The following is a 55,517-nucleotide window of genomic DNA, read 5'->3' as shown; positions in this document are numbered from 1 at the left end:
CGGTGTCACGCCCCCAAACAGCGGGGTCGTATGCGGCCAAATAGCCCGCGAGCGTGTAGCCGTCCGTGGCATACGTTGCGCAATCAGCCCTGAAGTCGATGACGCCGCGCACCTTGATCAGGCGCGGGGCGGGCGACGCCAGGGCGGCCCGCAGTTCTGCCGCAGTGCGCACCACGTGCTCGGTGGTCGCGGCCGACCCACCGGTCGTGCCGGCACCGCTCGAAGCCCAGCCGTCACCGGGTTGGAGAACCTGTCTCCCCAGGTCATGGCCTGCGTGCGCGGGTGCCGCCGCGATCACGCCAAGGGCGCAGGAAAGCACGAGCGCAGTACTGAGTATCCGCATGACGAGGGGCCTTCCCCGGCGAATTTGTTCATAAATGTGAACACGTTCCAGATGTGCGAACAGAGTATTGCGAAAGTATCCGCCACACGTCAACGACGTAACTTCGTTCGATGGCCGTTCGACGACGTGATTCGACGCCTAGTCGAATTCGAGTCGAATTCGATGGCGCGACCGGCCCACCGCCGCGTCCGGTCGGCAGCGGTGTGGATGGTGGAACCGGTACCGGTGCGACGCGGGCGGGTGCGGGACGCAGTACTGATGAAGCGTCGGACCGATAACCGACGACGGCGGCGCGGCGGGAAGCGGTCCCGGTGGGGCGTCAGACCGACACCCGACCCGGCGGCTTGCAGGCGGAAGCGGTGCCAGGCGGGACATCGGACCGCCCTCTAACGCGGCGGCGTCCGAGGGCGGTGGCGGTGGGCCGTCAGACCGGCGGGGTGAAGGCGCCGATCCGGGCGGACAGGGCTCGGGCGTGCGGGTTGGCCGGGTGGCGGTCGGCCAGGTGGCGCAGCGGTCGCAGCCGGTCGGCGACGCGGGTCGAGCGGATCGTGCCCGCCAGCGCCAGTGCCCGCCCGCCCACGTCGGCCGCGTGGTCGAAGTCCCCGTCCACCAAGTGGTTGGCGGCCAACGCCATCAGGCTGAACGCGCGGCTGCGCGTCATGGCCTCCGGATAGCCGGCCACGGCGGCGGTGAGCGAGTCGATCGCGGGCGCGGTGCGCGACGGGTCGACCGTTCGGGCCAGGTCGGTCAGCACCACGCCGGTCAACCCGCACAGGTCCGTCTCGTCGAAGAAGCGCGCCCATCCCGGCGCCGGGCCGGACGCGCGGGCGAACTCGTCGTGCGCCAGGTTCAGCAGCCGCACCGCCTCGTCCTTGTCGCCCAACCCCGCGCGCGCCCACGCCTGGTTCGCGAGCAGCATCGCGACGGCGCGCCGTGAACCCGCCCGCCGGGCCGCGACCAACCCGGACGCGAACGCCTCCAGCGCCTCGCGCCGCCGACCGCCGTGCAGCCGCATCCGGCCGACGCGGTAGTGCACGTTGGCCGCCAGGTCGTGCCGGCCCGCCTCCACCGCCAAGTCCAGCGCCCGGTCCCAGTGCCGCGAGGCCGCCGGCTCGAAACCGGTGTCGAAGCACGTCCAGGCGGCCAGGTTGTGCAGGTCGGCCAACGCCACCAGCAGCCGCTCGCGCACCGCGCCCGAGGCGGCGACGTCGAGCAGCCGGTCGTGCCGCGTCGCGCACTCGACCGCCGAGTCGCGGCACGCGCCGCCGCCGCGCCGGTAGTCCACGTCGCGCAGGCGTTCGGTCTCGGCCGCCAAGCGCTCCACGTCCTCGACCCCGATGTGTGCCGGGACGCGCTGAGGTTCTGCCATCGCCGCACCTCGCAATTCCACTAGAGCGGTGGAGGGGATCCAACTGGCATGTGGCTGCGGGGTACCCAGGGTGACAGCGCCACCACCCTGACGGGAGCCGCCGTCAGGGGCGCGCATCGGCCCCTGCGCCGACGCCCGCGAGGGGGCCGGAATCGGGGGGTGGTCGGGTTCCGCACGGCCGGCGGACGCGCCCGTGGCCGGCCCCGATCACGGCGCCCCTCCCCCACCAGCGGCTCCGACGGCGTGGCTGCCCGCACTCGTCGTCGACAGGAGAGACATTCCATGCCAACGGGATCCTTCAACGCGCGAGCCCGGCAACTGGCCGACGGGCGGCACGTGCGGTTCACGCCCGTGACGCGCCGCCCGTGACACCACCGGCCGGGGCCTTGCGATCGCGCGGTACGAGGCGACCGGCGAACCGGGCGCCGCCGAGGTCGCGGTGGTGGTCGCCCCGCCGTGGCGGCGCGTGGGCCTGGCCACCGCGCCGTCGCCCGGATGCCGCGCTCGGCAGGCGGCGTCCGGGCGAGCGGCGGGTCCACTGTGGACTGGTCGGTGCCGTTGCCACCACCGTCAACCGGACTGGACCACTCGTCCGCCGTGCGCCGACCCGCACGTGACGACGAGGAACGCCGACCGCGACCGATCAGCGCCGTCCTCCCCGAACTGCGGCGCCGGCGCGGCTTGACGCAGCACGACCCGGCTCGACGACTGCACGCGGCGTCCGGGAACGTCAGCATCGCCCGGCGCAGCGGCCGCGGCGGGTGACGGACTACCGGCCCGCACCGACCAGGGCCGGGTACTGCACGGCGACGTCCTGCGCCAGCGCGGCTTTCACCTGTCGCGTCAGCTCGTCGGCCAGCACCTCGAAGGCGTCGGCCTCGATGCCGTCCACCGCGAGCTCCGCGACGTCGCGCGGATCGCTCTTGGGCGCGTCGACGCCGGCGGTCATGTCGGTGTCCACGTAGCCGACGTGCAGCCCGGTGACCTGGATGCCGCGCGGGCGCAGGTCGAGGCGCAGGGAGTTGGTCTGCGACCACAGGGCGGCCTTCGAGGCGCTGTAGGAGCCGCTGATCGCCACCCAGGACAGGACCGAGGCGACGTTGAGCAGGTGCCCGCCGCCGTTGCGCTCGATGATCGGCACGAACGCGCGGGCCACGTGCAGCGGGCCGTAGAAGTTGGTCTCGAACTCGCGGCGGACGTCGTCCAGCGGCGAGTCCAGGAAGGACGCCTTCACCAGCCCGCCCGCGTTGTTGATCACGATCGTCACGTCGTCCGCCCGGGCCGCGGCGGCGGCGACCGAGGCGGGGTCGGTGACCTCCAGCTCGACCGGGACGGCGTCCGGGTGCGTGACGGTGCGCGGGTCGCGGGCGGTCGCGTAGACCTTCCGCGCGCCTCTCGCGTACAGGGCCTCGACCAGGGCCTTGCCGATGCCCCGGTTGCCGCCGGTGACCAGGGCGGTCGCCCCGTTGATGGTGGTCATGCCAATCCTTCCCAAGGTGGAAACCGATCGGTTTCCTCGGCCGACTGTAAACCGATCGGTTTCCCCACCGCAACTCCGGCGGTAACCTGCGGGGGTGACCACCACCCCACGGGACCGCCTGCTGGACGCGGCGGGCGAGCTGTTCTACCGGGAAGGCGTCGGCGTCGGCGTGGACGCGCTGTGCAAGGCGGCCGGCGTCTCCAAGCGGTCGATGTACGTGCTGTTCGACAGCAAGGACGAGCTGATCGCGGCCAGCCTCGACCGGCGGGCGCCGGGCTACGACGCCGCGCTGCTGCCCCCGGGCGGCGGCACGCCGCGCGAGCGGATCCTGCACGTGTTCCGCGCGCAGGACGGGCTGACCGGGCAACCGGGCTACCGCGGCTGCCCCCTGGTCGCCACGGCGACCGAGCTCAAGGACGCCGGCCACCCGGCCAACGCGGTGGCCCGCCGGCACAAGCAGGCCCTGACCGACTTCTTCGCCGCCGAGGCGCGTGCGGCGGGCGTGGCGGACCCGGACACGCTGGCCGCGCAGCTGACGATCGTGTTCGACGGCTCGGGCGCCCGCGCCGTGGTGCGGGCCGAACCGCTGGCCGGCCTCGGCGTCACCACCGCGACGGCGCTGCTCGACGCGGCCGGGGTCGGCTGACGCGCGCCGTGATCCGACCGGGGCACGCGTCGCCGGCGGCCCCGGAGCCGTGGTCGTCGCTGCGCAGGGCCGGCGGGCGATCATCTCGCGCCGGCTGTTCCAAGGCGTGATCCGGCCGGGTGGCCGGGCCCGCGTCGCCGGCGGAGTCGGACGTCGCCGAGCGGCCCGGTCAGCCCCGGTCGGCCTGGTCGGCCCGCCACTCCTCGACCACGTGCTCGACGTCGTAAGGCATCAGGTTCAGCGGCGGTCCCGACATCGGCTTGCGGATCGCCTCGACGATCCTGGCGTTGATGTCGGCCAGGATCGAGCGCACCTCGGCCTCGGTGCGCGCCCGGCCGGCGGCCTCGCGCGCGGCGGCGGCCTCCTTGCGCAGCAGCAGCGTCGGGGGGAGCGCGGTGCCCTCCTCGCGGCGCAGCTTCTCCTTCACCCACCACAGCTCGTCGTGCGGCTCGTGCAGCCCTTTCAACGGCCGGCCCGCACCGGGCAGGTCCTCGAAGTCACCGCGGTCCTGCGCCTCGCGGATCTGCCGCTCGATCCAGGTCTCGAAGCCGACACCGGCCGGTTTGCGCTCGGTCACGACGCACCACCCCCCTGCCGAGGGTACCGGCGGTCGGGTCCGCCGGTCGCCGCTGCTCGGGGACGCCGGCCGGGCGCCCGCCGAGCCGTCACGTCGCCGGCTGACGGCTCGCGGGTGCGCCCGGTGCCGGGCGCACCCGCGAGGTCCGGTCAGGACAGCGTGCAGATCGGCACGGGCACCCAGCCGGTGGCGTCACCGGTGCCGTTGAACCCGACCTTGGTCGAGCCCGCCGGCGGGATGCCGCCGTTCCAGGACGTGTTGGACACCGTCACCGCCGTGCCGCTCTGGGTGAAGGAGCCGTTCCAGCCCTGGCTGAGGGACATGCCGGCGTTGAACGTGAACCCGATGCGCCACCCGCGGGTCGGCGAGGCGCCGCCGTTGCGGATGGTGATCTCCACCGTGAACCCGCCCGGCCACTGGTTGACGACCTTGATCTCGACGTCGCACGACCCGCCGGGGGCGGAAGTCGTGGTGGTCGTGGTGGTCGTCGTAGTAGTAGTGGTCGTGCTGGTGGTCGTAGTGGTCGTGGACGTGGGCGTGGTGCCGTTGAGCGCGGACACCACGGCCGGGATCCACTTGTCCGCGATCTTGCGATCACCGGACGCGTTCGGGTGAACGCCGTCGTAGGTGTCACTGGCGGTGTTGAACCCGGCCCACTGGTCCACCACGGTGACCGGCGACTGCGCGGTGGACTTGCCCGCCGCCCAGCCCGTGATCGCCGCGTTCAGGTCGACCACCCGCTGGGGGCACTCCGCGCAGGCGCTCGCCGCCATCGGGATGATCTTGGCGACGATCACCTTCATGCTCGCGTTGTTGGCGCGCATCTGGTCGACCAGCTTGCCGTAGGCGGCCAGGATGGTCGCGGTCGACCGGTTGCTCCAGACGTCGTTGGTCCCGAAGTGCATGAGCACCACGTTCGGGTTGGTGGCGGCCAGCCACCCGACGAGCTGGTTCTGGTCGGCCACCGCGGTGACCAGCGCGCCGCCGTGGCCCTCGTTCTCGCCGTCGTAGGCGAACCCGCAGCCGTCACCGGCGCGGGTGCCCACGAAGTCGATGTTCGTGTGCCCGGCCGCGCGCAGGTCGCGGTCCAGCAGGGCGCGCCAGCAGCCCGGCGAGCCCGTGATCGAGTCGCCCAGTGCCATGATCCGCGTCGGCGCGGCGGCCTCGACCGCCTGGCCGGGTGCGGCCACCAAGAGGCCGACGAACGTGGCCAACGCCGCTAACAGTGCCGCGACCGCGGCTTTTCTCGACATCGCGTGCTCCTCTAGGCCGTCGTGCAGGTGGCGCCGTTGAGCGTGAACGCGGTGGGCGCCGAGTTGGTGCCGTTCCACGACCCGATGAAGCCGAAGCTGACCGAGCCGTTCGCCGGGATGGTGCCGGTGTAGGACACGTTGGTCGCGCTCAGCGTGGAGCCGGACTGGGTCGTGGTGGCGCCCCAGGACTGGCTGACCGTCTGGCCGTTGGCCCAGGTCCAGCGCAGCGTCCAGCCGTTCACCGCGGCCGTGCCGGTGTTGGCGATCTTCACGTCGCCCTGGAAGCCGCCCTGCCACTGGCCCGCGATCTTGTAGGTGACCGCGCAGGACGCGGGGCCGCCGCCACCGGGCTGGGTGGTGACGTTGACCGTGCCGGAACGGGTGGAGCGGTTGCCCGCCGCGTCCCGCGCGTACACGGCGAACGTGTAGGTGGTGCTCGCCGACAGGCCGGTGACGGTGGCCGTCGTCGTGGCGGTGCTCGCGGCGGCGGTCTCGGTGGTGCCGTTCACGCGGACCACGTCGTAACCGGTGACGCCGACGTTGTCGGTGGACGCGGTCCAGGACAGCGTGGCGCCGGTGGAGGTGACGCCGGACGCGGTCGGGGTGCCGGGCGTGGACGGCGCGGTGGTGTCCGGGCCGGTGCCGCTGTCGTAGACGGTGGCCTGGCGGGAGGTGGCCTTGATGCCGTTCGCGCCGTTGACCGCGCGCTGGCCCCAGCTCGTGAGCTGGGCGGCGTTGAAGCCGGTGACCATGTCGAGGTACTCGACGCCGCCGCCGTTGCCCGACCAGGACCACGCCAGGTAGCCCAGCTTGAGCGACTGGGTGGTGGCGAAGATCGTGTCCTCGTCCGGGTTGCCGTCGGAGTGGTCGTGGCCGAACTCGCCCACCACGATCGGCAGCTTCGCCGTGACGAACCGGTTCAGGTAGTCGTTGATCTCGGCGGCCGTGTCGAACACGCCGTACATGTGGATGGAGAACACGGTGTTCTTCTGGGGGTCGGCGGCGAACACCGACGCGGCGTTGTCGCGCATGGTGAAGGCCCAGTCCTGCCCCCAGTTCGGCGCGTCCACCATGATCGTGTGCTCGAAGCCCGCCGAGCGCAGCGAGGTGATGGCGTCCTTGGTCGCCTGGGTCCAGCCGGTGTAGCCGGTGTTGCCCCACGGCTCGTTGCCGATGTTGAGGATGACGTACTTCTCCTGGCCGGCCATGGCGCTCTGGATGCTCTTCCAGTACTCCACGGCGCGGGCCAGGCTGACGGCGCCGCTCTGCTCCTGGTAGCCGGTGGTGTCGTGCACCTCCATCACGCAGATGAGCTTGTTGGCCTTGCACTGGCTGATGACGCCCGCGACGTCGGCGGCGTTGTTCAGCGTCCACCGGTCGCCGGAGCTGAGGACGACGCGGACCGTGTTGGCGCCCGTGGCCTTGATGTCCTTGAGCGCCTGGGTGGTGCGGTCGGCGTACCAGGTGTGCGCGTGGTTCACGCCACGCATCACGAAGTCGTTGCCGTTGGCGTCGAGCAGACGCCCGTTGCTGACGGTGAACCCGGCCGCGGCGTGTGCCGGCGTCACCGCCAGCAGTGACAGGACCAAGGCGGCGACGGCGGCGCCCACCAAGGCGAATCGCTTGCGCATGGATGTACCTCGCGTAGTTGTCGACGTTGACGTAGCGAGCGCAGGGCAGCGCGCCTGCCTGCGGCAGGCCTCAACACCAAAGCAATTAACCGCTTAAGTGTCAACGCCCGGTTCGCCTCTCAACCCCGGCCCACACCCGCTCCCCCACCCCACTGCCCGCAGCTTCGACCGCACCGCGAAGAGACCGTCTGGGACCGCTCCCAGACCGCCTTGCGCAAGTCTCCTACACCCCGCGCCGGCACACCACCCCCACCCTTCGCGTGTCCCGCGCCGGCGCTGGCGGTTCGACTCGCGAGGGGCGTGGGTCAAGGGGTCGGGGGGTGGGAGGTGCTGGAGCGGGGGACCAGTTCGGGGTCCGAGGTCTTCACCTGTTCGGCCGGGGCGCCGTTGATCACGTCGAGGAGCAGCCGCACGGCGGCGGCGCCGCGTTCGGCGATCGGGCGGCGGACCGCCGACAGCGCCGGGCGCACCAGGCGGCACAGGGCCGAGTCGTCCCACGCCACGAGGGAGAGCTGGTCGGGCACCGTCAGGCCCAGCTCGTGGGCCACGCCGAGGGCGGACACGGCCATCACGTCGTTGTCGAACACCAGGGCGGTGGGCGCGATGCCGCTCGTCAGGACCCGCCGGGTCACGCGGGCGGCGGCCTCGTCGGAGTAGTCGGCGTGCACCACGCGGGCGTCGGGCAGGCCGAGGCGCGCGGCGGCCGTGGTGAACGCGCGGGACCGGGTCTGGGTGTGCACGAACTTCGTCGGCCCCGCGACCCGGACGATGCGGCGGTGCCCCAGCGCGACCAGGTACTCCAGCACCTCCGCCACGGCCAGCTCGTCGTCCGTCCACACGCACGGCAGGTCCGGCACGACCGGCTCGCCGAGCACGACCGCGGGCAGCCGCAGCTCACGCACCAGCTCCACCCGCGGGTCGTTCTGGACCAGGTCGACCAGCAGCACGCCGTCCACCCGCCGCTCGCCCCACCACCGCCGGTACGCCGCCAGCTCGGCCGCCGAGTTGTCCGTCACCTGGAGCAGCAACGACGTCGGCCCGCCCGCGAGCGCGCCCTGGATCCCGGAGATCAGCTGCATGAAGTACGGCTCGACGCCGATCACCCGCGCGGGCCGGTCGACCACCAGCCCGATCGCGTTCGCCCGACCGTCGCTCAACGACCGCGCCGCGCTGCTGGGCACCCACCCGAGGCGGTCGGCGATGTCCATGATCCGACGACGCGTCGGCTCCGAGACGCCCGGCCGGTTGTTGAGCGCGTAGGAGACCGCGCCGGTGGACACGCCCGCGGCCTTGGCGATGTCCGAGATGGTCGGACGCTTACCACCTACCACCCGCGCCTCCTCGGTCGGTGATCATCAAGTCTAGCGGCGGTACCCGCGGCTCAGCCCGGTAGGGTAATTAAGCGCTTAACGGATTATGGAAAGGGGACCGCCGTGCCCTGGTTCGACCTCTCCGAGCGGGAGCTCGCGCTGTACCGGACCGACACCGCCGAGCCGGACAACCTCGACCTGTGGTGGAAGGCACGGCTGGACGAGGCGCACGCCGCCGCGCTGCCACCGGTCCTCACCCCGTACGCGGCCGACGCCTACGGACCGCTCTCGGTCTGGGACGTCGAGTTCTCCGGCCACGGCGGCGACCGGGTGCGCGGCTGGTACCTCCGCCCCGCCGGCGCCGGCGTCGAGGCGCTGCCGACCGTCGTCTGCTACATCGGTTACGGCGGCGGGCGCGGCCTGCCGTCGGAGCACGCGCTGCTGCCGTCCGTCGGCTACGGGGTGTTCGTGATGGACACCCGCGGCCAGGGCGGTCGGTGGACGCTCGGCGCCACCCCCGACACCGGCTTCGCGGGCCCCGAGCACCCCGGCGTGATGACGCGCGGCATCGCCGCCCCCGAGACCTACTACGTCACGCGCCTGATGGTGGACGCCGCCCGTGCCGTCGAGGTGGCCGCCTCGCTGGACGGGGTGGACGAGACGCGGATCGCGGTGTCCGGCGGCAGCCAGGGCGGCGGGCTGGCGCTGGCCGCCGCCGCGCTCAACGGCGAGGCGGTGAAGGTCTGCCACGCGGACGTGCCGTTCCTGTGCGACTTCCAGCGGGCCATCACCCTGACCGACGCCGAGCCGTACGCGGAGATCGCCAAGTTCCTGGCGCAGCACGTCGACCTGATCCCCGCCGCCCGCGACACGCTGCGGTACGTGGACGGCGCGTTGCTGGCCAAGCGGATCACCGCGACGTCGCTGCTGAGCGTCGGCCTGATGGACGAGGTGTGCCCACCGTCCACGGTGTACGCGGCCTACAACGAGATCACCGCGCCGAAGGAGATGGCGGTGTTCCCGTTCAGCGGGCACACCACGCCGCGGGTGCACGACGAGCGCAAGCTCCGCCACCTGCGCGCGCACCTCTAGCCCCGGCGCGACGCACGGCCATCACGCTCGCCACGAGGTAGCGGGTTGGCGGGACGTGAGGGGGACCACCGCCATAGTCCCCCTCACGCCCCAGCCCGGTCAGTGGACTCGGCGGCTCTCCGGGGGCCCCAGGTAGCTCGACCTGAGGCCTCCCGTGTCCACGACCAGCTTCTGCACCACCACGGTGGGGTCGACCATCCAGAACTTGAGCGTGTGCGCGCCCGCGTCCAGCCGGTGCCCGGTGGCGGTTCGGTTGACGTTGTCCGACGTGTTGTGCTCCCACTGGCGGTTCATGGTGGTGTCGTCCGCGCCGGTGGCCGCGGTGATGTCGACGACCTGCGGCGGCTGGTCGTCGAACGACACCGCGTAGCGCAGGCCCGGCCCGGGCAGCACCGGGTTGCGCGGCGACAGGTACGCCCACACGGTCACCGGCCCGTCGGCCCGCACGGTCAGCTCGTACTCCAGCCGCGGCCCGGTCGGCGACCCCGGCTCACGGCTCGGCGCGGTCACCGGGAACGGCTCCACGCCGTCGCCCGTGCGGCCGATGTCGGGGATCCGCCGCCACCGCACGCCGTCGCCGTCCACGACCCGGGTCGCGTGGGCGGCCTCGATCGAGACGTAGCCGTTGGCCTCCACGAAACCCCGTGGCTCCACCAGGTCGTTCTCGACGACCGCCCGCACGGTCACCAGCGCGCCCGCGCCGGTGATCGTGATCGGCACCTCGACGCGCCCCTTCGGCGCGCGCGACCAGTCCACGCGCACGTCCAGCCGGACCTGGTCGCGCACCGTGCCGTGCGGCCGGTCGACCTCCAGCCACGCCGCGCCCGGCGTCGCCCAGTAGTCGAACGGGATCGCGCCCCGGTTGAACACCTCCACGTACTGCCCCGGCTGGGACTGGTGCGGGCTGAACGCGGGCAGCGTCGCGGGCCCCGCCGCGGCGGGCCACCACTGGTCCGAGCCGTCGACCGCCACGCCCATCTCCGCCACCCGCGGCAGGTCGAAGCGCTTGACGGCGGGGAACACCTCGTCCGGCAGCACGTCGCCGTCGCGTTCCGGCTGCTGCCACGACGCGCTCGGCCCGTACCGCGCGACGTCGCCGTAGCCGATCTTCGGCTGGGTCTGGAAGCCGCGCCACTTCCCGCCCGCGAGCACGGTGCCGTAGTGGTCCGACATCGCCTGGTCCTCGGCGAACCGCGCGTCGGTGGCGTCCGCCAACGCGTTCGCCGACGCACGGCCCTGCGCCGCGTGGAGCAGGTTGGTGAACTCGGCCAGCCGCAACGCGTACAGGTTCGCCGTCGCCTTCACCTGGTAGTGCACCAGCTGGTGGTAGGCGTCCCGCGACGACGGCGGCAGCGCGCCGCGGACCCGCTCGGCCCGGTCCGCCAACCGCCGCCACCGCTCGGTGACGCGTTCGCCCTCGCGGTAGTCGGTCAGGCTGAACGGCGAGGCCTGGTCGTCGTAGGTGATCGTGGCGCCGACGGCGGTGGCCTTGCGGTTGAGCAGTTCCGGCTTGCGGGCGGACTGGAGCTTGGCGTACTCGCGCAGGACCGACGCGATCTCACCGGCCTGCCGCGGGCCGAAGTTCTGCGCCGCGTAACGCCGCTCCCACTCCCCCAGCTTCTCCACCGGGCAGCGCCCCGGGTCCCAGGCGTAGTCCAGGAAGAACTGCAGCGGCAGCTCGTTGCCCTTCACGTCGCCCGCGTTGACGACCCACAGCCGGTCGACGCCGTACTCGTAGGACTGGTGCAGCTGGTCCCACACGTTCGGCAGCGAGGTGGTGTCGACCCACTTGTAGTTGCGCCCGCCGCCGACGTAGTCGAAGTGGTAGTAGAGCCCGTACCCGCCGGCGCGCGGGGGCGACGACGGGTCGGGCAGCTTGCGCATGTTGCCCCAGTTGTCGTCCGCGAACACGACCGTCACGTCGTCCGGCGGGCGCAGCCCTTTCTCCCAGTAGCGCTGGACCTCTTTGTAGAGGGTCTGCACCTGCGGGACGTCGGCCATGCCCTCGCGGGCCAGGATCTCCCGCTGCGCGGCCAGGATCTCCCGCATCAGCTCGATGCCGTCGCCGTCGGACAGGCTCGCGTCGCCGTTGCCGCGCATGCCGAGGGTGACCACGCCCTCGAAGCCCTCGTCCTTCATGCGCCGCACGCCGTCGGTCCAGTACCGCACGACGGCGTCGCGGTTGCGGCGGAAGCTCCACTCGCCGTTGCCGCCGTACGGGTCGCTCTCGCCCGCCTTCGCGTGCCGGTTCCACTCCTCGATGCCGCGCATCATCGGCGCCTCGTGCGAGGTGCCCATGACGACGCCGTACGCCTTGGCGGTCGCGTGGTTGAGCGGGTCGTCCTCGGCGAACGCCCGGCCCCACACCGCGGGCCACAGGTAGTTGGCCTTGAGCCGCAACACCGTCTCGAAGACCTTGGCGTAGAAGTGGTGGTTGAAGCCGGCCGGGAAGCCCGGCGCGTGACCGGCGCCGAAGTGCTCCGGCGCCCACCGGCCCAGCGCCGGGTTCTCGTCGTTGATGAAGAACCCGCGGTACTTCACCGCGGGCGTGCCCTGGCCGTGCCTGCCCGGCAGCACGTGCAACTCGGCGCGGTGGGCCGGGGGGACGTCGGCCCACCAGTGCCAAGGTGACACGCCGATCTCGCGCGAGACGTCGTACGCGCCGAAGATCGTGCCGCGCTGGTCGCTGCCCGCGATGACGAACGCGCGCCGCACGCCCGGCGCCGGGTGGTGCACGACCTGCTGGAGCGAGGTCTCCCACCGGCCCTCGATCGCCGACACGTCGAGCTTGCCGCGCGCCACCAGGTCGTCGATCAACGGGCTCCGGCCGACCGTGCCGACGATCACCACGTCGCCGCGCGGCTCCGAGGTGATCTCCGGCCGCACGCCGGTGACGCGCTCGACGTCGTCGCGCAGGTCGCCGACGACCCGCACGACGCCGGGGTGGTCGGCGTCGCTGACCACCAGGGCGGCGGCCTTGCCCCGGGACGCCAACGGGAAGCGTCCCGGTCCCGGTCGGTCGACGACGTACCCGTCGACCCTCGTCGGGCCGTCCGGTGTCGCCGTCGCCGGCGACGGCGGCACGAGGAGCGCCGACGGCGACGGCAAGGGCACCAGCCTCATGGTCACCTCATCGTGACGTGGTGGTGACCGGCGTCACCAGCACGCGGTCGTGCCCGACCACGCGCGGCTCACCGGTGACCGGCACCGAGTGCTCCCAGCGGATGTCCTCGCTCGACGTGCCGACCTGCAGCACGACCTCGCCGGTCTCCACGACCCGCTTGCCGTCGCGGCCGGTGAACGAGGTGCGGTCGGCATGCACGCGGAACGTCACCTCGGTGGCCTCGCCCGCCTGCAACTCGACCCGGGCGAAGCCGACGAGCTGGCGCACCGGACGGGTCACGCTGGCCACCGGGTCGTGCAGGTAGAGCTGGACGACCTCGGCGCCGGCCCGGTCGCCGGTGTTGCGCACCAGGCACGACACCTCGACCTCGCCGTCGGCCGGGAGCTCCGCGCCACCGGCGAAGTCGGACAGCTCGAACGCCGTGTACGACAGGCCGTGCCCGAACGGGTAGGCGGGCGACGGGTCGACCGAGCTGACCCCGCCCGGACCGCCGAGCGGCGGGTGCAGGTAGGTGGTCGGCTGGGCGCCGGAGCCGCGCGGCACCTGCACGGGCAGCTTGCCGGACGGGTTGACGCGCCCGCTGAGCACGCCGGCGACCGCGCCCGCGCCCTCCTCGCCGGGGAAGAACGCCTGGACGATCGCGGCGGGCCGCCCGTCGGCGCCCGCGGCGGGCTCGAGGTAGCGGCCCAGCGCGTACGGGCGGCCGGTCAGCAGCACGAGCACGACCGGCACGTCCAGCGCCAGCAGCCGCTCCAGCAGCTCGCCCTGCACGCCGGGCAGGTTCAGGTCCTCGGCGTCGCAGCCCTCGCCGGACGTGCCGCGGCCGAACAGCCCGGCCCGGTCGCCGAGCACGGCCAGCACCACGTCGGCCTCGCGCGCCACCGAGACGGCGTCGTCGATGCCCGACCGGTCGGCGCCGTCGACCTCGCAGCCCTTGGCGGTGGAGACCTCGGAGTTCGGGAACTCCTTCAGCACCGCCTGGACCATCGTGTCCATGTCGACGCCGAGCGGCACGTCCGGGTGCTGCACGCCCACGTGGTTGGGGAACGCGTAGCAGCCCATCAGCGCCAGCAGGTCGTCCGCGCACGGGCCGACCACGGCGACCTTGCCGGTGTCCGCCAGCGGCAGCAGGCCGTCGGCGTTGTCCAGCAGCACCACGGAGCGCTCGGCCATCGTGCGGGCCAGGTCGCGCAGCGCGGGCGGGTCGAGGTCGACCGGCTCGCCGCGCAGCACCGCGGGCGAGTCCGGCTGCCAGCCCTCGTCCAGCAGGCCGAGCTCGCACTTCTGGGTCAGCACGCGGACGACCGCGCGGTCCACCAGCGCCTCGTCGACCTGGCCGGACCGCACCAGCTCGGCCAGCGGCTCGCCGTAGCAGCGCACGCTGGGCAGCTCGACGTCGATGCCGGCGGCCAGCGCCAGCGCGGCGGCCTCACCGGGCGAGCCCGCGACGCCGTGCGCGGTCTCCAGGAACGACACCGCGAAGTAGTCGGCGACCACCACACCGGTGAAGCCCCACTTGTCCCGCAGCAGGTCGGTGAACAGGGTCGGGTCCGAGCCCGCCGGCACGCCGTCGACCTCGGCGTAGGAGTTCATCACCGAGCGCGCGCCGCCCAGGCGCAAGGCCATCTCGAACGGCGGCAGCACCACGTCGGCGAACTCGCGCGGCCCCATGTGCACCGGCGCGTGGTTGCGCCCGCCGCGCGAGGCCGAGTAGCCCGCGAAGTGCTTGAGCGTGGCCACGATCCCGCTGGACTCCAGGCCCTTGGTGTAGGCGGCACCGAGGAGACCCACGAGGTACGGATCCTCGCCGATGGTCTCCTCGGTGCGTCCCCACCGCGGGTCGCGCGACACGTCCAGCACCGGCGCCAACCCCTGGTGGACGCCGACGTCGCGCATCACGAGACCCACCTCGCGTGCCATCCGCTCGACCGTCACCGGGTCGAACGAGGCGCCCCACGCGAGCGGGATGGGGAACACGGTCGCCTGCCACGCGGTGAAGCCGGCCAGGCACTCCTCGTGCGCCATGGCCGGGATGCCGAACCGGGTGTTCGCGACCAGCTTGCGCTGCGTCTCGGCCAGCACCTTCGCGCCGACCAGCGGCTCGACCGGCCCGGTGCCGAACACGCGGGTCAGCTGGCCGAGGCCGGGCTTGGTCAGCTCGTCCCACGGCGGCAGCGGCTCGGCGAACTCGTGCTGCGCGGGGGCGACCTCCTCACCCTCGGAGATACCCACCCACACGCCCACCAGCTGGGCCAGCTTCTCCTCCAGGGTCAGCTCGGCCAGCAGGGCGGCGACCCGCTCACCGGTCGGCCTTCCGGGATCGGCCCAGGGGTTCAGCACGGCGGCTCCTTCGTTGACGATCGGACGACGAGTTCGGTGGCCAGTTCCACCCGTTCGGTCTCCACGGGGCGACCCGCGATCAGGTCGGCGAGCATGCGGCCCGCGTGGCGGCCCATCTCGGTGAGCGGCTGGCGCACGGTGGTGAGGGCGGGCGAGGACCACACCGCGACCGGCAGGTCGTCGAAGCCGACCACGCTCAGGTCGTGCGGCACGGACAGCCCGACGACGCGGGCCGCCTCGATCACGCCTAAAGCCTGCTCGTCGTTGCCGGCGAAGATCGCCGTCGGCCGGTCCGGCAGCGCCAGCAGCTCGGCCGCGCGGCGGAACCCGCCCTCGTGCTTGAAGTCCCCGTGCTTGACCAGCTCGGGGTTGAACGCGATGCCCGCGCGGTCCAGCGCGGCGCGGTAGCCGTCGACCCGCGCGCGGCTGCACAGCATCCCGGCCGGTCCGCCGATGACGCCGACCCGGCGGTGGCCGAGGCGCAGGAGGTGCTCGGTGGCCGCCAGGCCGCCGGCCCAGTTCGTCGCGCCGACGCTGGGCACGTTCGGCTGCGGCAGGTCGACCGGGTCGATGACCACGACGGGGATGCGGGAGTTGGCCAGCACGCGGCGGTCGGCGGCGGTCAGCTGGGAGGTGACCAGGAGCGCGCCCGCGCGCCTGGCCTCGACCAGCGACGCCGCCCACGACGTGTGCTGACGGGGTTTGTCGGTGGACGACACCACGACGTGCAGCCCGGTGTCGACGACGCCACGGATGATCTCCACCGCCCAGGGGCTGTCCAGGGCGGTGAACACGAGGTCCACCAGCAGGTGACCGGAGGCCCTGCGGGACCCGACCGGCACGTAGTCATACTCGGCCAGGAGCTGCCGCACGCGGGCCCGGGTCTCTGCGCCGACGTCGTCCTTCCCGTTGAGGACTTTGGACACCGTCGGGAGAGACACCCCCGCTGCTGCAGCAATCGTGGCCAACGTGGCTCGACGCATGGGCCGATAGTATCGAAACTCGATCGAAACACAAGAGTGACCTCCTGACGTGGGAAAACATCACTCGGACACGCCGAATGGTGACGCTTGACACCGGTTGGACACGGGCCTAAGGTCTGCGCAAGTCGTGGATGTTTCGAAATGTTTCGATGCCACGAACAAATCCGCAGCGTGGCAGAAGGGTGGCGGTCGCATGTCCCGCCGTTCATGGGTGCGTCCCCTCATCGCGATGGGGCTAGTCGCCGTGACAGCAGTGGTGTCCGCGTGTGGCACGTCCGGTCCGGGCGAGACCAACGCCGGCGCACTGAAGATCTGGGCACTGGAAGACCCGGTGCTCAACAAGATCGAGAACAAGTCGATCGACTCGTTCAAGGCGGGTGGCGGCAACGCCTCGCTGGAGACGTTCGGCAACGACCCGTACAAGCAGCGGCTCCGGGTGGCCATCGGCTCCCCGCAGGCCCCCGACCTGTTCTTCAACTGGGGCGGTGGCAACCTCAAGGAGTACGTCGACGCCGGCAAGGTGGCCGACCTCACCCAGGTGCTGAACGACAACAAGGCCGCCAAGGACGCGTTCATCCCGAGCGTGCTCAACGGCGCGAAGCTCGGCGACAAGTACTACGGCGTGCCGATGCGCGGCATGCAGCCCGTGCTGCTGTTCTTCAACAAGAAGGTCTTCAGCGAGGCGGGCGCGCAGCCGCCGACCACGTGGGACGAGCTGCTCGCGGCCGTCGACACCTTCAAGGCCAAGGGCATCACCCCGATCGCCCTCGCCGGCACGCAGGCGTGGACCGAGCTGATGTGGGCCGAGTACGTGCTCGACCGCGTCGCCGGCCCCGAGGTGTTCAAGAACATCCGGGACGCCGGCCCCGCGGGCTGGAAGGACCCGGCCGTGGTCGAGTCCATGACCAAGCTCAAGGACCTCATCGACCGGGGCGCGTTCGGCAGCAACTTCGCCTCCGTCGGCTACGACGCCGGTGGCGCGTCGACCATCCTGGCGCAGGGCAAGGCCGCCATGCACCTCATGGGTTCGTGGGAGTACACCAACCAGCTCGACCAGAGCCCGGACTTCGTGAAGAACGGCGACCTGGGCTGGGTGGCGTTCCCGTCGATCCCCGGCGGCAAGGGCGACGCGGGCAACCTCGTCGGCAACGTGAGCAACTTCTACTCGGCGACCCAGGACTCGAAGAGCCTGGACGCGGCGAAGAAGTTCGTCACCACCGAGCTGCACAAGGACTCCTACGTCGAGGCGCTGATCGAGGCCGGTGACGTCCCGCCGGTGGTGGGCGCCGAGGAGAAGCTGAAGAAGTCGCCGAACCCGGAGTACGCGTCGTTCATCTACGAGCTGGTGCTGGACTCGAAGAACTTCCAGCTGTCCTGGGACCAGGACCTGCCCGCCGATGACGCCACGTTCATGCTGACCCAGCTCCAGGAGTTCTTCCTGGGCAAGGTCTCGCCGCAGCAGTTCGTCGACGCGGTGGCCGCGCGCTGATGTCGTCCCAGCGGCCTTCGGCCTGGTATGCCGTGCCGGCGTTCGGATTCTTCGCCCTGTTCGCCGTGTTGCCCATGCTGCTCGTGATCTACCTGAGCTTCACCGCTTGGGACGGTCTGGGCACACCGGCGCTCAACGGGGGCGAGAACTGGTCCCGGCTGCTCGAGGACAGCGAGGCGCGTGCCTCGGTGTGGCGGACCCTGGTGCTGATGGTCGTGTCGTGGCTCGTCCAGACCCCGATCGCGTTGCTGATCGGGGTCTGGGCGGCCGGCAAGCAGCGGTCACGGGCGGTGCTCAGCTCGATCTTCTTCCTGCCGCTGCTGCTGTCCACGGCCGCCATCGCGTTGTTGTGGCAGGCGCTGCTCGAGCCGAACTTCGGCGCGTTCGTCGACGGACCGCTGTTCCTGGGCGACCCCGACATCGCGCTCTACACGGTGGTGCTCGTGATCTCGTGGCAGTTCATCCCGTTCCACACCCTGCTCTACCAAGGTGCGGCCCGGGCGGTGCCCGCCTCGCTGTACGAGGCGGCGACCATCGACGGCGCGTCACGGGTGAGCAAGTTCCGGCACATCACGCTGCCGCAGCTGCGGTACACGATCGTCACGTCGTCGGTGCTGATGCTGGTCGGCTCGCTGACGACGTTCGACACCGTGCTGATCCTCACCAACGGCGGACCGGGCACCGCGACCCGCATCCTGCCGCTGCACATGTACATCACCGGCTTCAGCGGGTTCGAGATGGGCTACGCGAGCGCGATCGCGGTCGTGCTGGTCGTCCTGGGCACCGCGCTGTCGCTGGCGGTCATGCGCTGGAGCGGGTTCCGCCAGATGAGCAGCCAGCAGGAGGGGTCGTGAACTCTCGTCCCAACTGGCCCGCCGGGATCTTCGCCCTGGTGTGGCTGGCGATCGTCGTCGGGCCGCTGCTCTACCTGGTCACGGTGTCGCTGCGCTCCCGCGCCGAGTACCTCGGCAAGAGCGTGTGGGAGATGCCGGACGCGTTGTCGCTGGACAACTACGTCACCGTGCTGACCGGCGGCTTCGGCCAGTACCTGCTGAACAACGTGATCGTGACCGTCGCGACGGTGGCGATCGTGGTGCTGGTGGCCGTGCCCGCCGCGTACGCGGTGGTCCGCAACACCAGCCCGTTCGTGCAGCGCGGCTTCACCCTGCTCCTCATGGGCCTGGCGATCCCCGCGCAGGCCACGATCATCCCGGTGTACCTGATGATCACGCGGATGCAGCTGTACGACACGTTGACCGCGATCATCCTGCCGACGGCGGCGTTCGCGCTGCCGGTGGCGATGCTCGTGCTGGTCAACAGCCTGCGCGACGTGCCGCGTGAGCTGTACGAGGCGCAGGCCATCGACGGCGCGGGCCCGATGCGGGTGCTGGTGTCGCTGGTCCTGCCGCTGGCGCGGCCGGCGATCATGACCGTCGTCGTCTACACCGCGCTCAACGCGTGGAACGGGTTCCTCTTCCCCTTGGTGCTCACCCAGTCGGAATCGTCGCGGGTGCTCACCCTCGGGTTGTGGGACTTCCAGGGGCAGTTCGGCACGAACGTGCCCGCGCTGCTCGCGGCCGTGACGTTGTCCGTGCTGCCGATCTTCGTGGTGTACCTGGTCGGACGGCGGTTCCTGCTCAGCGGCCTCACGGCCGGTTTCGGCAAGTAGTCCGACCCGACTGGAGGGACGCTCATGCCCGACGGCGCGCCCGTTCCGGTCGCGGGTTCCGCCGCCGCCGCACCCGCGGCGGCGGTGGACCCGGCGCTCCGGCAGCTCGCGGCCCCGCACGGCCTCGCGTTCGGCACCGCCGTGAACCTCGCGGCGCTGGCCGAGGACGACGTCTACCGCGAGTGGGTGGCGACGCAGTTCGACAGCGTCACCGCCGAGAACGCCATGAAGTGGGAGGCGCTGGAGCCGACCCGCGGGCACTACGAGTGGGGTCCGGCCGACGCGCTGGTCGCGTTCGCCCGGGCCAACGGGCAGGGTGTGCGCGGCCACACGCTGGTCTGGCACAACCAGAACCCGGCGTGGCTGGCGGACGTGCCCGCGGACGAGCTCGGGGCCGTGCTGAAGGCGCACGTCCAGACCACCATGCGCCACTTCAGGGGCCACGTCCGGCAGTGGGACGTGGTGAACGAGGTGGTCGAGGAGGACGGGACGCTGCGCGACACCGTCTGGTTGCGGGCGCTCGGCCCCGGTTACATCGCGGACGCGTTCCGGTGGGCGCACGAGGCCGACCCGGACGCGCTGCTGTTCTACAACGACTACGACATCGAGGACGTCAACGCCAAGAGCGACGGCGTGTACGACCTCGTGCGCGAGCTGAAGCGGCAGGACGTGCCGATCCACGGCGTCGGCGTGCAGGGCCACTGCTCGGTGGAGCAGCCGCCGACGACGCTTGCGGAGAACCTGGGGCGGTTTGACGCCCTCGGGGTGCACACCGCGGTGACGGAAGCCGACGTGCGGATGGCCATGCCGCCCGATCCGGCGAAGCTGCGGGCCCAGGCGGACGTGTACCGCTCGCTGCTGCGGGCGTGCCTGCTGACGCCGGGCTGCCTGTCGTTCACGGTCTGGGGGTACGCGGACAGGTACTCCTGGGTGCCCGGGTGGTTCGAGGGTGCTGGTGCGGCCTGCATCCTCGACGAGAACTTCGCCGCCAAGCCCGCTCACCGGGCCCTGCGCGAGGACCTCTTGTCCGGCGGCGCACGCCACCGGAGCTGACCCGACCGGCTCGGGCCCGCCACACCTCTCCCAGCGGGCCCGAGCCTTCCCACCGTCGAACCCGGCTGCCTGAGCGTTCGACACGCGCGACGGGTACCCGGGTTGAGCGGTCAGGACGACGCCGGTTGGGCCGTTCGGGCTCCGTTTCCGGGCCGGCCGGGTGCCACGTTGCGCTAACCTCGACGGTGCGGCTGGGTGGGCGCAACCGGATATTCGACAGTTTCGATTCAAACGTCGAATGTTTCGAACGTGTTACGGACACTCCAAGTGACGAACAACCCACCACCGCTCCCCCGCGTCTAGCGGCCGGAACTGGGCGGGGCTGCCGTAGACTGCCCCCATGCCGACCAAAGCCGACCCGTCACCCTCGGATGGCACAGCCTCGGGCAAGATCACCATTGCCGCCATCGCGGCGGAGGCCGGGGTCTCGGTTCCGACTGTTTCGAAGGTAATGAACGGCCGCGCCGACGTCGCGCCGCACACCCGGGAACGGGTCGAGGCGATCATCCGACGGCACGGCTACCAGAGGCGGGCGGACGAACGGTCGCGGCGGTCCAACCTGGTGGAACTGATGTTCCACGAGCTGGAGAGCGCCTGGGCGCTGGAGATCATCCGGGGCGCCGAGCAGGTCGCCGCCGAGCAGGGCCTCGCCCTCGTGCTGTCGGAGTCGCAGGGCAGGCTCACCCCCGGCCACGGCTGGCTCGAAGGCGTCATCGCGCGCAAGCCCCTCGCGGTGATCTCCGTCTTCTCCGACCTCACGTCCTCGCAGCTGGCGAAGCTCCGCGCGCGGGACATCCCGGTCGTCGTGGTCGACCCGATCGGCGAACCCCAGCTGGAGACGCCCTCCATAGGAGCCACCAACTGGAACGGCGGCCTCACCGCCACCCGCCACCTGATCGAGCTCGGCCACCGCCGCATCGCCATGATCGGCGGCCCGGAGCGGGTCCTGTGCAGCCGCGCCCGCGTGGACGGCTACCGCGCCGCGCTGGAGACCGCCGGCCTGGCCTACGACCCGAACCTGGTCCGGTACGGCGACTTCCACGTCGAGTCCGGGCGCGCCCAGTTCGCGCCGCTGCTCGACCTGCCGGACCCGCCCACGGCGGTCTTCGCGGGGTCGGACCTGCAAGCCCTCGGCGTCTACGAGGCGGCACGCGCGGCCGGCCTGCGCATCCCCGAAGACCTCAGCGTCATCGGCTTCGACGACCTCCCGGTCGCGCAATGGGTGGGCCCGCCGCTGACCACGGTCCGGCAGCCGCTGCAGGACATGGCCGCGGCGGGCACCCGTCTCGCCATCACGTTGGCACGTGGTGAAGAGCCCGAACACCGCCGAATCGAGCTTGCCACCACGCTGGTGGTGCGTCAGAGCACCGCCGCGCCACGCTGACGAGCCGCCTCTAGTGGTGGTGGCCCGGCTTCTGGACGTAGGTGCACCCCTCCGCCTCCGCGGGCAGGGTGTGCCCCACCTCCTCGCCGGGTCCCACCGGTGTGCAACGCAGTTCGTGCAGTCCCAGCAGCTCCAGGCCGAGCGTGCCGCTCAACGCGAAGCCGTTGCCGAACCCGAAGTCCGGGTTGTCCGACACCTCGCCGCCGGCCATCGCGCCCTGCCACGCGCGCTGGAAGTCCGGCAGCTTCTCGCGCTGGAACACCACCAGCCCGAGCCGCTGGTACGGCCCCGCCTCGCACGTCGCCCACTCCGCCACGTACGGCGCGTAGAGCCTCGCCCGCAGCGGACCGACGAACTCGGCGAACTCCTCCATCGTCCGAGGCACCACCTCGTCGCACTGCCCGGTCTTCTCCCGCACCCACTCCCCGACCGCCGCCGGGGTGCCCAGCGGCGGGCCGAGGGCGTTGGAGCCCAGACCGGGGGAGTCGGTCGCCGCCGAGGAGCAGGCGACCGACCCCACCAGGAGCGCGACCAGGGCCGCGCACCGACCCAACATCAGGCCGCGGCGCAGGAAGCGCCGTTGAGGGCGAACGAGGTCGGGTTCGCGGGCGTCCCCTGCGACGTGCCGTTGAACCCGAAGCTCACCGTCTGGCCCGGCTGGATGTTCTGGTTCCAGCTGGCGCCCTTCGCGGTGGCCTTGCCCGCCGCGACGGCCACCTCGGCCGACCACGCCTGGGTGATCCCCTGACCCGAGGGGACGTCCCAGACCAGTTGCCACGCGCTGACCGCGCTGCTGCCCGTGTTCTTCACCGACACGTTGGCGGTGAAGCCGCCGGACCACGAGCTGGGCACGCTGTAGGTCACGGCGCAGGCGCCCGGCGTCGTGCCGCCGCCCGTACTGGTCCGCACCGACACCGCGATCGACGGCGACGAGGTGTTGCCCGCCGCGTCCCGCGCCACCACGTAGAACTGGTAGGCCGTGTCCGCGCTCAGACCGGTGACCGTGGCCGTGGTGCCCGAGGTCGTCGCGACCGAGACGTCGGTCGCGCCCGCCTCGCGGTACACGGTGTAGCCGCTGACGCCGGTGTTGTCCGAGGCCGCGGGCCAGCTCAACGACACCGAGTCCGCCGTCGCGGTCGCGGTGGGCGTGCCCGGCGCCGTCGGCGCCTGGGTGTCACCGCCGCCGCCACCGGTGAAGTTCACGTCCGAGCAGCTGTAGAACGCCTCCGGGCTGTCGCTGCGCTGCCAGATCGAGTAGATGATGTGGCGGCCGGACTTGTTGGGCAGGGTGCCGTTCCACGAGTACTCGCCGCTGCCCAGCGGCGGGTTGGTGATGCTGTCGAACGGCGCGGGCTCCAGGTCCGACCACTTCAGCGGCTGCGTCACGTCGAAGCCGTCGCGGGTCACGTACTGGTCCCAGCGACCCGGGTGGGGAGCCCAGGCATTGTACTTGAAGTTGATCGACGCGCCCGCCCGCAGGGTCGTCACCGGCCAGTCGCTGCGGGCCAGGTTGTAGGCGTCGTACTTGGTCGTGGGCCCGCACAGGTCGCCGTCGGCGATGATCTCGCGGTGCTTGCCGGCGGCCTGGCTGATCAGGTTGCCGTACCAGTCCCACAGCGGCTGCTTCCCACCGAGCTGCACCGCGGCGACGCACGCCGGGTTCGTCGGGTTCAGGTCGCCGCCGCCGCTGCCCGCCCTGCCGTCCTCGTAGCAGGCGTAGGTGCGGCTTGGGGGGTACGTCATCGACCCGTGCGCCACCGCTACGCCGCTCTGGACGAAGACGCTGGTCACACCGACGATACCGAGCGCGGCAACCGCCAACGCCCCAAAGCGCTTGAGTCGCAAGGACCTTCTCCTTCAGATCGACGGTGATCTGTGAACCACAGGACTGGGAGCGCTCCCAGAATTACGATCGCATTACCGGTGACGCCACGTCAACGACCCGTTTCAACTGGTGGCCACCGGGTACCGCTCGACCATGCGGATCGCGGTGGTCGGTCAGATAGCCCGTGACCTGGTCTTGGTGGTGCCCGCGGTGCCCGGATCCGGTGGCCGCGCGAGCGTGCTGGAACGTCGCGAAATGCTCGGCGGGAAGGGCGCGAACATCGCCCGGGGCACGAGGCAGCTCGGCGCAACGGCCGCGCTGGTCGGCGTCGTCGGGGACGACCGGGAGGGCCGTCTGCTGGTCGAGCGGCTCGGCGCGGACGGCGTAGCGACGGCCGCCGTGGTGTGCCGCGAGGGCGTCCGGACGGCGCTGATGGTGGACGTCGTGTGCGACGGCGGGTACCGGTACCTGGAGGACGTCCCCGGGCCGACGCTGGTGACGCCGGAGGACGTGCGGGCCGCGTCGGCGATGCTGGGCGGCGCGGACGCGGTGATCGTGCAGTTGCAGCAGCCGGCCGACGCGGCGCTGGCGGCGGCCCGCGCGGCGAACGGGCTGGTCGTGCTGGACGGCGCACCGGACGGGCGGGTGGCCGAGCTCCTGGCCGCGGCGGACGTGGTGCGGGCCGACCACCGCGAGGCGGAGGCGTTGACCGGGCGGTCCATCACCGGGACGGACGCGGCCCTCCGGGCGGGACGCGAGCTGCTCGCCAGGGGCCCGTCGGTGGTGGCGCTGGAGGTGCCGGGCGAGGCGAACGTGCTGATGTGGGACGGGGACTCGGCGGTGATCGCGTTGACCGACGAGGAGGTCGTGGACACGACCGGCGGCGGCGACGCGTTCGTGGCGGCCCTGACCGTGGCGCTGGTGCGGGGTGACGACCCGGGTGACGCGGGTCGGCTCGCGACGGCCGCCGCCGGTCGCGCGGTTGGCCACCCCGGCGGGCGGACGGACCTCACCGGGCTCGCGCTAGGCGCGCGCCAGTTCGGCTAGGCGTCGGAAGAACTCCTGCGCCGACCGGAGGTGGCTCGGGTCGTCGGTGAACATCGCGCGGTGCAGGTAGGCGTAGAACACCACGGCCGGGCCGTCCGCGAGGACGAACCGGGTCACCGGGTGCTCGACGCCGGGGCAGTGGCCCGCGCCGGGCCGGATCACGCGGACCGTGACGTCGGCGCGGTCGACGGTGACGCCCTCCAGGACGTAGGCCGTGCAGCGGTCGGCGTCCAGCCGTGCGAGGGACGGGTGCACGCCCAGCGGCGCGAAGACGTCGATCCGCTCGGCGGCGCGGCACAGCACGTTGATCACGCTCGTCGCCTCGGCGCCCCAGGCGCACCACATCGTCGGGTCCGGCGCCGGCGCGGCGGCCACGCCGTCCTCCAGCCGCTGGATCCGCTGCGGGCACTGCTGGGTGCGCGCGGCGAGTTCGGCCACGGTCAGGCCGGCGGCTTCGCGGACCCGGCGCAGCTCCCGGCCGAGCAGGCGGCCACGGAGCGTGGGCTGGTGGTCCATCAGGTCATCACCTCGAACCGCGAGACACTTCTCGTGCTTGACCTGAAGCTATATTGATAATTATCCCGGTGTCGATTCATCGGACGGGTGCGGTGTCGCTACTCTCGGTATCGCTCCGGACCACCAGATCCGACGGGACGAAGGACATGGGCGACGACGCCCCGATCTCCAGCACGGTGCAGGCGTGGGAACTCGGGCTGAGGCTCCGGGAGCACCGGGAACGGCTCGGGCTCACGGCGGCGGCGGTCGGCAGGACGACGGGGATCGGCGGCACGAACCTGTCCGCGATCGAGTCCGGCAAGCGCCGGCTCACGGCCGCGAAACTCGGCGACCTGGCCGACGCCTACGAGCTGGCCGACGACGAACGCGCCGGGCTCGAAGCGCTGCGGGCGCGGACCGAGCGGCGGGAGTGGTGGTACGACTACGCCCGGCTCTACTCGGACGAGTTCCTGCGGTTGCTGGGGTTGGAGGCGGGCGCGGACAAGGTCTTCGAGTACGCGCCGGACATCATCCCGGGACTGCTCCAGACCGCCGACTACGCGCGGGCGGTGGTGCGGGCGGGCACGCCGTACATCCGGCCCGTCGACGTCGGCCCGAGGTTGGAGACGCGGCTGGCGCGGCAGGGCCGCCTGGACGGCGACGACCCGTTGCGGCTCGACGTCGTGCTGGGCGAGGCCGCGTTGCGGCAACTCGTCGGCGACGCCGGTGTCATGCGGCGGCAACTGGCGCACCTGCTGGACGTCCTGGACCGCAAGGGCGGTCACGTCCGGCTGCGGGTCATCCCCTTCGCGGCGGGGGCGCACCCCTTGCTCGGCGCGGCGTTGAAGATCCTTTCCTTTCGCTCCAACAGGCTCGGCGACCTGATGTACCAGGAGACAGCGATCAGCGGTGTCATCATCGACAAGCGCCAAGTGATACTCGAGTCGACGGCGAGCTTCGCGGAGACGTTCGACCGCGCGCTCGACGACCGCGACTCGCGCGGGTTCATCGACGCGGTCTACCACGAGATGGAGCGGTTCTGATGCCTCACAACCCCTCGGCCACCTGGTTCAAGAGCAGCTTCAGCACGGCGTCGGGCGACTGCGTCGAGGTCCGGTTCGACGGCGACGTGGTCCAGGTGCGCGACACCAAGGACCAGGGCGCCGGACCGGTGCTCACCGTGGACGCCCCGGCGTGGGACGACTTCCTCCGCCAGTTGGTGGCGGGTTCGGTCGAGGCGGACGGCGCGTTGACGGTGCTGCCCGCGCCGCGCGGCGGCGCGATCCTCCGCGCACGTGACGGTGATGCGGCCCTGCGCTACACGCGCGGCGAGTGGGAGATGTTCATGCGCGGCGTGCGGGCGGGCGAGTTCACCCACTCCGCCGTCGTCGCGCGGGCGAGCTGACCTTCTTCGCGCCGGGTCGGTCCGAGACCGTCGGACCGCAGCGGGCGAAGAGCGATGGCGGACGTCCCCGGAACCGGCTGAAGTGGACCCCTTATGGACTGGCTCCGACGGGTTCCGTAACCTGTCCGAGACCCTGGGCGGGTGTAACCCGTTCGGGGCCCAGCCGGCTCAAGGAGGATTGCGCGAACCGTGGCGTCGAAATCCGCTCAGCGCACCGTCCGCGCAGCCCTGACGGCCACGGCCGTCTCCGCGCTGCTCGGCGCCGCCCTGCCACTCCCCCAAGCCGCCGCCGACCCGGAGACGCCGTCCAACGCCTCCGAGGCGTTGAAGAAGTACAACGACCTCTCCCACCAGGCCGAGGCGCTGAACGAAGAGCACCTGCGCGCGCAGGAGACGCTGGCCAACGCCCAGGGCTCGCTCGACCAGGCCAACCGCGACATCGCCACGGCCCAGCAGGCGCAGGAAGCGCTGCGCGGCCAGGTCGACCTGCTCACCGAGGCCTCCTTCGAGGGCGCCCGGTTCGGCCAGCTGTCCGCGTTGCTGGTCAGCGACTCGCAGCAGGACTTCCTCAACCGCATGTCCGCGCTCGGCGTGCTGGCGGGCGACAACGCCGAAGCCCTGCAAGGGCTCAGCGACGCCGTCGACCTGGCCAACGACGCCGCCCGCCGCGCGAACGAGGCCGCCGACGCGGCGAACAAGGCCATCGCGGACATCGACCAGCGCAAGGCCGCGCTGGACGGGCAGATCACCGAAGCCCGCGAGGCCTACCGCTCGTTGAGCTCGGCGGAGCGGGCGGCGTTGAACAACGCGGGCGACATGGGCCCGATCCCCGTCCCGGCGGGCAAGGCAGGCGAGGCGCTGGCGTTCGCGCTGGCCCAGCGCGGCAAGGACTACGTGTACGGCTCGAACGGCCCGAACACCTGGGACTGCTCCAGCCTCATGCAGGCGGCGTACCGGTCGGTCGGCATCGCGATCCCGCGCACCACCTACGGCCAGGCCACCATCGGCCGGTCGGTGTCGCGCAACGACGTCAAGGCCGGCGACCTGATCATCTACTACTCCGGCCAGACGCACGTGGCGATGGCGATCGACGGCATCCGCGCCGTGCACGCGTCCACCGAGGGCGTGCCGGTGAAGGTGCAGGACATCGAGTCCATCGGGCCCGTGAACGTCATCCGGCGCGTGGTCGGCTGAGCCCACCACGACGGCCGGCCCCGAGAACGCCTTCGGGGTGGCGGGTCGTGGTCGGGTCGGGTCGGAGGAGTTGCACCGGTCCTGACGGGCGCTCACAGTTCTCCTGGGCCTAGGCTGAACGCGGTTGAGCAGGCAGCCGCACTCTGCCGACCACACCCAGGGGTGGACATGGACGATTTCACCGACGCCGTCACGCTCACGGCGCGCGAGGTGTCCGCGGGCGTGGTGGTGGTCGCCGTGGCCGGTGAGCTCGACATGGCGACGGCGCCGGGCGTGGAGGAGTACGTCCGGCACCGGCTCGGCGACGCGAGCCGGGTCCTCGTGCTCGACCTCTCCGGGGTGACGTTCCTCGGGTCGACCGGCATCAACCTGCTGATCGCACTGCGGTCGGCGTGCGAGTCGGTCGGCACGGCGCTGCGGTTGGTCGCGACGACGAAGGTCGTGCTGCACCCGTTGGAGCTGACGGACCTCGTCGACCACTTCACGATCGTGACGGCGGTGAGCGAGGCGAGCTGACGGGCTCGGCGTTCAGTCGCCGAGGACGGCCCAGACGACCTTGCCGCCGTGCGGCCACGGGTAGCAGCCCCACGTGCGGCTCAGCGACGACACGATCGTGAGGCCCCAGCCGCCGGAGCGCGGGGGTTCGGCCTTCGGCTCCTGGGGCGGGTCGGGGCTCTCGTCGCGGACCGCGACGGTCAGCCGGTGGCCCCGCAGTTCCACGCGCAGCACCGGTGCGGAGCGGGCGTGGCGGACGGCGTTCTCGACGAGCTCGGTGGCGATGGTGACCGCGTCGTGGACGAAGTGGGTGACGTCCCGGCGTTGGCACGCCTCGCGCACGAAGTGCCTCGCCAGCAGGCCGCTGAGCAGCGAGTGGGGCAGCTGCGTCTCGTCGCGCGTGCGTTCGGACGGTAGTTCGACGGCGGCCAGGGCGGCGTTCAGCGCGGTGAACCGGGGCACGGCGCCCGTGTCGCCGGTCGCCAGCGCGCGGCGGTGGCCGGGCGACTCGCCGACCAGCATCACCGGCACGCCCGGCCACTCCGACACGCGCAGACCCACCGTGGTGAAGACCGACATGAAGGCGGGCGTGGCGCACTCGAAGCCGTCGTCGAGCCGCACGATCACGGCGGTGGGCTCGTCCACGGCGCACTTGAGCAGCCCGTCGCGCAGTTCGCGATAGGTGGTCAGGTCGAGCCGACCGGTCGGACGGACCACCGCCGCGCCGTCGACGTCCGTGCGGTGGAGCGCGAGCGCGGCCACGTCGCCGGCTCCCCGCCCACCATCTCGCGTTGGCATCAGGTCACCCCGATCGGTGAATACCCGAGCGGTGTAACGCTATTCGCCTGATCGCGACGCACGAGTGGTCCGGACGGCCTACCTCAGCGCGCGGGCGAGGCGACCTTCGGCTTCGGGGTCCACTGGGTGTAGCCGGCGCGCTCGGCCTCGGCGACCGAGTTGAAGGTGACGTCGCCCTTCATGCGCTTGTAGTACGGCGAGTCGGGGGTGTGGAAGATCATCGACTTGGAGTTCGCCTTGACCTCCAGGACCACCTCGGCGACCTCCTCAGCGACCACGGGTGCGGCGACTGACGCGGGCGCGGCGATGGGGTCTGCGGCGGCGGCTTCCTCGACCGGCTCCTCGACCGCGACGGGCGCGGCTTCCTCGGCGGGCTGCTCGCCGGCGACGGGCGCGGTTTCCCCGGCGGGCTCCTCGACCGCGACAGGCTCCGCAACGGCGACGGGCTCGGCAACGGCCGCAGGCGACTCGACCGCGACGGGCTCTTCGACCGGCTGGCCGACCTCGGGCTCGGCCTCGACCTCGGGCTCGGACTTGGCGGCGGGTTCCTCGGTGACGGGTTCCTCGGCGGCCTGAGGCGCTGCGGCTTCCGCGGCGATCTCGGGCTCCTGCGCGGACTTCGGTGCCGAAACGGTCTCGGGTTCTTCGACGGCCTCGGGCTCGACCGCCTCGGGAGCCTTGGCGGGCGCGGGCTCCTCGGCGACCTCGGTGGCCTTGGCGGGCTCCGGGGTGGTTTCGGCGGCCGGGATCGCAGCGGCGGCAGTGTCAGCGGTGTCCGTGGCGTCAGCGGCAGCGGTGGTGGTGGCGGCGGGAGTGTCGGTGGTCGCCTTGGGGGCGGATGGCTGGTTCAGTTGGGCGCGCAGGTCGCGGATGGTGGGGTCGAGGCGCAGCCAGACGACGGCCGCGCCGGCCAGGAATGCCGCCACGCACAGGATGATGGTGAACAACCAGGACACTGCCAACTCCTACGGCCACAGCTTGCGGAACAGGGACGTCGACCGGACGCGTCACGACAGGCCGCGCGCAGCTCGGTCCGCGAGCAGGGCGTCACGGGCGTTGCCACCCGAAGTCACGACGCCACACCACCAGCTCGACCCGAAAGCACACGACCCGTCGGCCGAATTCACCGTGTCGGGTACCACAGACTAAGGACGCGTCAAGCGGCGTTCGGCAGCACCCCCTGCCTGCAGCCGCACCGACTGCACACGGGGTGCGCGGGCAGCCGCACGTCGGCCAGCAGTTTGCGGGCGTCGTCGAACGTCGGAACCCGCTGCCCCGGCACCAACAACCCGTCCAGCACCTCCTGCCGCCGCCGCGCCAACTCGCGCGACCGCTCGACCGGGTCCTTCAGCCGCGCCCGCACCCGCTCCCGCGACTGCTCGCGCGCCAGGCTGCCCGCCGTGCTCAGCGGCCGCCGGGCGCGCGGCTCGGTCAAGCGGGCGTTGCGCCGGTTGATGCGCCACCAGGCGCCCAGCGTCATGCCCGCCACCGGGGGGCGCGCACGCCGCGCGCCCCCCTGCCACCACGACCTCAGCCGCGCACGGAGGAAGTCGTGCGCTACCTGGTCGCGGCTCCTCGGGCTGCCCTGCCTGGTGCCGTCAGGCCTGCGGTCGACCGCCGCCAGCAGGGCATCGACGCTCCACCCCTCGGCGAACCAGGGCTCGACGACCCGGCGCACGGCGGCGCGGTGGGCATCGGGCCAGGTCGCACGCAGGCAGAGCGCCTCGACCGCCGTGTCGATCTCGGCGTCGGTCTCGGGGATGACACGGCCGGGCCACTGACGGGGATCTAGTCGAACTCGCATCGCATGGCTCCCTTCGAACGCGTACCGAACATCCGTTCGAGATAGTGCCACCGACCACCGACAATTCCTGAGCCTTAGATTTGACTTATATAAGCCCAGGCTGAAAGATGCTGGTCGTGCACGCGTTCGACGTCCTCGGCGACCCGGTCCGTCGCCGCATCTTGGAGCTGCTCGCCGACGGCGAGCAGACCTCCGGCGCGGTCACGGAGGTGGTCCGCCGGGAGTTCGGCATCTCGCAACCCGCGGTCTCCCAGCACCTGCGGGTGCTGCGCGAGAACGGCTTCGCCCGCGTCCGCGCCGAAGGCACCCGACGCCTCTACGCGGTGGACGACCAGGGCCTGCGCGAGGTGGACGAGTGGCTCGACCGGTTCCGCCGGTTCTGGAGCGGGCACCTCGACGCGCTGGCCACCGAACTCGCGCGCGGCAAGCGCGAGAGGCGACTCAAGGAGGAACAACAGTGATCGACATCGCCGACCAGCTCAAGGCCATCCACCGGGAGGTGGGCGCGGGCTCGGACGAGACGATCGGCGTGCTGCTGCGACGCACGTACGACGCGGCGGCGGCGGACGTGTGGGACGCGCTCACCGACCCGGACCGGCTCAAGCGCTGGTTCCTGCCGGTCAGCGGCGACCTGCGGGAGGGCGGGAGCTTCCAGGTGGAGCACAACGCGAGCGGCACCGTCCTCACCTGCGCGCCGCCGAAGCTGCTGCGGCTGACGTGGGGCGCCGACACCAGCATCGTCGAGCTGCGCCTGACCGAGGACGGCGACGAGCGCACGACGGTCGAGCTGGAGCACACGGTGCCCAAGGCGATGGCGGGCAGCGGCGCGGGCGCGCTGTACGTCGGCCCCGGCTGGGACGGCGCGTTCCTCGGCCTCGGCCTGTACCTCGCGGGCGAGGTGAGCGACGACTTCGACCCGGTCGCCGCCGCCAACGCGCCGGAGACCCAGCGGTTCAACGCCGGGTCCATCGACGCGTGGACGGCGGTCGTCCGCGAGTCGGGCACCGCCTCGGAGGAGGAGCTGGCCGGGGCGGTCGCGGTGGCGAAGGGGCAGTACACGCCGGACGTCGGCTGACGCCCTACGGCTCGGAGACCTCGGCTTCGACGGCGTCCAGCGTCGCCTCGATCCCGTCGAAGCCGGGGTCCGCGGGCGGCGCGCCCTCCGCACGGCACCCGGCCACCGCGAACAGCAGCACGACCGCTGCCGCCAGGACCCTCACTTCACACCGCAGTGCGACGCCTGGAACTCGTCCACCCGGCGCTGCGCGTCACCGAGCCTGGTCAGCTGCCCCTCGCGCCGCTCCAGCCGCCGTTCCAACCGCTCGGCACGGGCGGTGTTGCCCGCGTCGCGCGCCTGCTGCGCCTGCGCCCGCAGCCACGCCGTCGACCCGGCCACCTCCGGCCCGCCGTTGATGCGCGTGGTGATCCGGGTGACGCGCTCCTCGATCCGCGGCGCCCGCTTCTCGCACAGCTGCTTCACCTGGTCGGGGCTGATCGTGATGGGCGCGTAGCTGCTCTCCTGAGCCGCCGCGACCCCGGCCGAGCAGAGCCCGAACGCGGCGGTGACGACGACGGCGAGGCGAATCGGTGTCTTCATGACGACCACGATCGCCGGTCGCGGTGTGGAGCGCGTGCGGCGAATGTTCGGATCGCGCAAAGGTCGCGCCGACGGCCCGCGTTTCACCCTCCGCCGCAGCGGCAACCCTCTCCCCCATGACCGACAGCTTGTGGGACGACTTCCACCGCGTGGTGAACATGACCTCGCACGAACTGGAGGACTGGCTGCGCACCCGCTCGGCCGACGAGGACAGCGAGACCGTGCCCGACCAGGCGGGCACGCCGACCGGCCAGGACGTGCTGCGCGTCCTGCGCAAGCGGCGCACGGACCTGACCACCGAGGACGTCAAGGTGATGCAGAAGGTCGTGGACCGGGTGCGGGAGCAGCGGCGCGACGACCTGGAACCGACGGCGGGCGAGGCGCACTGGAGGCACCGGCTGATGTCCATCGGCCACGACCCGCTCAAGCCGGCTTGAGCCTCACCCCCGGTTGGCGGCGCCGGCTTTCTCGGCGTCCCCCAGCCGCACGCCCGCCTCGGGGACCAGCCCGAACTGGACGACCTGGCGGCGGGCGAGGAGGTCGGTGAGCCAGTCGACGGCGACCCGCAGCCGGTTGCCGGGCATCGCCAGCAGGTGGTAGCCGCGCGCCACCGCCTTCGCGGGCAGGCCGGTCAACGGGACGTGCAGCGGGTTGGCCACCGCCTGCGCGCCGGCCAGGTCGACCACGAACCCCAGGTCGCGGTGCCGGTAGGTGCCCACCGGGCCGTGGCCGAGGGAGGCCGCGACGTTGCGCCCGGCGAGCTTTCCCTGGCGCTGCGCGTGCTGCGCGGTCATCGGCGTCGGCTTCCCGCCGTTGAACACGTCCGGCACCGCCGCCACGTCACCGGCGGCGAACACGTGCGGGTGCGTCGGCACGGCGAGCGTGGGGTCGACCACCACCCGCCCCTTCACCGTGGCCAGCGAGACCGAGCCCACCAACGGGTCGGGCCGCACGCCGACGCACCACACGAGCGTGCGCGTCGGGATCCGGCTGCCGTCGGTCAGCTTCGCGCAGTCCGCGGTGACCTCCTCGACGCTGGTCCCCAGCCGCACGTCCACGCCGCGCGACCGCAGCACCCGCGCGGCGGGCCCGGACAGCCGCTCGTCCAGCCCCGGCAGCACGCGCGGCGCCAGGTCCACCAGCACCCACTTCACCTCGGACTCCGCCAACCCGCTGCGCCCGCGCAACGCCGAGCGGGTCAGCTGGAGGCCCTGCGCCACCAGCTCCGTGCCCGTGTACCCGGCGCCGACCACGACGAACGTCGCCCGCGCCGCCCGCTCGGCCGGGTCGTCGGCCTGCTCGGCCAGCTCGACCTGCCGCAGCACGTGGTCGCGCAGGAACACGGCTTCGGCGACCGACTTGAACCCGAACGCGTGCTCGGCCACGCCCGGGATCGACATCAACCGGGTGACCGAGCCCGCCGTCAGCACGAGCCGGTCCCACTCCAGGACCTGCTCTCGCCCTTCGACGTCGACGGCCGTGCACGTGCGCGCGGCCAGGTCGAGCGCGGTGGCGTGCGCCTGCACCAACCGCGTGCGCGGCAGCTTGGGCCGCAGCGGCACGGCCACCCGGCGCGGGTCGAGCGAACCGCCCGCGACCTCCGGCAACAGCGGCACGTAGAGCATGTAGTCGGTGGGGTTGACCGCCACCAGGTCGGCGGCGTCGGCCGGGAGCACGCGCTCCAGCGCGCGCAGGCAGTGGTAGCCCGCGAAGCCCGTTCCGACGACCAGCACGCGCGGCTTGCCCATGGCTCGATCCCTCCGCCGGTGTCCACTCCGCCAGCGGGTACCCCGGACGGAGAAGGGGTAGACAACTGGGCATGGCCCTGGGACTGCCCGACGCGATCACCGCCTGCCTCTTCGACCTCGACGGCGTGCTGACGAGCACGGCCGTGCTGCACCGCCGCGCGTGGCGGCGCACGTTCGACGACTTCCTGCGCCCGCACGGCGAGCCGCCGTTCGCCGAATCGGACTACCTCAAGTACGTGGACGGCCGGCCGCGCTACGACGGCGTGCGCGAGTTCCTGGCCTCGCGCGGCATCACGCTGCCCGAGGGCGAGCCGGACGACCCGCCGGACGCCGACACCGTGCACGGCGTCGGCAACCGCAAGAACGCCCTGCTGGAGGCGATCATCCGGCACGAGGGCGTGTCGCCCTACGCGGGCACGGTGCCCTACCTGCGCGCGGTCGAGGCCGAGGGGCTGGGCATCGGCGTGGTGACCTCGTCGGCGAACGCGCGCAAGGTCCTCGACGCGGCCGGCCTCAGCCCGTTCGTCCAGGCTTTGGTGGACGGCGTGGTGATCAGCCGCGACGGGCTCAAGGGCAAGCCCGCGCCGGACTCCTTCCTGGCGGGCGCGCGCCTGCTCGGCGTGAGCCCGGAGCACGCCGCCGTGTTCGAGGACGCGCTGGCGGGCGTGGCCGCCGGGCGCGCGGGCGGGTTCGGGCACGTGGTGGGCGTGGACCGGACCGGGCAGCGGGAGGCGCTGCGCGCGCACGGCGCGGACGTCGTGGTCGAGGACCTGGCGGAGCTGCTGTGACCGGTTGGGAGATCCACCCCTGGATGGTGCGCTGGGACGGCCTCGCGGTCGACCAGCTGCGCCGGACCGAGTCGGTGTTCGCGCTGTCCAACGGGCACCTCGGGCTGCGCGGCACGCTGGACGAGGGCGAGCCGCGCGGGCTGCCCGGCACCTACCTCAACGGCTTCTACGAGGAGCACGCGCTGCCGTACGGCGAATCCGGCTACGGCTACCCCGAGGCGGGCGAGACGGTCGTCAACGTCACCGACGGCAAGGTGATCCGGCTGCTGGTCGAGGACGAGCCGCTGGACATGCGCTACGGCCGGGCGCACGCGCACCAGCGGGAGCTGGACTTCCGCACCGGCACGCTGCGCCGCTGCACGGAGTGGGAGTCGCCGACCGGCCGCCGGGTGACCGTGCGCAGCGAACGGCTGGTGTCGCTGACCCAGCGGGCCGTCGCGGCGATCCACTACGAGGTCGTGCCGGCCGAGGACCTGCAGCTGGTGGTGCAGTCGGACCTGCTGGCCAACGAGCCGGTCGAGAACGAGGGCGACGACCCGCGGGTGGCCGCGGCGCTGAACGAGCCGCTGGTGGCGGACTTCGCGCACGCCGAGGACTACCGGGCCGTGCTGGCGCACCACGCGCGCAACTCCGGGCTGCGGATGGCCGCCGCGATGGACCACGAGCTCGACGTCGAGGACGGCGTGCGCACGGAGATCCGCGCCGAGGGCGACCTGGCCCGCTTCACCGCGGCCGTGGACGTGCCGGCGGGCGGGCGCCTGCGGCTGGTGAAGTACCTGGGTTACGGCTGGTCCGCGCAACGGTCGGTGCCCGCGCTGCGCGCGCAGGTGGAGGCGGCGTTGGCGGGCGCGCGGCAGACCGGCTGGGAGGGCCTGCTGACCGAGCAGCGGCGGTTCCTGGACGACTTCTGGGAGGTCGCGGACATCGAGCTGCACGGCGACGACGAGCTGCAGCAGGCGCTGCGGTTCGCGCTGTTCCACATCATGCAGGCGGCGGTGCGCGGCGAGACGAGGGCGATCCCCGGCAAGGGGCTGACCGGGCCGGGGTACGACGGGCACGCGTTCTGGGACACCGAGATGTTCGTGCTGCCCGTGCTGGCCTACACCGTGCCGGAGGCGGCGCGGGACGCGTTGCGGTGGCGGCACTCGACGTTGGGCAAGGCGCGCGAGCGGGCCCGCGTGCTCGGCCAGCTCGGCGCGGCGTTCCCGTGGCGGTCGATCAGCGGCGCGGAGTGCTCGGCGTACTGGCCTGCGAGCACGGCCGCGTTCCACGTCAACGGCGACGTCGCGCACGCCGTGGCGCAGTACGTGAACGCGACCGACGACCGGGCGTTCGAACGCGAGTGCGGCGCGGAGATCCTGGTCGAGACCGCGCGGCTGTGGACGTCGCTGGGGCACCACGACCAGCACGGCGGGTTCCGCATCGACGGCGTGACCGGGCCGGACGAGTACTCGGCCGTGGTCGACAACAACGTCTACACCAACCTCATCGCGCAGAAGAACCTGCGCGGCGCGGCGGACGCGTGCGACCGGTGCCCGGACGTGGTCGAGCGCCTGGAGGTCACCGCCGACGAGGTGCGGGGCTGGCGCGAGGCCGCCGACAAGATGCTGGTCCCGTTCGACGAGCTGCTCGACGTGCACCAGCAGAACGAGGGGTTCACCTCGCACGCCGAGTGGGACTTCGAGGCCACCGACCCCGACGAGTACCCGCTGCTGCTCAACCGGCCGTACTTCGACCTGTACCGCAAGCAGGTGGTCAAGCAGGCCGACCTGGTGCTGGCCATGCACGTGCGCGGCGACGCGTTCACGCCCGCGCAGAAGGCCCGCAACTTCGCCTACTACGAGCCGCGGACGGTGCGTGACTCGTCGTTGTCGGCCGGCACGCAGGCGGTGCTGGCCGCCGAGGTCGGCGCGGTGCGGCTGGCCTACGACTACCTGGCCGAGGCGGCGTTCACCGACCTGCACGACCTGCACCGCAACGTCCACAACGGACTGCACATGGCCTCGCTCGCGGGCGCGTGGATCGCGCTGGTGGCGGGCTTCGGCGGCATGCGCGACCACGACGGGGAACTGGCGTTCGCGCCGCGCCTGCCGCCGGGGCTGACCCGGATGGCGTTCCGCATGTCGTTCCGCGGCACCCGGCTCGCGGTGGAGGTCGAGGAGGGCTCGGTCACCTACCGGATCGTCGCGGGGGACACCCTGCGCGCGAGCCACCACGGCGAGCCGATCGTGGTGCAGCCGGGCGCGCCGGTCACGATGTCCACACCGGACCCGCCCGAGCCGCCCGAGCTGAGCCAGCCGCCGCACCGCGCGCCCGCCCGGAGGTCGCCCTCGGTCCGCGGGTCGTTCACAGTCGTTCCGGGGGATCCCGGAACGGAAACCACGGCGTCGCAACAAGATCGACGATGAGGTGCCCGGCCGGACTCTTGGGGGGAGGGGAGCCCGGCCGGGACTTGTCAGGCGGCCGACTGGGGGGGCGGCGGCCGCCTACGGCCTCATCGTAGGGGCGGGTACCCCTGTTACCGGGGTTCAATCACGGATTCCGATGGCAGTGGCGTGATCCGCGTCATCACCGCGCCCGCACGACCGCGCGCCGAACCGTCCACGATCGCCCGGCAGCACCGGTGACCAGCGCGAACGATCTCCGCAACCACCGGCGCGGCACCGCGCCGCCCGCCGGTCCGCCCCAGGCGGGAGGTAACCCACAGGAGTGAGAGGGGCAGCGCCGCGGGCCTCAGCCGGACAGGATTCCCGAACGTGAGCTCAACACCGATCTACGACGAGTTGGCGGCCACGTACCTCGCCGACCTCATCCCCACGCCCGGCGAGCCCGTCGAGCCGGAGCCACCGGGCGGGCAGGCGCCCGCGCCCGCGCCCGCCACCGGAACGACCGACCGGCCGCAGCCGCGCCCCCGGCCGAAGGTCTGAACCACCTCCGATCTTGACACCGCCTCACGCAGCGGAGTAGGACGAGCGCAGCCCGTAAAGGTCGCCTACCCCGAAGGGTGGAGCGGAATGCGTGGACGAGCGCTGCTCCTGGCAGCGATCCTGGTCACCGCCGGTGCGTGCAACGCAGAGCAGACCGAGACCCCCGACCAGGTGACACTCACCTGGTGGGACTACCTCAACCACTCCCCCATGGCGAACCAGGCCGTGGACAACCTCCTGACCCGTTACCGGCAGGAACACCCCGACGTGCGGATCGAGCGCACCTCCCTGCCCTACCCCGAGTTCCGGGCCAAGCTCGCCGAAGCGACCGCGTCCGGCGTGTTCCCCGACATCGCCGCGGTCGACTCCACCGACCTGCCGCGGCTGGCCGAGGGCAGCGCCCTGGCCGACCTCACCGATCGCTTCGACCGGTGGGACCTGGGGGACGAGTTCCTCGCGCCGGTGCGGGAGAGCGTCACCCACGGCGGACGCGTGCACGGCGTGCCGCTGCGCAGCACCACCACCGCGCTGGTCTACGACCGGGACCACTTCGCCGCGGCCGGCCTCACCGACCCGCCGACGACGTGGGAGGAGCTGCGGACCGCCGCGAAGGCCCTGACCACGGCCGACCGGGCCGGCCTGTGCTTCGGCGGTAAGGACGACGACCTGACCGTCACGTTCCTGCCGCTGCTGTGGCAGGCGGGCGGTGACGTCGACGGGATCGGCGACCAGGCGTCGCTCGACGCCCTCGCCCACCTGGACGGCCTGGTGAACACCGACCGCAGCACGCCGGCGGAGGTGCTCGGCTGGACGGACGCCGACGCGCGGCAGCGGTTCGCCGAGGGCCGGTGCGCGATGGCGATCACCGGGCCGGCCGCGATCCCCGACCTCAACCAGGCGGGGCTGGACTGGGCGGCGGCGCCGTTGCCGGAGGGGGCGGCGGGCGGCGCGGGCCAGCTCGGGGGCGAGGCGTGGGTGATCGGCCGCAGCGGTCGGGTCGACGAGGCGTGGGACGTGCTGACGTGGCTGGCCGAGCACCCGGACAACGTCACCGAGTTCGGCGGCGGCCTCGGCGCGCTGCCCAACCGCGCGGACACCCTGGACGACCTGGCCTGGCAGTGGGACCCGAACGTGGTCGGCTTCACCGGCGGGCTGCGGGAGGCGCGGACGCGCACCGCGTACGGCGCGCGGTACCCGGAAATCTCACGCGCCCTCGCCACCATGGCCACGCGGGTGCTCACCGGGGAGCGCCGACCCGATCAGGCGACGGCCGAAGCCAGGGCGGAGATCGACCGGCTGCCGCGCTAGGTCGCGCCGCCGGGCGTCCCGGTGCTGGTCGCACGCCGAACGCGCTGACCGTGACCCGGCGATTAGCCGTAATGCCGGAACGTGGTCGGCGATATGACCCATAGGGGGAAGACGCGGGGGGCGAGGATGAGCCGAACGGGCGCGGGTAACCCCAGGTCATGCGGAACGAGGCGGCCGTGCGCGAACGGCGGACAGGGAAGAAGGCCGGGCAGCGGCCCGAGGCCGGCGAGCGGACGTTCAGCCGGGCGCAGCTGCTCGCGCTCGTGGTCGGCCTGCTCCAGGTCGTCTCGGCCTCCATCCCGTTCCTCCCCATGGGCGACGGCGCCATCCACACCCTGTACGTGTGCACGGGGCTGGCGGGCGTCGCGCTCGCGTGGCAACACCGGCACGCGCGCTGCTACGGAGTCCTCCTGCTGCTGCTCTACGGTCAGCTGTTCATCACCGACGCGGAGGACACCGGGACCATGGGCCTGCCCACGTGGGAGACGCTGGCGTACGGCCGGGCCGCCCTGGCGGGCGTGGTGATCGCGCTGATCCCGGCGTTCAAGCGGCGGTAGTCGCCCGCGGTCATCGTGCCGTCCGGGTGGAAGCGCAGCTTGGCGTCGCCGCTGAGGGCGATCGACTCGAACATCGCGAGGTCGGACTTGGTGGTCGGCCGCCAGTACATGTGCGCGCCGTGGGTGACGCCCATGTCCATCGACATCATGGTCGCCACCGCCCGGTCGTACCGGCGGCGGCTCAGGTCCGCGCCGCCGGAGGCGCGGATGTCGAACACGTCGTGGTCGCCGGTCAGGGGCCGCAGCCCGCCGCGCCGGTCGAACCCGTGCACGACGCCGTCGCGCACGACGTACTCCCCCCGTCGCTCGAACCGGTCCATCTTGTCGCGCAACGCCTCGAACTCGACCCGCCGCTGGTCGTACCGGCGCAGCAGCCGGTCGTGCAGGTCGTGGTGGGGTAACTCGGGCCGGAAGTAGCCGACGAGCCCCCGGTGGCGGCGGGCCGCGCCCAGTCGGACGTCGAGGTCGTCGATGGTCTTGGCCTTCACCGCCTCGGGTTTGGGCAGCGCGCCCTCGCGCAACCACGCCACCGCGTGCGGGTTCGTGGCCCGCACGTCGATGACGAGGTCCTGCTCGGCCGCCACCTGCTGGAACTTGCGGGCGTTCTCGGTCGGCATGCCGAAAACCGGCTCCACCGACGCCAGGGGGAAGAGGTGATCAGTGCGCACGGCTATTAAGGTCCGCCCGAAATGGGCGTGCACCAGACCGCGGGGTTCGGTTAGCTCGAAGCGTGACCCCTGATTCACTGATCGGACTGCTGGCCGAACCCGAGCGGTTGCGCGTGGCCGCCGCTCTGGTGCTCGGCGCCCGCACGACGGCGGACATCGTCGGAGCGACCGGGTTGGACGCTCGGCGGGTCGAGAACTCGTTGCGCCGACTGCGGTCGGCCGGTCTCGTCGTGACCGACGGTTCGGGCTTGCGGTTGCGCGAGGAGCTGTTCAAGGAGGCCACCCGGGTCGAACAGGCGAACCGGGTCCAGGAGGACCCGTTCGTGCGAGATGGGCGGCTGGTGAAGCTCCCCGCGCAGCGCGGGCGCAGGCGGGCGGTGCTCGAACAGGTGAGCACCGCGTTCGAGCCGGGTAGACGGTACCCCGAGCGGGAGGTCGTGGAGGTGTTGAAGCGGTGGTGCGAGGGCGGTGAGGTCGACCACGTGACCGTGCGCCGGTACCTCGTGGACGAAGAGCTGCTCAGCCGGGACGACGGCGTGTACTGGCGTACCGGCGGCCCGGTGAGCGTCTAGCGGTCGTCGACGTCCGCGCGGACGTCTGGTCGTGTGTCGTTCGGTGGTGGGATCGTCGGCTGTCCGGCGGTCAGCCGAAGGTGTCGGGATCGGGGCCGGTGCGCTCGCCCCGGTCCAGTTCCCTGATGCGACCCAGGTCCTCGTCGTCGAGCTCGAAGTCGAACAGGGCGAAGTTCTCCGCGATCCGGCTCGGCGTCACCGACTTGGGGATGACCACGTGGTCCAGCTGCACGTGCCAGCGCAGCACGACCTGGGCGGGCGTGCGGCCGTGCTTGGCCGCGATCCCGGTGATGACCGGGTCGGACAGCAGCGCGCCCTGCGCCAGCGGGCTCCACGCCTCGGTCGCGATGCCCAGCCGGGCGTGGACGGCGCGCAGCTCCGCCTGCTGGAGCCTGGGGTGCAGCTCGACCTGGTTCACCGCGGGCACCGCGCCGGTCGCGTCCACGATCCGCTCCAGGTGCGCGGGCTGGAAGTTGGACACGCCGATCGCCCGCACCCGGCCGTCGGCGTGCAGCTTGCCCAGCGCGCGCCAGGTGTCGACGTACCGGTCCTGCTTGGGCGCGGGCCAGTGCACCAGGTACAGGTCGACCCGGTCGAGGCCGAGCCGCTCGGCGCTCGCGTCGAACGCGCGCAGCGCCTCGTCGTAGCCCTGGTCGGAGTTCCACAGCTTGGTGGTCACGAAGATCTCGTCGCGCGGCACGGGCGACTCGGCGATGGCCCGGCCGACCTGCTCCTCGTTGCGGTAGGCGGCGGCCGTGTCGATGCTGCGGTAGCCGACCCGCAACGCCTCGGCCACCGCGCCGGGGGTGTCCTCAGTGGACACCTGGAAGACACCGAAACCGAGCTGCGGCATGGTGACGCCGTTGTTCAGGGTGATGGTCCTCATGGGCCTCATCATGCCCGCTGTCACCGCCTCCCACGTGCTGGAACGCGCCGACCGGCGGCCCGCCCCACCGGTCCGGTCCCGACGCGAGGGCGTTGTCCGAGGTGACGGAGGTGTCGAACGCGTGGTCACGGGTCGACGCGATCACCCGTCGTTCGGACACCGGCGAGTGCTACTCCGGGCAGTGGTGGTTACTCATCGGCTCCACGGGTAGGCCCAGCGCATGGGATTCGAACGAGCGGTGGTGACGGGTGGGGCCGGGTTCCTCGGTTCGCACGTGTGCGAAGCGCTGCTCAAGCGCGGCACGCGGGTGGTGTGCGTCGACGACTTCCGCACCGGGTCGCCGGACAACCTGCCGGACGACCCGAGGCTGGGCGTGGTGGTGGAGGACGTGGCCAAGCCCCTCGACCTGCTCGGCCACGTCGACCTGGTGGTGCACCTGGCCTGCCCGGCCTCGCCGGTCGACTACCTGCGCATGCCCGTCGACACGCTCAAGACGGGCGGTTTCGGCACCCTGCACGCGCTGGAGCTGGCGCGGCGCAAGAACGCGCGGATCGTCATCGCCTCCACCAGCGAGGTGTACGGCGACCCCTTGGAGCACCCCCAGCGCGAGACGTACTGGGGCAACGTCAACCCGGTCGGCCCGCGCAGCGTCTACGACGAGGCCAAGCGCTTCGGCGAGGCCATGACCTGCGCGTTCCGCGGCGAGTACGGCGTCGACACGGGGATCGTGCGCATCTTCAACACCTACGGCGCCCGGATGCGGCCCGACGACGGCCGGATGATCCCCACGTTCGTGCGGCAGGCGCGCGCGGGCGAGCCGCTGACCGTGCACGGCGACGGCGCGCAGACCCGGTCGCTGTGCCACGTGGACGACCTGGTGCGGGGCCTGCTGTCGATGGCGGAGTGCGACCACCCCGGTCCGGTGAACCTCGGCAACCCCGAGGAGGTCACCGTGCTCGAGGTGGCGCGCAAGGTCATCGAGCTGACCGGCAGCACGTCCACGATCGAGCACGTCGACGCGATGACCGACGACCCGCGCCGCCGCCGCCCGGACATCTCGCTGGCCCGGCGGGTGCTGTGCTGGCAGCCGGAGATCGGGTTGGACGAGGGGCTGCGGCGCTCGTTTGACCGGCACCTCGTCGGGTAGTCGGACGACACCGGTCCGCGACGGTCACCCCCGGGCGGAGGTCGCGCCGGGTGCGGTCCACACAGGAGTCGAGCGAAAGGGGAGAACCGTGCGGGTGCTCGGTGTCAACGCGGTCTTCCACGACCCCGCCGCCGCCCTCGTGGTGGACGGCGAGGTGGTGGCCGCCGCGGAAGAGGAACGCTTCTCCCGGCGCAAGCACGGCAAGCGGCCGGTGCCGTTCTCGGCGTGGGAACAGCCCGAGCAGGCCGCCCGCTGGTGCCTGGAGCACGCCGGGCTGACGCCGGCCGACCTCGACGCGGTCGCCTACTCCTACGACCCGGACCTGGTCGAGCCCAGCGACGTGCCGTGGGAGGACCTGCGCACCCAGTACGCCCGCCGCGCGCCGTACTTCCTGGCCACCGCGCTGCCGGGGTTGGACCCGGCGATCGTGCGGTTCGTGCCGCACCACGTGGCGCACGCCGCGTCGACGGGCTTGGCCGCGCCGTTCGACGGCGACTGCGCCGTGCTGGTCAACGACGGTCGCGGCGAGTGCCGCTCGCACCTGGCGGGCAGCTACCGCGACCACAGGCTGGAGACGTTGGCCGCCCAGCACCTGCCGCACTCCCTCGGCCTGCTCTACGAGGACCTGACCGAGCACCTCGGCTTCCTGCGCTCCAGCGACGAGTACAAGGTGATGGCCCTGGCCTCCTACGCCGAGCCCAAGCACCTGGACCTGCTGCGCGAGCACGTCCGGGCGACCGAGGACGGCGGGTTCGCGGTGACGCCGCTGGACTGGGCGACGCTGGCCAAGCGCCGCGACCCGGACGGCGAGGTGACGCGCGAGCACGCGGAGCTGGCGGCCAGCGTGCAGGTGCGCGTCGAGGAGGTGCTGCTGGACCTGGTCCGGTGGCTGCACGAGCGGACCGGGCAGAAGCGGCTGACCATGGCGGGCGGCGTGGCGCTCAACTGCGTGGCGAACACGCGGATCTTCGCCGAGGGGCCGTTCGACGAGGTGTGGGTGCAGCCGGCGGCCGGTGACGCGGGCACCGCGCTGGGTGCGGCGTTGCAGGTGGTCGCGGACGCGGGCGAGCCCGCGGGCGCGATGCCGGGCGCGGACCTGGGCCGGTCGTGGACCGACGCGCAGGTCGAGGACTACCTGCGCACCGCGAAGATCGCTTACGAGGAGCCTGCCGACGTGGCCGTCGCGGTGGCCGAGGCGTTGGCCGACGACCAGGTGGTCGCCTGGTTCCAGGGTCGCAGCGAGTACGGGCCGCGGGCGCTGGGCCGCCGGTCGCTGCTCGCGCACCCCGGGCGGGCGGAGAACCTGGAACGGCTCAACAACGTGAAGGGGCGCGAGCAGTTCCGGCCGATCGCGCCGATGGTGCTGGCCGACCGCGCGGCCGAGCTGTTCGAACGGGGGCCGTTGCCGAGCCCGTACATGCTCTTCGTGCACGACGTGCGCCCGGAGTGGCGTGACCGGATCCCGGCGGTGGTGCACGTGGACGGCACCGCGCGCGTGCAGACCGTCGACCCGGGCGCGGAGCCGCTGATGGCGCGGGTGATCCGTGAGTTCGACCGGCGCACGGGCGTGCCCGTGGTGGTGAACACGAGCCTGAACACGGCCGGGCGGCCGATGGTGGACGACCCGCGTGACGCGCTGGAGTGCTTCGGCTCGGCGCCGGTCGACCTGCTGGCGATCGGCCGGTTCGTGGTGCGGCGGCGGCCGTGAGCGTCGACTACGCGGTGGTGATCCCCACCGTGGGGCGGGACAGCCTGCGCGTCGTGCTCGACGCGCTGGAGCACGGTGTCGGCCCGCCGCCGCGCGAGATCATCGTGGTGGACGACCGGCCCGAGCCCGGACCGCTGCCGGCGACGCACTCGGCGCGCGTGCTGCGTTCCGGCGGTCGCGGCCCGGCCGCCGCGCGCAACGCCGGGTGGCGTGCCGCGTGCTGCGAGTGGGTGGCGTTCCTGGACGACGACGTGGTGCCGCCGCGTGACTGGAAGCTGCGGTTGGCCGAGGACCTGGGCGGGCTGGGGCTGGACGTCGGCGCGTCGCAGGCGCGGATCGTCGTGCCGCTGCCCGAGGACCGCAGGCCGACCGACTGGGAGCGCGGCACGGCGGGGCTGGCCGACGCGCGGTGGATCACCGCGGACATGGCGTACCGGCGGGCTGCTCTCGTGCACGCCGGCGGCTTCGACGAACGGTTCCCGCGCGCGTACCGGGAGGACGCCGAGTTGGCGTTGCGGGTGCAGGCGCGCGGGTACCGGATCGTGAACGGTGACCGCGTGACCACGCACCCGGTGCGGGAGGCGGGGTTCTTCGCCAGCCTGAAGCAGCAGCGGGGCAACGCGGACGACGCGCTGGTGCGGCGGTTGTTGGGGCCGCGGTGGCGTGAGCGGATCGGTGGCGCGCCCGGACGGCTGCCCTGGCACGCGGCGACCACGGGGGCCGGCGGGTTGGCACTCCTTTGTGGACTGCTCGGGTGGCGGAAGGCGGCGGTGGCGTTCGGCGGGGCGTGGGCGGGGTTGACCGGGTGGTTCGCCGCGCGTCGCATCGCGCCCGGGCCGCGGACCGGGGACGAGGTGGCGCGGATGGTCGTGACCAGCCTCGCGATCCCGCCCGCGGCGTGCTGGCACCGGCTGCGGGGCGAGGTGCGCCACCGGGCCGTGCCCGTGGTGGGAGGGCCGGGTCGGCGGGTCGTGCTGGTGGCCGACGCGCTGGGCCGGCTGCGTTCGCGGGTCGACCTGCGTGCGACGGCCCGTGCGGCCGGTGCGGCGGCTGGCGGGACGCGCGGGGCTGCGGCCTCGCCGCGCGGGGCCGGCACGGCAGGCGGGCGCCGGGCGGTAGGCAGGTCTGCGGAGGCGGCGCGCGGAGCCGGGACAGCCGGTGGGTCGGCGGCGGCCGGGGCGGGTGAGGCCGGCATCGAGCCCGGGTCCGGGACCGGGACGGTGCGGTCGTGAGGATCCTCGTGTTGCGCGCGCTCGGGCTCGGCGACCTGCTGACGGCCGTGCCGGCGCTGCGCGGGCTGCGGCGGGCGCACCCCGGCGCCGAGATCACCCTGGCCGCACCCGGCTGGCTGGCCGACGCGGTGGCCCGGATCGACGCGGTCGACCGGCTGCTGCCCACCGAAGGCCTCGTGCCCATCGACTACAGCTCACCGGACCTGGCGGTCAACCTGCACGGGCGCGGGCCGCAGAGCACCGAGCTGCTCCGCGCCACCCACCCCGCCCGGCTGATCACCCACGGCGTGCACGTGCCCTGGCCCCGGCACCAGCACGAGGTGCTGCGGTGGTGCCGGCTGCTGGCCCAGTTCGGCATCGCCTGCGACCCCGCCGACCTGCGCCTGCCGCCGCTGCCCCACCACGACGCGATCGTCGTGCACCCCGGCGCGAGCCACGCCGCCCGCCGTTGGCCCGCCGACCGGTTCGCGGCGGTGGCGCGGGCGTTGGGCCCGGACGTGGTGGTGACCGGCAGCCCGGCCGAGGAGCCGCTGATCCGCGCGGTCGCGCCGGGGCGGACGCGGATGGGGGACCTGGCCGGGCTGCTCGACCTGGTGGCCGGCGCGCGACTGGTCGTCTGCGGCGACACCGGCGTCGCCCACGTCGCCACCGCCTACGGCACGCCGTCCGTGGTGCTGTTCGGGCCCGTGCCACCGGCCGAGTGGGGTCCGAGGTCGGGGCCCCACCACGTGCTGTGGCACGGCACGACCGGCGACACGTTCGCCGACCGACCAGACCCGGGCCTGCTCGGGATCACCGTGGACGAGGTGTTGGACGCCGCACGATCGCTGCTGGGAGGTGGACCGTGGCCAGGATCGGCGTCATCGGCGCGGGCTATGTCGGGTTGACCACCGCCGCCTGCTTCGCGCGCCTCGGGCACACCGTGGTCTGCGCGGACGTGGACGAGGTGAAGGTCGCGGCGCTCGGCCGGGCCGAGGTCGGCGCGCACGAGCCGGGGCTCGCGGAGCTGGTCGCGGAGGGGTTGCGGGCCGGGCGGTTGCGGTTCGTGCTCGGCAACGCCGACGCCCTGTCCACGGTGGACTTCGTGTTCCTCTGCGTGCCGACGCCGACCGGCGCGGACGGCGCGGCCGACCTCGCCGCGGTGCACGCGGTGCTGCGCGAGGCGCGGGACGCGGTCCGGCCCGGCTGCGTCCTGGTGATCAAGTCGACCGTGCCCGCGGGAACCACCGAGCGGGTGGCGGAGCTGGTGGGCCGGCCGGACGTGCGAGTGGTGTCCAACCCGGAGTTCCTGCGCGAGGGGCACGCGGTGGACGACTTCCTGCGACCCCAGCGGGTCGTGGTCGGGTCGGCAGCGGAGGACGCGGCACGGCGGGTGGTCGCGCTGTACGCGGGCACCGGCGCGCCGGCGCTGGTCACCGGCAGCGCGAGCGCCGAGCTGGTGAAGTACGCGAGCAACTGCTTCCTGGCGATGAAGCTGTCCTACGTCAACAGCCTGGCCGAGCTGTGCGAGCGGGTCGGGGCGGACATCGGCGACGTGACCGAGGGCATGCGGCTGGACGACCGGATCGGCTCGGCGTTCCTGGAGCCGGGTCCCGGCTGGGGTGGTTCGTGCTTCCCCAAGGACACCAGGGCGCTGCTGTCCACGGCGGAGGACGCGCGGGTCGACTTCCCGCTCCTGCGCGCGACCATCGGCACGAACGGCCACCAGGCGCACCGCGTGGTCGGGTTGGTGCGCGAGGCGGTGGGCCGCGCGCTGGCCGGCGTGCGGCTCGGGCTGCTCGGGCTGACGTTCAAGGCGGGCACCGACGACCTGCGCGACTCCCCCGCCCTGGCCGTGGCCTCGCTGCTGGCCGCGGAGGGCGCGTGGCTGACCGGCTACGACCCGTGCGTCGCGGAGGACTGCGGCCCGGTGCGGGTGCTCGACTCGGCCGAGGCGGTGGCGGAGGGCGCGGACGGGCTGGTGGTGCTGACCGAGTGGCCCGAGTTCGCGGAGCTGGACTGGCCGAACCTGGCCGCCTCGATGGCCCGCCCGGTCATCGTGGACACCCGCAACCTGCTGCCGGTGGAGAAGGTGGCCGAGGCGGGGTTCCACCTGGTCTCGCTGGGCCGTCCGCACCCCTAGTAGGACCGGATCCGACCTACATCGTCACTACCGTCCCTCCTCGTGGAGAACCGCCACCCGGAACGAGGAGACGATCAAGTGAACGTTGTGCCCGACGGCTACCACACCGTGACGCCCTGGATCATCACCGCAGGCCGCACGGCCGAGCTGATCGACTTCACGGTCGCCGTCCTCGACGCCGTCGAACTGGGCCGCGTCGAGGTCGACGGGGTGATCGGCCACGCCGAGGTCCGCGTCGGCGACTCGGTGGTGATGATGTTCGACAAGCCGGGGTGGCCGGCCACCCCGGCGTTCCTGCGGCTCTACGTCGCCGACGACGCCGAGGTGCTGCGGCGCGCCGTGGCCCGCGGCTCGGTCGTGGTGACCGAGCCGACCGAGCTGTTCTGGGGCGACCGGGTGAGCCGCCTGCGCGACCCGTTCGGCAACCTGTGGTGGGTCCACCAGCGCGTCGCGGAGCCGACCCCGGACGAGCTCGCGGCCCGGATGGTCGACCCCGCGTTCGTCGCGGCGATGGAGTACGTCCAGAGCGCGGACTTCTCCCCCGTCGGCTGACGGCCTACCCGCGCGGGTCCCAGCGGAAGAAGCGGGCGGCCAGGGCGGTCGCGGCGACGGTCCACAGCGCCACGGACAGCGCCGCCGGGCCGATCTGGTCGGCCGGTCCGCCCCACGCCGCGCCGACCAGCGTGCCGAGGCCGGTGCCGGGCACCAGGAACACCGGCAGCTCCAAGTTGCCGTTGGACCCGATCAGGCCGCCGACGATCAGGGCGAAGAAGAACGGCGCCGTGGTGATCTGGGCGAGTTCCGCGGTGCCGGTGACACCGCTGGTGCACACCCCCGCCGCGCAGCTGAGCGCCACGCCGCCGACCATGGCGAGCACCAGCAGCTCGGGCCGGTCGGGCATCGGCGCGCCCGCCGCCACGCTGATCCCCAGCAGCACGAGCGCCTGCGCGAGGCCGAGCACCACCACCGGCAGCAGGACGCCGGTCAGCACGACGACGTCCGACGCCGCGCCCGTCCGCAGCCGCTTCAGGTAGAGGTCCTGCCTGCGGGCGGTCAAAGAGGTCGTCACCGTCACGTACACGGTGAACCCGAACGAGAACAGCAGTTGGAGCGTGACGACCATCGTCCAGCCGGCCTGCTCGCCGTCCATCGTCAGCGCGAAGTAGACACCCGCGGCCATCGGCATCAGCACGGCCAGCGCGGCGGCGGTCCGGTTGCGCAGCAGGAGCTTCAGCTCGGCCACGCCCAGTGCGGCGATCATGCGGCCACTACCTCCTTGCCCGTCCGGGCACTGTGGAACACGTCCTCCAGCGACGCGTGGTGCGCGCGGATCCGGCCCAACCGCAGGCCCTCCCGCCGCGCCCACGCCAACAGCTCCGCCATGTCGTCCTGCAACTCGCCCGTGCGCACCTCGACCCGGCCGGTCGGCCGGTGCACCACGTCACCGGACAGCATCGGCAGCGCGCCCACGTCGAGCTGGTCCGGCAGGTCGAACTCGATGCGGGCCGGCTGGGCGGCGAGCACGTCCACCAGCGCGCCGGACACCGCGACCAGGCCCTCGTGCAGGATCGCGAGCCGGTGCGCGAGCGACTCGGCCTCCTCCAGGTAGTGCGTGGTCAGCACCACGGTCGTGCCCTCGGCCAGCAGTCCGCGCACGACCTCCCACGTCCGCTGCCGCGACTCGGGGTCCAACCCGGTCGTCGGCTCGTCCAGGAACAGCAGCTCCGGCCGGCCGAGCACGGCCAGCGCCAGGTCGAGCCGCCGCCGCTCACCGCCGGAGAGCTGCTTGATCCGCACGTCGCGCCGGTGCGCCAGGTCCAGCCGCTCCAGCACGTCCTCGGTGGCGCGCCGACCGCTCGTGACGCCCCACAGCGCCACCATCTCGCGCGCGGTCAGGTCGGCCGGGAACCCGCTGTCCTGCAACATGATCCCGGTGCGCGAGCGCAGCGCCGCGCGTTCGCGGAACGGGTCGAGCCCCAGCACCCGCACGGTGCCGCCGAACGGGGCGCGCAGCCCCTCCAACGTCTCCATGGTCGTGGTCTTGCCCGCGCCGTTGGTGCCCAAGAGCGCGAACAGCTCACCGCGCCGCACCTCGAAGTCCAACCCTCGCACGGCTTCGAAGTCACCGTAGCGGCACCTGAGGTCCGCCACGTCGATCACCGTTTCTCCCATGGCCACCATCGTGGTCGCGGGCCTGCGCCGCACCCAGTGCCGTCGCGCACCGGTCCCTGTGACAGATGTCAGCAGACAGGGGTGCGATCCGACTCGTAGATTCGTCGGTGTGACTCCCTTGAACGGGCTCCGCCGCTACACGTGGTGGACCGTCGTGACCGGCGGCGTGGTGGTCGGCCTGGGCACGGTGGCCGACCTGTTCGCGCACGACTACGGCGCGCTGACGTCGGTGCTGCTGGCGGCGGCCGTGGCCCTGGTGATCGTCCAGCACGTCCGGTACATGCGCCACGCGATGGTCGGGCTGGGCCGCGGCGACGGCCCGCCGTGGGAGCACGCGGCGACGTTCGCGGTGGCGCTGGTGGCGTGGGCGGTGACCAGCGGCGCCCACGGCTTCATGCCCGTCTGGGCCGTGATGCCCGCCCTGGTGGTCGCGCACGTGGGCGCGATCCTGCCGGCCCGCCGCCGGTGGCCGGTGGTGGCGCTGATGGCGGTGCTCTCCGTCGCGACGGGCGGGCTGTTCGGCGGTGAGGACGCCGGTCCGGCGATGCTCATGGCCGGGGTCATGGTCGTCGCGCTGGTGTTCGCCGACCTGGCCCAGCTGTGGATGTGGGACCTGGCGGTGAAGCAGGAGCAGAGCCGCAAGACCGCCGAGGCGCTGGCCGTGGCCGAGGAGCGGCTGAGGTTCGCCGCCGACCTGCACGACGTCCAGGGCCACCACCTGCAGGCCATCGCGTTGAAGGGCGAGCTGGCGCAGCGGCTGATCGGCCGGGACGACGAGCTGGCCAGGCAGCACGCGGGCGAGGTGGCGGAGCTGGCGCGGACGGCGCTGAAGGAGACCCGCGAGGTGGTGCAGGGCTACCGGCGGGCGAGCCTGGGCACGGAGATCACGAACGCGGTGGGCGTGCTGCGGGCGGCGGGCATCGAGACGACGGTCGAGGGCGACGCGGCGGGCGTGCCGCCGCCGTTGCAGCCGCTGTTCGGGGCGCTGGTGCGGGAGGGCACGACGAACGTGCTGCGGCACAGCCGGGCGCGGCACTGCGCGGTGCTGATCGAGGTCCTCGACGGCCAGGTGTGCGTGCGGCTGCGCAACGACGGCGTGCCGGCCGATTTCGCGGGCGCGGGCGACGTGGGCGAGGGCGGCGCGGGGCTGGCCGGGTTGCGCGAGCGGTTCGCCACCGTCGGCGGGCGGGTCGACGTCGGTCCGGCGGGCGCCGACGGGTTCGAGCTGGTCGGCAAGGCGGGGGTGGGCCGGTGATCCGCGTGGTGCTGGCCGACGACGAGGACCTGATCCGGGGCGCGCTGGCGGCGTTGCTGGAGCTGGAGGACGACATCTCGGTGGTCGCGCAGGCCAGCGACGGTGACGCGGCGGTCGCGGCGGTGCGGGCGCACCGGCCCGACATCGCGGTGTTCGACCTGGAGATGCCGCGGCGGGACGGCGTGCTCGCGGCCGAGGCGGTGCGCGGGCTGGAGGGCGTCGCGGTGGTGATCGTGACGCGGCACGCGCGGCCGGGCGTGCTGCGGCGGGCGTTGAGCGCGGGTGTGCGCGGGTTCGTGCCCAAGACGACGCCGGCCGCGCAGCTCGCCTCGATCCTGCGCGACGTGCACGCGGGCCGGCGCTACGTGGACTCCGAGATCGCCGCCGCCGCGCTGACCGAGGGCGCGTGCCCGTTGACCGCGCGGGAGCTGGACGTGCTGCGGTACGCGCTCCGGGGCGGCACGGTGGCCACCATCGCCGGTGAGGCCCACCTGGCGGCGGGCACGGTGCGCAACTACCTGTCGTCGGCGATGACGAAGCTCGGCGTCGACACCCGCTACGAGGCCGCCCGGCTCGCCTGGGACGAGGGCTGGATCTGAGCCTGCCCGAGGTGCACGACCTTCACCGTCGTCATCTCGTCGAGCAGCTCGGGACCGTAGCCGAACCCAGTGCCGGACAGCCGGCGCGGCTGGGCGGCGCCGCCGGGAGCACCGCCGAACACCGCGTTGACCTTCACCGTGCCGACGGGCAGCGCCCGCCACGCGTGCTGCGCGTTGGCCATCGACCCGGTGAGCACGGTCGCGGCCAGGCCGTGCTCGTCCACGCACGCCTCGGCCAGGCCCTCCTCGAACGACGGCACCACGCGCACGGGCGCGACCGGCCCGAACGTCTCCTCCCTCATCACGCGCATGTCGGGCGTGCAGCGGTCGAGCACGGTGGCCGGGTAGTACGCGCCCTCGCGGTCCGGGACCTCGCCGCCGACCAGCGGTTGCGCGCCGTCCGCCACCGCCTCGGCGACGTGCGCGTGCACGTGCTCCCTCAGCCGGAGGTCCACCAGGGGCTGCGGGTCGGCGTTCCACCGTCGGGCTTCCTCGCACAGCGCGGCCAGGAACCCCTCGGCCACGGCCTGGTGCACGAAGATCCGCTCCACGGACGTGCACAGCTGGCCGGCGTTGGTGAACGCGCCGATCGCGGCCTGTTCGGCGGCCCAGACCGGGTCCACGTCGGCGTCGACCAGCAGCGGGTCGTTGCCGCCGTTCTCCAGCAGCGCCTTCGCGCCGGTCCGGGCGCACGCGGCGGCGATCGAGCGGCCGGTGGCCGTGCCGCCGACGTGCGCGACGACGTCCACGTGCGGTGACGCGGCCAGCGCCGCGCCCACCGAGGCGTCGCCGGTGAGGCTCTGGAGCACGCCCGGCGGGAAGTGGTCGACCATGAGCTGCGCGAGCAGCACGCCGGTGTGCGGGCAGCGTTCGCTCGGCTTGTGCACGACGGTGTTGCCGGTCACCAGGGCCGCGCCGAGCAGGCCGCAGGACACCGCGACCGGGTCGTTCCACGGTGTCAGCGCGACGACCACGCCACGCGGTCCGGGGATCATGAAGTCGGCCGCGTCGTGCGAGCCCTGGAGCGACCGGCCGCGGTGGACCGGGCCCAGCTCGGCGTACTGCTCCAACGTGGACACACCGGCCAGCACACCCTCCCGGGCGGACGTGAAGGGGCGGCCGGTCTCGGAGCGCAGGACGTTCGCCAGGTCCGTCGCGTGCTCCCGGATCGCCTGCGCGGCGGCTTTCAGGGCGGTTCCCCGTTCGGCGGCGGGCGTGGCCGCCCAGCCGGGTTGCGCCTCGCGCGCGGTGAGCACCGAGCCGGCGACGTCCTCGTCCGTGGCGGTGGGCAGCCAGCCGATCAGCTGACCGTCGACCGGGCTGTGGACGTCGAGTGCGTCGACACGCATGTCCGTCATGGCCTCCGGGTACCCCGGTGGCCGAGGTGAAACCCGAGGCGAAGCCCCGAGGAGGAGAGCCATGCCCGGACGTGAGGAGTTGCCGAGCACGATCGCCCGGTCGCCGAAGAAGGCGCAGCGGACGTGGATCAAGGCGCACGACTCGGCGGTGCAGACGTACGGCGAGGGCCAGCGCTCGCACCGGACCGCGTTCGCCGCGTTGAAGCACTCGTTCGAGAAGGTCGGCGACCACTGGGAGCCCAAGGACCGCAAGGGCCCGTCCGACAAGCAGGCCGCGCGCAGCACGCCGAAGCAGGGCCGGACGGCGGGCGGCGTGGACGCCAACGCCAGCAAGCAGCACCTCTACGACCTGGCCAAGAAGCTGGACGTGCCGGGCCGGTCGAGCATGACCAAGCAGCAGCTGGTGGAGGCGATCGGCAAGGCGAACAACCGCAAGACCGCCAAGGCCCGCTCGTAGCCCGGGACCCCGTCGCAGCCCGGTCGCGGCCCCGCCGGTCGCGGCCCTCGGCAGTCGCGGCCCTCGCCGGTCGCAGCCCGGTCGCGGCCCCGTCCGGGACGCCGGTCGTAGTATCGGCGGATGGGATTCCGGATGCCGTGGGCCGCGATCGCGCGACTCGGTCAGGCCCACTGGTTCTTCGGCAACGTCTACGAGGCCGTGGTGGACGTCCCCCGGCTCCTCGCGGACGCCCGGCCGAACCGGGCGCCGGGGCTCCTGGCGGCCGGGAGCCCGGTCCGGTACTACATGCCGGCGGCGCCCGTGACGCTCGCGGCCACGGCGGTCGCCCTGGCCCGCTCCGGCGGTGACCGGCGGGACGTCGCCACGGCGGCGGCCGGCACGCTGGTGGCCGCCGCGCTCACCGTCTACCTGGTCCGGACCGTCAACCTGCGCCTGCTGCGCGACACCGAACCGCTGACCGACGACGACCGCCGCCGCCTGACGACCACCTGGCACCGCGGCAACCTGCTGCGCCTGCTGGCCCTGGCCGTCGCCGCCTCCGCCACGCGCCGCGCCACCCGGCGCTCCGACCGGCCCGCCCGCTTCGACCAGCCCGGCTAGGGCTGCGACCAGCTCCGGTCGGTGAGGAGCTGGCTCGCCTGCGGGCCCATCAACGTCATGCCGCCGTCCACCACGAACGACGCGCCCGTCACGTACCCGGCTGCCGGTGTCGCGAGGAACGCCACCACGGCGGCCACCTCGCCGGCGTGCCCCGGACGTCCCAGCGGCACGCCCGGTCGGGGTTCGGTGCGCGGGTCGACGTCGGCCTGACCCGTCATCGGCGTGGAGATCTCGCCGGGCGCGACCGAGTTCACCGTGATGGCGTGCTCGGCCAGCTCCAGGGCCAGCACCTTGGTCAACGCCCCGAGCCCGGCCTTGGCCGCGCAGTACGGCGCCGCGCCCACCCGCGGCTGGTGCTCGTGGACGCTGGTGATGTTGATGATCCGACCGCCCCGACCCGCCTTGATCATGTGCTTGGCGGCGCGCTGCGCGCACAGGAACGCGCCGTCGAGGTCGACCGACAGCACACCGCGCCAGGTGTCGAAGTCCATGTCCATGGCCTTCTGCGCGGTCCCGGTGCCGGCGCAGTTCACCAGCACGTCGATCCCGCCCAGCTCGGCGGCCAGGTCGTCGACCACGGACGCGGCGGTCGGCAGGTCGGTCAGGTCGAGCCGCCGCACGGCCGCCTGGACGCCCTTCTCCCGGACCTCCCGGGCGGTGGCCGAGGCGCCGTCGGCGTCGGAGTGGAACGTGATGCCGACGTCGACCCCGCCGCCCGCCAGCGCGACCGCCACGGCCTTGCCGATGCCGGAGTCCGACCCGGTCACGACCGCGCGCTGGGGCGCGCCCGCCCGGTCCTGCGGAAGTGGTGCGCTCATGGGCTGCGGGTACCCGGGGCGGTGTTTGCCACACGCCGTGCCGGGAACCCGAGGCTCGATCGCGAGCCCCCGCGAGCCCACCCGCGAGGTCACGTCGGTCCTTCGCGGCCCCCCGCGAGGTCGCGTCGGGGGGGGGGGGGGGGATGTGGGCGGGGGGGCCCGGGTTTTTGGGGGGGGGTAGGGGGGGGGGCA

General features: G+C 72.8%; 56 protein-coding genes (1 of these 56 running past the window's edge). 31 read left to right on the top strand and 25 right to left on the bottom strand.

What is annotated here, in order from left to right; genetic code table 11:
* Nucleotides 1–172: the 5' portion of a pectinesterase family protein gene (locus tag ABTZ99_RS29600; protein ID WP_499615800.1), read on the bottom strand. Its footprint begins 1,820 nt before the window's first position; the window shows 172 of its 1,992 coding nt (coding positions 1–172); it begins with the start codon at nt 170–172; the stop codon falls past the left edge of the window.
* A 595-nt stretch (nt 173–767) separates the two neighbouring features.
* Complete coding sequence (locus tag ABTZ99_RS29595; RefSeq protein WP_499615797.1) at nt 768–1,829, bottom strand: NsdA family TPR-like regulatory protein; 1,062 nt, start codon at nt 1,827–1,829, stop codon at nt 768–770.
* A 378-nt stretch (nt 1,830–2,207) separates the two neighbouring features.
* Between ABTZ99_RS29595 and ABTZ99_RS29590 the strand changes: the two genes are divergently transcribed.
* Nucleotides 2,208–2,477: a hypothetical protein gene (locus tag ABTZ99_RS29590; protein WP_499615794.1), complete on the top strand. Its 270-nt coding sequence runs from the start codon at nt 2,208–2,210 to the stop codon at nt 2,475–2,477.
* A gap of 4 nt (nt 2,478–2,481) precedes the next feature.
* Here ABTZ99_RS29590 and ABTZ99_RS29585 read toward each other — a convergent pair whose 3' ends face one another.
* Nucleotides 2,482–3,192 carry an SDR family oxidoreductase gene (locus ABTZ99_RS29585; RefSeq protein ID WP_498772787.1) on the bottom strand — a complete coding sequence of 237 codons (711 nt, stop codon included), beginning with the start codon at nt 3,190–3,192 and terminating at the stop codon, nt 2,482–2,484.
* A gap of 94 nt (nt 3,193–3,286) precedes the next feature.
* On the opposite strand from ABTZ99_RS29585, the gene ABTZ99_RS29580 reads away from it, so the two are divergent.
* Nucleotides 3,287–3,838, top strand: a complete 552-nt coding sequence (locus ABTZ99_RS29580) for a TetR/AcrR family transcriptional regulator (RefSeq protein WP_499615791.1) — start codon at nt 3,287–3,289, stop codon at nt 3,836–3,838.
* 169 nt (nt 3,839–4,007) lie between these two features.
* On the opposite strand, the gene ABTZ99_RS29575 is transcribed toward ABTZ99_RS29580, so the two are convergent.
* The 4 genes from ABTZ99_RS29575 to ABTZ99_RS29560 all read right to left on the bottom strand — a co-directional run bounded on the left by ABTZ99_RS29575 (nt 4,008) and on the right by ABTZ99_RS29560 (nt 8,630).
* The gene (locus tag ABTZ99_RS29575; RefSeq protein WP_499615788.1) at nt 4,008–4,415 is read right to left on the bottom strand and encodes a DnaJ family domain-containing protein; all 408 of its coding nucleotides are present in this window, start codon (nt 4,413–4,415) and stop codon (nt 4,008–4,010) included.
* 149 nt (nt 4,416–4,564) lie between these two features.
* Nucleotides 4,565–5,668: a cellulose binding domain-containing protein gene (locus ABTZ99_RS29570; protein ID WP_499615785.1), complete on the bottom strand. Its 1,104-nt coding sequence runs from the start codon at nt 5,666–5,668 to the stop codon at nt 4,565–4,567.
* A gap of 11 nt (nt 5,669–5,679) precedes the next feature.
* Nucleotides 5,680–7,299: a cellulase family glycosylhydrolase gene (locus ABTZ99_RS29565; RefSeq protein ID WP_499615782.1), complete on the bottom strand. Its 1,620-nt coding sequence runs from the start codon at nt 7,297–7,299 to the stop codon at nt 5,680–5,682.
* Nucleotides 7,300–7,604: 305 nt separating this feature from the next.
* Nucleotides 7,605–8,630, bottom strand: a complete 1,026-nt coding sequence (locus ABTZ99_RS29560) for a LacI family DNA-binding transcriptional regulator (protein WP_498772777.1) — start codon at nt 8,628–8,630, stop codon at nt 7,605–7,607.
* 102 nt (nt 8,631–8,732) lie between these two features.
* Here ABTZ99_RS29560 and ABTZ99_RS29555 point away from each other — a divergent pair, with 102 nt between their 5' ends.
* Nucleotides 8,733–9,701 carry an acetylxylan esterase gene (locus ABTZ99_RS29555; RefSeq protein ID WP_498772775.1) on the top strand — a complete coding sequence of 323 codons (969 nt, stop codon included), beginning with the start codon at nt 8,733–8,735 and terminating at the stop codon, nt 9,699–9,701.
* A gap of 99 nt (nt 9,702–9,800) precedes the next feature.
* Here the strand turns inward: ABTZ99_RS29555 and ABTZ99_RS29550 are convergent, their stop codons facing one another.
* From ABTZ99_RS29550 to ABTZ99_RS29540, 3 genes are read right to left on the bottom strand one after another with little or no spacing between them, the layout of a single operon-like run.
* Nucleotides 9,801–12,824 carry a glycosyl hydrolase 115 family protein gene (locus tag ABTZ99_RS29550; protein WP_499615778.1) on the bottom strand — a complete coding sequence of 1,008 codons (3,024 nt, stop codon included), beginning with the start codon at nt 12,822–12,824 and terminating at the stop codon, nt 9,801–9,803.
* 7 nt (nt 12,825–12,831) lie between these two features.
* The gene (locus ABTZ99_RS29545) at nt 12,832–15,165 is read right to left on the bottom strand and encodes a beta-xylosidase/alpha-l-arabinosidase (RefSeq protein ID WP_498772771.1); all 2,334 of its coding nucleotides are present in this window, start codon (nt 15,163–15,165) and stop codon (nt 12,832–12,834) included.
* Nucleotides 15,159–16,148 (bottom strand): LacI family DNA-binding transcriptional regulator, encoded by a 990-nt coding sequence (locus tag ABTZ99_RS29540; protein ID WP_053716050.1) that lies wholly within the window; start codon nt 16,146–16,148, stop codon nt 15,159–15,161. The genes ABTZ99_RS29545 and ABTZ99_RS29540 overlap by 7 nt, the downstream gene beginning before the upstream one ends.
* Nucleotides 16,149–16,377: 229 nt before the next feature.
* Here ABTZ99_RS29540 and ABTZ99_RS29535 point away from each other — a divergent pair, with 229 nt between their 5' ends.
* From ABTZ99_RS29535 to ABTZ99_RS29515, 5 genes are all read left to right on the top strand, one after another.
* Nucleotides 16,378–17,637, top strand: coding sequence for an extracellular solute-binding protein (locus tag ABTZ99_RS29535; protein WP_499615775.1), 1,260 nt, complete (start codon nt 16,378–16,380; stop codon nt 17,635–17,637).
* Between the two features lie 32 nt (nt 17,638–17,669).
* On the top strand, nt 17,670–18,491 hold the full coding sequence (locus ABTZ99_RS29530) for a carbohydrate ABC transporter permease (protein WP_498772767.1): 822 nt from the start codon (nt 17,670–17,672) through the stop codon (nt 18,489–18,491).
* Complete coding sequence (locus tag ABTZ99_RS29525; protein ID WP_499615773.1) at nt 18,488–19,306, top strand: carbohydrate ABC transporter permease; 819 nt, start codon at nt 18,488–18,490, stop codon at nt 19,304–19,306. The genes ABTZ99_RS29530 and ABTZ99_RS29525 overlap by 4 nt, the downstream gene beginning before the upstream one ends.
* A 24-nt stretch (nt 19,307–19,330) precedes the next feature.
* On the top strand, nt 19,331–20,359 hold the full coding sequence (locus tag ABTZ99_RS29520; protein ID WP_498772763.1) for an endo-1,4-beta-xylanase: 1,029 nt from the start codon (nt 19,331–19,333) through the stop codon (nt 20,357–20,359).
* 340 nt (nt 20,360–20,699) lie between these two features.
* Nucleotides 20,700–21,743: a LacI family DNA-binding transcriptional regulator gene (locus ABTZ99_RS29515; protein WP_230570671.1), complete on the top strand. Its 1,044-nt coding sequence runs from the start codon at nt 20,700–20,702 to the stop codon at nt 21,741–21,743.
* Between the two features lie 10 nt (nt 21,744–21,753).
* On the opposite strand, the gene ABTZ99_RS29510 is transcribed toward ABTZ99_RS29515, so the two are convergent.
* A complete protein-coding gene (locus ABTZ99_RS29510) occupies nt 21,754–22,299 on the bottom strand; it encodes a hypothetical protein (RefSeq protein ID WP_498772761.1) in 546 nt (181 codons plus the stop codon).
* Complete coding sequence (locus ABTZ99_RS29505) at nt 22,299–23,486, bottom strand: lytic polysaccharide monooxygenase (RefSeq protein ID WP_499615769.1); 1,188 nt, start codon at nt 23,484–23,486, stop codon at nt 22,299–22,301. Before ABTZ99_RS29505 ends, ABTZ99_RS29510 begins: the two co-directional genes overlap by 1 nt.
* Before the next feature lie 235 nt (nt 23,487–23,721).
* Here ABTZ99_RS29505 and ABTZ99_RS29500 point away from each other — a divergent pair, with 235 nt between their 5' ends.
* Nucleotides 23,722–24,615 carry a PfkB family carbohydrate kinase gene (locus tag ABTZ99_RS29500; protein ID WP_499615766.1) on the top strand — a complete coding sequence of 298 codons (894 nt, stop codon included), beginning with the start codon at nt 23,722–23,724 and terminating at the stop codon, nt 24,613–24,615.
* Here the strand turns inward: ABTZ99_RS29500 and ABTZ99_RS29495 are convergent.
* Nucleotides 24,592–25,131: a Scr1 family TA system antitoxin-like transcriptional regulator gene (locus tag ABTZ99_RS29495; protein ID WP_498772755.1), complete on the bottom strand. Its 540-nt coding sequence runs from the start codon at nt 25,129–25,131 to the stop codon at nt 24,592–24,594. The two genes, ABTZ99_RS29500 and ABTZ99_RS29495, sit on opposite strands and share 24 nt — an antisense overlap.
* Nucleotides 25,132–25,277: 146 nt before the next feature.
* Between ABTZ99_RS29495 and ABTZ99_RS29490 the strand changes: the two genes are divergently transcribed.
* From ABTZ99_RS29490 to ABTZ99_RS29475, 4 genes are all read left to right on the top strand, one after another.
* Entirely contained in the window at nt 25,278–26,153 is an 876-nt protein-coding gene (locus tag ABTZ99_RS29490) for a helix-turn-helix domain-containing protein (protein ID WP_498772753.1), read from the top strand.
* Entirely contained in the window at nt 26,153–26,515 is a 363-nt protein-coding gene (locus tag ABTZ99_RS29485; RefSeq protein ID WP_498772751.1) for a DUF397 domain-containing protein, read from the top strand. Before ABTZ99_RS29490 ends, ABTZ99_RS29485 begins: the two co-directional genes overlap by 1 nt.
* 189 nt (nt 26,516–26,704) lie before the next feature.
* Complete coding sequence (locus ABTZ99_RS29480) at nt 26,705–27,709, top strand: C40 family peptidase (protein ID WP_499615761.1); 1,005 nt, start codon at nt 26,705–26,707, stop codon at nt 27,707–27,709.
* A gap of 168 nt (nt 27,710–27,877) precedes the next feature.
* A complete protein-coding gene (locus tag ABTZ99_RS29475) occupies nt 27,878–28,225 on the top strand; it encodes an STAS domain-containing protein (RefSeq protein ID WP_498772748.1) in 348 nt (115 codons plus the stop codon).
* A gap of 12 nt (nt 28,226–28,237) precedes the next feature.
* Here the strand turns inward: ABTZ99_RS29475 and ABTZ99_RS29470 are convergent, their stop codons facing one another.
* The 3 genes from ABTZ99_RS29470 to ABTZ99_RS29460 all read right to left on the bottom strand — a co-directional run bounded on the left by ABTZ99_RS29470 (nt 28,238) and on the right by ABTZ99_RS29460 (nt 30,806).
* On the bottom strand, nt 28,238–29,002 hold the full coding sequence (locus ABTZ99_RS29470; protein ID WP_498772746.1) for an ATP-binding protein: 765 nt from the start codon (nt 29,000–29,002) through the stop codon (nt 28,238–28,240).
* An 83-nt stretch (nt 29,003–29,085) separates the two neighbouring features.
* Nucleotides 29,086–29,958 (bottom strand): sunset domain-containing protein, encoded by an 873-nt coding sequence (locus ABTZ99_RS29465; protein WP_499615757.1) that lies wholly within the window; start codon nt 29,956–29,958, stop codon nt 29,086–29,088.
* A gap of 200 nt (nt 29,959–30,158) precedes the next feature.
* On the bottom strand, nt 30,159–30,806 hold the full coding sequence (locus tag ABTZ99_RS29460) for a hypothetical protein (protein WP_230570660.1): 648 nt from the start codon (nt 30,804–30,806) through the stop codon (nt 30,159–30,161).
* Between the two features lie 116 nt (nt 30,807–30,922).
* Here ABTZ99_RS29460 and ABTZ99_RS29455 point away from each other — a divergent pair, with 116 nt between their 5' ends.
* Nucleotides 30,923–31,267 carry an ArsR/SmtB family transcription factor gene (locus ABTZ99_RS29455; protein WP_053716034.1) on the top strand — a complete coding sequence of 115 codons (345 nt, stop codon included), beginning with the start codon at nt 30,923–30,925 and terminating at the stop codon, nt 31,265–31,267.
* Nucleotides 31,264–31,881 (top strand): SRPBCC domain-containing protein, encoded by a 618-nt coding sequence (locus ABTZ99_RS29450; RefSeq protein ID WP_498772742.1) that lies wholly within the window; start codon nt 31,264–31,266, stop codon nt 31,879–31,881. Before ABTZ99_RS29455 ends, ABTZ99_RS29450 begins: the two co-directional genes overlap by 4 nt.
* A gap of 4 nt (nt 31,882–31,885) precedes the next feature.
* On the opposite strand, the gene ABTZ99_RS29445 is transcribed toward ABTZ99_RS29450, so the two are convergent.
* Both ABTZ99_RS29445 and ABTZ99_RS29440 read right to left on the bottom strand, forming a co-directional pair.
* Nucleotides 31,886–32,026 (bottom strand): hypothetical protein, encoded by a 141-nt coding sequence (locus ABTZ99_RS29445; RefSeq protein WP_498772740.1) that lies wholly within the window; start codon nt 32,024–32,026, stop codon nt 31,886–31,888.
* Nucleotides 32,023–32,403 (bottom strand): hypothetical protein, encoded by a 381-nt coding sequence (locus ABTZ99_RS29440; protein WP_498772738.1) that lies wholly within the window; start codon nt 32,401–32,403, stop codon nt 32,023–32,025. Before ABTZ99_RS29440 ends, ABTZ99_RS29445 begins: the two co-directional genes overlap by 4 nt.
* Nucleotides 32,404–32,519: 116 nt before the next feature.
* On the opposite strand from ABTZ99_RS29440, the gene ABTZ99_RS29435 reads away from it, so the two are divergent.
* The gene (locus ABTZ99_RS29435) at nt 32,520–32,840 is read left to right on the top strand and encodes a DUF3140 domain-containing protein (protein ID WP_498772736.1); all 321 of its coding nucleotides are present in this window, start codon (nt 32,520–32,522) and stop codon (nt 32,838–32,840) included.
* Between the two features lie 3 nt (nt 32,841–32,843).
* Here ABTZ99_RS29435 and ABTZ99_RS29430 read toward each other — a convergent pair whose 3' ends face one another.
* Nucleotides 32,844–34,151, bottom strand: a complete 1,308-nt coding sequence (locus ABTZ99_RS29430; protein ID WP_498772734.1) for an NAD(P)/FAD-dependent oxidoreductase — start codon at nt 34,149–34,151, stop codon at nt 32,844–32,846.
* Between the two features lie 71 nt (nt 34,152–34,222).
* Here ABTZ99_RS29430 and ABTZ99_RS29425 point away from each other — a divergent pair, with 71 nt between their 5' ends.
* From ABTZ99_RS29425 to ABTZ99_RS29410, 4 genes are all read left to right on the top strand, one after another.
* Nucleotides 34,223–34,939 carry a beta-phosphoglucomutase family hydrolase gene (locus tag ABTZ99_RS29425; RefSeq protein WP_498772732.1) on the top strand — a complete coding sequence of 239 codons (717 nt, stop codon included), beginning with the start codon at nt 34,223–34,225 and terminating at the stop codon, nt 34,937–34,939.
* A 23-nt stretch (nt 34,940–34,962) separates the two neighbouring features.
* The gene (locus ABTZ99_RS29420; protein ID WP_498772833.1) at nt 34,963–37,347 is read left to right on the top strand and encodes a glycoside hydrolase family 65 protein; all 2,385 of its coding nucleotides are present in this window, start codon (nt 34,963–34,965) and stop codon (nt 37,345–37,347) included.
* Nucleotides 37,348–37,695: 348 nt separating this feature from the next.
* Nucleotides 37,696–37,866: a hypothetical protein gene (locus ABTZ99_RS29415; RefSeq protein ID WP_499615752.1), complete on the top strand. Its 171-nt coding sequence runs from the start codon at nt 37,696–37,698 to the stop codon at nt 37,864–37,866.
* Nucleotides 37,867–37,953: 87 nt separating this feature from the next.
* On the top strand, nt 37,954–39,174 hold the full coding sequence (locus ABTZ99_RS29410) for an ABC transporter substrate-binding protein (RefSeq protein ID WP_499615750.1): 1,221 nt from the start codon (nt 37,954–37,956) through the stop codon (nt 39,172–39,174).
* A 427-nt stretch (nt 39,175–39,601) separates the two neighbouring features.
* Here ABTZ99_RS29410 and ABTZ99_RS29405 read toward each other — a convergent pair whose 3' ends face one another.
* A complete protein-coding gene (locus ABTZ99_RS29405; protein ID WP_498772727.1) occupies nt 39,602–40,399 on the bottom strand; it encodes a hypothetical protein in 798 nt (265 codons plus the stop codon).
* 62 nt (nt 40,400–40,461) lie between these two features.
* Between ABTZ99_RS29405 and ABTZ99_RS29400 the strand changes: the two genes are divergently transcribed.
* Entirely contained in the window at nt 40,462–40,971 is a 510-nt protein-coding gene (locus tag ABTZ99_RS29400) for a DUF2087 domain-containing protein (RefSeq protein WP_498772725.1), read from the top strand.
* A gap of 70 nt (nt 40,972–41,041) precedes the next feature.
* Here the strand turns inward: ABTZ99_RS29400 and ABTZ99_RS29395 are convergent, their stop codons facing one another.
* Complete coding sequence (locus ABTZ99_RS29395; protein ID WP_499615811.1) at nt 41,042–41,866, bottom strand: aldo/keto reductase; 825 nt, start codon at nt 41,864–41,866, stop codon at nt 41,042–41,044.
* A 211-nt stretch (nt 41,867–42,077) separates the two neighbouring features.
* Between ABTZ99_RS29395 and ABTZ99_RS29390 the strand changes: the two genes are divergently transcribed.
* From ABTZ99_RS29390 to ABTZ99_RS29365, 6 genes are all read left to right on the top strand, one after another.
* On the top strand, nt 42,078–43,004 hold the full coding sequence (locus ABTZ99_RS29390; RefSeq protein WP_499615746.1) for an NAD-dependent epimerase/dehydratase family protein: 927 nt from the start codon (nt 42,078–42,080) through the stop codon (nt 43,002–43,004).
* 88 nt (nt 43,005–43,092) lie between these two features.
* On the top strand, nt 43,093–44,712 hold the full coding sequence (locus ABTZ99_RS29385) for a carbamoyltransferase family protein (RefSeq protein WP_499615743.1): 1,620 nt from the start codon (nt 43,093–43,095) through the stop codon (nt 44,710–44,712).
* On the top strand, nt 44,709–45,944 hold the full coding sequence (locus tag ABTZ99_RS29380; RefSeq protein WP_499615741.1) for a glycosyltransferase family 2 protein: 1,236 nt from the start codon (nt 44,709–44,711) through the stop codon (nt 45,942–45,944). The genes ABTZ99_RS29385 and ABTZ99_RS29380 overlap by 4 nt, the downstream gene beginning before the upstream one ends.
* 2 nt (nt 45,945–45,946) lie before the next feature.
* Nucleotides 45,947–46,831, top strand: coding sequence for a glycosyltransferase family 9 protein (locus ABTZ99_RS29375; protein WP_499615808.1), 885 nt, complete (start codon nt 45,947–45,949; stop codon nt 46,829–46,831).
* On the top strand, nt 46,789–48,066 hold the full coding sequence (locus tag ABTZ99_RS29370; protein WP_499615737.1) for a UDP-glucose dehydrogenase family protein: 1,278 nt from the start codon (nt 46,789–46,791) through the stop codon (nt 48,064–48,066). The genes ABTZ99_RS29375 and ABTZ99_RS29370 overlap by 43 nt, the downstream gene beginning before the upstream one ends.
* Nucleotides 48,067–48,144: 78 nt before the next feature.
* Nucleotides 48,145–48,618 carry a VOC family protein gene (locus tag ABTZ99_RS29365; protein WP_498772713.1) on the top strand — a complete coding sequence of 158 codons (474 nt, stop codon included), beginning with the start codon at nt 48,145–48,147 and terminating at the stop codon, nt 48,616–48,618.
* 4 nt (nt 48,619–48,622) lie between these two features.
* Here the strand turns inward: ABTZ99_RS29365 and ABTZ99_RS29360 are convergent, their stop codons facing one another.
* Together ABTZ99_RS29360 and ABTZ99_RS29355 are read right to left on the bottom strand one after the other, a co-directional pair.
* Entirely contained in the window at nt 48,623–49,327 is a 705-nt protein-coding gene (locus ABTZ99_RS29360; RefSeq protein WP_498772711.1) for an ABC transporter permease, read from the bottom strand.
* A complete protein-coding gene (locus ABTZ99_RS29355; RefSeq protein ID WP_499615734.1) occupies nt 49,324–50,238 on the bottom strand; it encodes an ABC transporter ATP-binding protein in 915 nt (304 codons plus the stop codon). Before ABTZ99_RS29355 ends, ABTZ99_RS29360 begins: the two co-directional genes overlap by 4 nt.
* A 109-nt stretch (nt 50,239–50,347) precedes the next feature.
* On the opposite strand from ABTZ99_RS29355, the gene ABTZ99_RS29350 reads away from it, so the two are divergent.
* Nucleotides 50,348–51,493, top strand: a complete 1,146-nt coding sequence (locus tag ABTZ99_RS29350; protein WP_499615732.1) for a sensor histidine kinase — start codon at nt 50,348–50,350, stop codon at nt 51,491–51,493.
* Complete coding sequence (locus ABTZ99_RS29345; protein WP_499615730.1) at nt 51,490–52,092, top strand: response regulator transcription factor; 603 nt, start codon at nt 51,490–51,492, stop codon at nt 52,090–52,092. Before ABTZ99_RS29350 ends, ABTZ99_RS29345 begins: the two co-directional genes overlap by 4 nt.
* Here ABTZ99_RS29345 and ABTZ99_RS29340 read toward each other — a convergent pair.
* Nucleotides 52,050–53,441 carry an aldehyde dehydrogenase family protein gene (locus tag ABTZ99_RS29340; RefSeq protein WP_499615805.1) on the bottom strand — a complete coding sequence of 464 codons (1,392 nt, stop codon included), beginning with the start codon at nt 53,439–53,441 and terminating at the stop codon, nt 52,050–52,052. The genes ABTZ99_RS29345 and ABTZ99_RS29340 overlap by 43 nt on opposite strands.
* A 70-nt stretch (nt 53,442–53,511) precedes the next feature.
* On the opposite strand from ABTZ99_RS29340, the gene ABTZ99_RS29335 reads away from it, so the two are divergent.
* Together ABTZ99_RS29335 and ABTZ99_RS29330 are read left to right on the top strand one after the other, a co-directional pair.
* Nucleotides 53,512–53,907 carry a ChaB family protein gene (locus ABTZ99_RS29335; protein ID WP_498772703.1) on the top strand — a complete coding sequence of 132 codons (396 nt, stop codon included), beginning with the start codon at nt 53,512–53,514 and terminating at the stop codon, nt 53,905–53,907.
* 120 nt (nt 53,908–54,027) lie between these two features.
* Nucleotides 54,028–54,507 carry a DUF1772 domain-containing protein gene (locus ABTZ99_RS29330; protein WP_499615727.1) on the top strand — a complete coding sequence of 160 codons (480 nt, stop codon included), beginning with the start codon at nt 54,028–54,030 and terminating at the stop codon, nt 54,505–54,507.
* On the opposite strand, the gene ABTZ99_RS29325 is transcribed toward ABTZ99_RS29330, so the two are convergent.
* Nucleotides 54,504–55,325 (bottom strand): SDR family oxidoreductase, encoded by an 822-nt coding sequence (locus ABTZ99_RS29325; protein WP_498772699.1) that lies wholly within the window; start codon nt 55,323–55,325, stop codon nt 54,504–54,506. The two genes, ABTZ99_RS29330 and ABTZ99_RS29325, sit on opposite strands and share 4 nt — an antisense overlap.
* Between the last annotated feature and the right edge of the window lie 192 nt (nt 55,326–55,517).

It is taken from the genome of Actinosynnema sp. NPDC002837 (assembly GCF_040295345.1).
GTDB lineage: Bacteria > Actinomycetota > Actinomycetes > Mycobacteriales > Pseudonocardiaceae > Actinosynnema.
Note: the sequence above shows the minus strand (reverse complement) of the source record. Positions and strands in the feature narration are given on the sequence as shown.

Coding starts and splice junctions, on each gene's coding strand:
- ABTZ99_RS29595 (WP_499615797.1), bottom strand. CDS start 1,829: ATGCGCGCCCCTGACGGCGGCTCCCGTCAGGGTGGTGGCGCTGTCACC.
- ABTZ99_RS29360 (WP_498772711.1), bottom strand. CDS start 49,327: ATGATCGCCGCACTGGGCGTGGCCGAGCTGAAGCTCCTGCTGCGCAAC.
- ABTZ99_RS29510 (WP_498772761.1), bottom strand. CDS start 22,299: ATGTTGGGTCGGTGCGCGGCCCTGGTCGCGCTCCTGGTGGGGTCGGTC.
- ABTZ99_RS29540 (WP_053716050.1), bottom strand. CDS start 16,148: ATGCGTCGAGCCACGTTGGCCACGATTGCTGCAGCAGCGGGGGTGTCT.
- ABTZ99_RS29535 (WP_499615775.1), top strand. CDS start 16,378: ATGGGGCTAGTCGCCGTGACAGCAGTGGTGTCCGCGTGTGGCACGTCC.
- ABTZ99_RS29570 (WP_499615785.1), bottom strand. CDS start 5,668: ATGTCGAGAAAAGCCGCGGTCGCGGCACTGTTAGCGGCGTTGGCCACG.
- ABTZ99_RS29470 (WP_498772746.1), bottom strand. CDS start 29,002: ATGCCAACGCGAGATGGTGGGCGGGGAGCCGGCGACGTGGCCGCGCTC.
- ABTZ99_RS29590 (WP_499615794.1), top strand. CDS start 2,208: ATGCCGCGCTCGGCAGGCGGCGTCCGGGCGAGCGGCGGGTCCACTGTG.
- ABTZ99_RS29395 (WP_499615811.1), bottom strand. CDS start 41,866: ATGAGGCCCATGAGGACCATCACCCTGAACAACGGCGTCACCATGCCG.
- ABTZ99_RS29355 (WP_499615734.1), bottom strand. CDS start 50,238: ATGGGAGAAACGGTGATCGACGTGGCGGACCTCAGGTGCCGCTACGGT.
- ABTZ99_RS29475 (WP_498772748.1), top strand. CDS start 27,878: ATGGACGATTTCACCGACGCCGTCACGCTCACGGCGCGCGAGGTGTCC.
- ABTZ99_RS29495 (WP_498772755.1), bottom strand. CDS start 25,131: ATGGACCACCAGCCCACGCTCCGTGGCCGCCTGCTCGGCCGGGAGCTG.
- ABTZ99_RS29335 (WP_498772703.1), top strand. CDS start 53,512: ATGCCCGGACGTGAGGAGTTGCCGAGCACGATCGCCCGGTCGCCGAAG.
- ABTZ99_RS29410 (WP_499615750.1), top strand. CDS start 37,954: ATGCGTGGACGAGCGCTGCTCCTGGCAGCGATCCTGGTCACCGCCGGT.
- ABTZ99_RS29440 (WP_498772738.1), bottom strand. CDS start 32,403: ATGAAGACACCGATTCGCCTCGCCGTCGTCGTCACCGCCGCGTTCGGG.
- ABTZ99_RS29325 (WP_498772699.1), bottom strand. CDS start 55,325: ATGAGCGCACCACTTCCGCAGGACCGGGCGGGCGCGCCCCAGCGCGCG.
- ABTZ99_RS29340 (WP_499615805.1), bottom strand. CDS start 53,441: ATGCGTGTCGACGCACTCGACGTCCACAGCCCGGTCGACGGTCAGCTG.
- ABTZ99_RS29460 (WP_230570660.1), bottom strand. CDS start 30,806: ATGCGAGTTCGACTAGATCCCCGTCAGTGGCCCGGCCGTGTCATCCCC.
- ABTZ99_RS29550 (WP_499615778.1), bottom strand. CDS start 12,824: ATGAGGCTGGTGCCCTTGCCGTCGCCGTCGGCGCTCCTCGTGCCGCCG.
- ABTZ99_RS29485 (WP_498772751.1), top strand. CDS start 26,153: ATGCCTCACAACCCCTCGGCCACCTGGTTCAAGAGCAGCTTCAGCACG.
- ABTZ99_RS29565 (WP_499615782.1), bottom strand. CDS start 7,299: ATGCGCAAGCGATTCGCCTTGGTGGGCGCCGCCGTCGCCGCCTTGGTC.
- ABTZ99_RS29515 (WP_230570671.1), top strand. CDS start 20,700: ATGCCGACCAAAGCCGACCCGTCACCCTCGGATGGCACAGCCTCGGGC.
- ABTZ99_RS29430 (WP_498772734.1), bottom strand. CDS start 34,151: ATGGGCAAGCCGCGCGTGCTGGTCGTCGGAACGGGCTTCGCGGGCTAC.
- ABTZ99_RS29505 (WP_499615769.1), bottom strand. CDS start 23,486: ATGACGTACCCCCCAAGCCGCACCTACGCCTGCTACGAGGACGGCAGG.
- ABTZ99_RS29435 (WP_498772736.1), top strand. CDS start 32,520: ATGACCGACAGCTTGTGGGACGACTTCCACCGCGTGGTGAACATGACC.
- ABTZ99_RS29420 (WP_498772833.1), top strand. CDS start 34,963: ATGGTGCGCTGGGACGGCCTCGCGGTCGACCAGCTGCGCCGGACCGAG.
- ABTZ99_RS29520 (WP_498772763.1), top strand. CDS start 19,331: ATGCCCGACGGCGCGCCCGTTCCGGTCGCGGGTTCCGCCGCCGCCGCA.
- ABTZ99_RS29490 (WP_498772753.1), top strand. CDS start 25,278: ATGGGCGACGACGCCCCGATCTCCAGCACGGTGCAGGCGTGGGAACTC.
- ABTZ99_RS29330 (WP_499615727.1), top strand. CDS start 54,028: ATGGGATTCCGGATGCCGTGGGCCGCGATCGCGCGACTCGGTCAGGCC.
- ABTZ99_RS29500 (WP_499615766.1), top strand. CDS start 23,722: ATGCGGATCGCGGTGGTCGGTCAGATAGCCCGTGACCTGGTCTTGGTG.
- ABTZ99_RS29585 (WP_498772787.1), bottom strand. CDS start 3,192: ATGACCACCATCAACGGGGCGACCGCCCTGGTCACCGGCGGCAACCGG.
- ABTZ99_RS29425 (WP_498772732.1), top strand. CDS start 34,223: ATGGCCCTGGGACTGCCCGACGCGATCACCGCCTGCCTCTTCGACCTC.
- ABTZ99_RS29390 (WP_499615746.1), top strand. CDS start 42,078: ATGGGATTCGAACGAGCGGTGGTGACGGGTGGGGCCGGGTTCCTCGGT.